Origin of the sequence: Klebsiella sp. SWET4, assembly GCF_024296565.1 — a bacterium.
Classification (GTDB): Bacteria; Pseudomonadota; Gammaproteobacteria; order Enterobacterales; family Enterobacteriaceae; genus Klebsiella; species Klebsiella variicola.
On the sequence record NZ_JANCOB010000011.1, the window covers coordinates 46,821 to 103,161 of the forward strand.

Sequence of the window (56,341 nt, forward strand, 5' to 3'; positions counted from 1 at the left end):
GCCGCCATCCGGGAATTTCCCTGCTCGCGCTGTACTTAGCAGGGCTACGGTTTCTGGGCTGAGGAGCCGCTATTTCCCCGGCTTGCGCTACGCTTGGACGGGCTACGGATCTGTAGGTCGGGTAAGGCGTTAGCCGCCACCCGACAAACAAACGGCACCGTTCACGGTAATCCTTTCATTCATTTTCCTGCCTTAAGTGATCTCGCTAGCAATGTGAGACAAATCTCTGTGGGTGTACGGCATCTGCGCTGTTTCGATGTTGTTAAATTCTGCGTTGTGATCTAGAAACAAAATGTAACATCCTGATTACCCTACCGGTGGACCACAACAATGAATAATTCAGGGAAATACCTTATCTGGACACTGCTCTCCGTGATCGGAGCCTTTGCCCTCGGCTATATCGCCTTAAACCGGGGTGAGCAGATAAATGCGCTGTGGATTGTCGTCGCGGCGGTCTGCGTTTATCTGATCGCATATCGTTTCTACGGTCTGTATATCGCCAAAACCGTCCTCGGCGTTGACCCGACGCGGATGACGCCGGCGGTACGACATAATGACGGCCTCGATTATGTTCCGACCGACAAAAAAGTGCTGTTCGGTCACCATTTTGCCGCCATTGCCGGCGCGGGGCCGCTGGTGGGCCCGGTGCTTGCCGCGCAGATGGGCTACCTGCCGGGGATGATCTGGATCCTCGCCGGCGTGGTGCTGGCGGGGGCGGTACAGGACTTTATGGTGCTGTTTGTTTCGACCCGTCGCGATGGCCGCTCGCTTGGCGAACTGGTTAAAGAGGAGATGGGGCCAACCGCTGGCGTCCTGGCGCTGGTGGCCTGCTTTATGATCATGGTCATCATCCTCGCGGTCCTGGCGATGATCGTGGTGAAAGCGTTGACCCACAGCCCGTGGGGGACATACACCGTCGCCTTTACCATCCCGCTGGCGATCTTTATGGGTATCTATATTCGCTACCTGCGCCCGGGGCGCATCGGCGAGGTGTCGGTGATCGGCCTGGTGATGCTGGTGTTCGCCATCATCTCCGGCGGTTGGGTGGCGGAAAGCCCGACCTGGGCGCCGTGGTTTGATTACACCGGCGTACAGCTGACCTGGATCCTGGTGGGCTACGGCTTTGTCGCCGCGGTACTGCCGGTCTGGCTGCTGCTGGCCCCGCGCGACTACCTCTCCACCTTCCTGAAAATCGGCACCATCGTGGGGCTGGCGATTGGCATTCTGATTATGCGCCCGACCCTGACCATGCCGGCGCTGACCAAGTTCGTCGACGGTACCGGCCCGGTGTGGAGCGGCAACCTGTTCCCGTTCCTGTTTATCACCATCGCCTGCGGTGCGGTCTCCGGCTTCCACGCGCTGATCTCCTCCGGCACCACGCCGAAAATGTTGGCCAACGAAGGCCAAGCCTGCTTTATCGGCTACGGTGGTATGTTGATGGAATCCTTCGTCGCCATTATGGCGCTGGTGGCGGCCTGTATTATCGACCCGGGCGTCTACTTCGCGATGAACAGCCCGATGGCGGTGCTGGCGCCGGCGGGAACCACCGATGTGGTCGCCTCGGCGGCGCAGGTGGTGAGCGGCTGGGGCTTTAGCATTACCCCGGATACGCTGCATCAAATCGCCAGCGAGGTGGGTGAACAGTCGATTATCTCCCGCGCCGGCGGCGCGCCAACCCTGGCGGTGGGGATGGCCTACATCCTGCACGGCTCGCTGGGCGGGCTGATGGATGTCTCGTTCTGGTACCACTTCGCCATTCTGTTTGAGGCGCTGTTTATCCTGACGGCGGTTGATGCCGGCACCCGTGCGGCGCGCTTTATGCTGCAGGATCTGCTGGGCGTGATTAGCCCGGGGCTGAAAAAAACCAGTTCGCTGCCGGCCAACCTGCTGGCGACCGCGCTGTGCGTCCTGGCGTGGGGCTACTTCCTGCATCAGGGGGTAGTGGATCCGCTGGGCGGGATTAACACCCTGTGGCCGCTGTTCGGTATCGCCAACCAGATGCTGGCGGGGATGGCGCTGATGCTCTGCGCGGTGGTCCTGTTCAAGATGAAACGCCAGCGCTACGCGTGGGTGGCGCTGCTGCCGACAAGCTGGCTGCTGATCTGTACCCTGACCGCCGGCTGGCAGAAGTCGTTCAGCCCGGACACCAAAGTGGGTTTCCTGGCCATCGCTAATAAATTCCAGGCGATGATCGACAGCGGCAACATTCCGCCGCAATATACCGAATCACAGCTGGCGCAGCTGGTGTTTAACAACCGTCTCGATGCCGGGCTGACCATCTTCTTTATGATTGTGGTGGTGGTGCTGGCGCTGTTCTCGATTAAAACCGCGCTGGCGGCGCTGAAAGAGGATAAACCGACGGCGAAAGAGACGCCGTACCAGGCGATGCCCGCCGATGCGCAAACTATAACCGCGCAGGCGAAGCGCGCGCATTAACCGGTGTGCCGGGTGGCGGCTTCGCCTTACCCGGCCTACATTTCCGATCCTCCTTCTCCCTTTGGGAGAGGGAAACAAAAGAGAAATGACTTATGTTCGACACCCTCTCCAAAGCGGGAAAATATTTAGGCCAGACGGCGAAGATGATGATCGGCGTGCCGGATTACGATAACTACGTCGAGCACATGCGAATAACCCACCCGGATCAGACGCCGATGACCTATGAAGAATTCTTTCGCGAGCGCCAGGACGCGCGCTACGGCGGCAAGGGCGGGGCGAAGTGCTGTTAACCCTCTTTCGGCAGATAGAGGCTGATCTGCTCCTGGGTACAGCCGTAAATCGCCGCCAGCTTCTCGCGGGTGCGCTTCTGCGGACGGGATTCCAGCGCTTCCAGCTGCGACACGGCGGACTGGCTGATGCCGAGTTTAGCCGCGACCTCCTGCTGGGATAGCCCGCGCAGGATGCGCCACGCGGCCTGCAGACTGACGTTTTCTTTATGCATCACGTCGCATACTTCGCCTGGTAGCATGACATTATCATAGATGTCTGATTCATAAGGAATATCTTCCCAGTCGCTTTCATCCTCGTCGTCGTACTCCAGCAGAGCCAGGCGCATACGAAAGTAATCGCTGTAAGGAATGACGACATACTGGTCTTTTCCTTCTTCATCCTTGATGTACTGAATAGTCATATTCGGTATCTTCCTCATGAAGGTAGGTGGTGGTGGTTCGGCGTTTAACCGCCACGACGTAGCAGGTATCGCCCGGCGGATCCCCAAAGGTGTAGATGACTCTGTAATCACCTAATCGCAGCCGGTAGTGGTTTTCGGGAGAGGACAATTTTTTGATATCCGAGATAGATGAAGCTTTATCATCCATCTTTTCCAGCCTGGATTTAATGCGGCTCTTATACCGATTATCGATTTTAGAAAATGGCTTATCTGCCGTTTTTGACCAGACAATCTTCATCCGTACCTCCACTGTACGCCCACACAAAATATAAGGAAATAATAAGACTATTAGATAAATTCCGAATTTCTTATGGGGTACTGTAGAGCGGAGAAAAAACGCAGGTAAGAGGCAAAACGCAACCCGTCGAGGCGGCGCGGGAAGGCCTCTGTCGGGCGACAGAGGCTTGCAGAAAATGTGCGATCAGGCGTTCAATCCGCCATCCACGTCCAGCCCCGTACCGGAGATCTGCCCGGCTGCCGGGCTGGCGAGGAAGGTGACCGCCGCGGCGATGTCTTCCGGCTGGCCGTAGTGACCGACCGCAATCATCTGGCGCTGGGCTTCCGCCTGTTCTCCGTCTTCCGGGTTCATATCGCTGTTGGTCGGCCCTGGATGGACAAGGTTAACGGTGATCCCGCGAGGGCCTAAATCACGCGCCAGGCCACGGGTCAGGGCGTTGAGGGCGGACTTGGTCATGGCGTAAACCGCGATGCCCGGCATGGCCACGCGATTAGCCAGACAGCTGCCGATGTTGATGATCCGTCCGCCATCGGCCATATGCACCAGCGCTTCCTGGGTGGCGATGACCACCCCACGAATATTGACGTTGATAAGCGCGTCAATGTCCGCCAGCGTCATGGATTCCAGTGGACCGCCGCGGGCGATCCCGGCGTTGTTGACCAGAATGTCCAGCCCGCCGAGGGACCGGGCCGCATGGGTTACCGCCTCCTGAATAGCCTGCGCGCTGGCGCTGTCGGCCTGCACCGCCTCGCCGTGCCGACCCAGGGCCTTTATTTCATCGGCGACCGCCTGGGCTTTATCGGCCGATTTTTCATACGTAATAACCACATCGGCACCGGCGCGTGCCAGCGACAGCGCGATTGCGCGACCCAACCCACGGCTGGCGCCGGTAACCAGCGCCTTTTTACCTGTTAAATCGATCTGCATGATGACCTCGTTGCGAGAGTGGTGAGCATCATCATTAGGTATAGACGGTCGGGGCGATTAACGGCTGAAGTATTCCACCTTCTCAAACGCCGCGCGCAGAACCTCAGGGGTTAACGTCACTGGTAAATAGTGAATCGACTCGCCCGGGCGCAGGGTATGGGCAATGACCCGGTCCAGTTCTGTGCGGTTATTGATATCGACCTCCAGTGCCGCCAGGGTGGTCGGCAGGTTAAAGCGCTGATACGCCTGCACTAACTGCGCCAGCACATCGTCCTGAGCAAGCAGGGCGCTCTGTACCAGAATGCCGTAGGCGACTTTGGTACCGTGGAGGAATTTATCCGTCTGCGGCAGCACCGTCAGTCCGTTGTGCACCGCATGGGCGGCGGCGACCCGGGTGTAACGTTCCCCCAGCCCGCCAACCATCCCGCCGCCGGCGATAATCGCCTCTACCACATCGCGAAACGCCTGGGTCAGATCGCCGCGGCGCTGGTCCGCCAGCGCCGTTTCGCTGCTGGCCAGCAGCACGTCGCGGATCGCCAGCGCGCCGTTAATCCCCAGCCGCACGGTGAGCGGCAGCGCCTCCGGTTGCGGCGCCAGCACCACTGCCTCATACCATTTGGCTAAGGTGTCGCCAATGCCCGCCAGCAGGTACTCCGCCGGGGCGTTGAGAATGATGCGCGGCTCGACCAGCACCAGGAAGTTGGCGTCATCGAAGATCTCAAAATTCAGGGCCTGTCCGGCGTCGCTGTACCACACCGACAGCGGCGTCCACGCCGCGCAGGTAGCGGCGATAGTCGGGATGGCCACCAGCGGTACCCCCAGGCGGCGGGCCAGCACTTTCGCGCTGTCGAGCAGCGCGCCGCCGCCGACGCCAATCACTACCGCCCGATCATCACCGGAGGCCTGCACCAGCGCCGCCACGTCGCGTTCGCTGCAGTGGCCGGTAAAGCGGATCTTTTTTGCCTCCGGCAGGTGGAAGGCCGCCGGCAGAAAAGGTTCGGCGCCGGCCAGGGCGCGCTCGCCATAGACCCACACCGCCCGCGAGAGCTGGTCGGCGCTGAAAAAATCGCTCAGCCGCTCAAGGCTGCCAGGGTGGGAGAAATAGTTGGCCGGGCCGGGTACGACGCGGATATCGCTGTTGCTCATGGAAGCTGTCCTTATAGGTGTTAGGCTAAACTGATGTTATGTCTGGACATCCAGATGGCTAATATTATTTCGTTGTATCTTATGCTTTTTACGCAGTTGTCAGCCAGCGGCGGCTATGAAAAATTCGTTAAATCAGAAGATTAATTACCGCACGGGAACAGTGATGAGCGCGAACCGCCTTGAGATGCATAACATTAGCCTGGCCTTCTCCGGCTTTCAGGCACTGAACAAGGTGGACTTTACCCTTCATGGCGGGTCGGTGCATGCCCTGACCGGGGCCAACGGCGCGGGTAAGTCGACGCTGATGGCGGTGCTGTGCGGCACCCACGCTCATTATGAAGGCGAGGTGACGATCAACAACCAGCCGGTCACCATTCGTTCGCCGCGGGATGCTAAACAGTTGGGGATCCACCTGGTGCAGCAGGAGGTAGATGTGGCGCTGGTACCTGGCCTGAGCATTGCGGAAAACATCATGCTGGACAGGCTGGCGGAGCCGGGCATGGCGTTTCGCTGGTCGCGGGTTCGGCAGCTGGCGCGCGAGGCGCTGGCGCAGCTGGACGTGGCGCTGGACGTCAGGCGCTCCATTGACAGCTGCACGCTCGCCGAAAAACAGCAAATCCTGCTGGCTCGCGCTCTGTCGCACCATTGCCGCTTTTTGATCCTCGATGAGCCCACCGCGCCGCTGGATCAGCATGAAAGTGAGCGCCTGTTTGCGGTAGTACGCCGTCTGCAGCAGCAGGGGATCGGGGTGGTGTTTATTTCGCATCGTATCCATGAACTGAAGGCAATCTGCGACACCCTGACGGTGCTGCGCGACGGGCGGCTAATTGAGAGCGGCCCGATGGCGCCGCTGAGCGGCGAACAGATCGTCGAAAAGATGCTGGGCCACGAGCTGAGCGATATCTTCCCACCGCCGCGCCCGCCGCACGGCGAAGAGGTGCTGCTGCAGGTTGACGGTTTGCATGATGAGGCGCTGCTGCAGGATATTTCGCTGCGTCTGCGGAAGGGGGAAATTCTGGGTATCGCCGGGCTGGCCGGCGCGGGCAAAACCGAGCTGTGCAAAGCGCTGTTCGGCGCCAGCAAAAGCCGGGTGCAGCGTGGCGAGCTGAACGGCCAGCCGTGGCGACCGCGCGATCCAGCCGACTCGGTGGGGCGCGGCCTGGCGCTGGTCCCGGAGGAGCGGCGCAAAGAGGGCATTTTCATCGAAGAGCCGATCGCGATGAACCTGGCAGTCAGCGCCGATAACAGCTTTTCGCGCTGGAGCCTGTTTGGCCATCGGCAGGCCTGGCGCTGGGCGGAGGAGGTGATTGCCCGCCTCGGCGTGCGCGCCACTGGCCCGGGGCAGATGCTGCGCCGTCTTTCCGGCGGCAACCAGCAGAAGGTGGCCATTGGCAAATGGCTGCGCAGTCATGCCAATGTTTTGATTTTTGACGAACCGACCAAAGGGGTCGATGTGAAAGCGAAAACCGATCTGTTCATGCTGATCGATGGTCTGGCGCGGGAAGGCAAAGGGGTGATTTATGCCTCGGGTGAATTCGCCGAGCTGGTCGGTTTATGCGACCGCATCTGCGTGCTATGGGACGGACGGATTGTGGCGGAGATCCCCGGCGCGGAAGCCCGGGAAGAGACGTTGCTTTATTATTCAACCGGAGGAGCGGCAGCGTGAGCAAGGCCCTGGCAGTAAACGCGACGGTATCGGGCCGTCAGCGATTTTTTGATTTTCTCTATAAGTGGGGCATGTTGCTGACCGTGGTGCTGCTGGTGGCGGTCTTTGGCCTCGCCTCGGACAACTTCCTTGATCCGTTCAACATCATCAACATTCTGCGCTCGATCGCGATTGTCACGGTGATTGCCATCGGGGTGTCGATTTCTCTCACCATTGGCGGCTTTGATCTGTCAGTGGGATCGACGGCATCGCTGGCTAACGCGCTGGTGATTTCCCTGTTTGTCTGGCATGGCCTGGGGACCACCGAAGCGATTCTGATCACCCTCGCGCTCTGCACCCTGGTGGGGCTGTTTAACGCCTTTCTGATCGTGGTGCTGCGCATTCCTGACATGCTCGCCACCCTGGCCAGCCTGTTTGTGATTCAGGGCGTGGCGATGACCTACAGCTACGGCGGTTCGATTACTGAAAACATGGTGCTGCCGAGCGGCGAGATGGCGGAAGGCACTATCCCGGCGGGCTTTGGCGCGCTGGGGCAGGTGCCGACCATCGTCATCATCATGCTGGTGGTGACGCTGGTCGCCCAGCTGGCGCTGTCGTTCACCACCCACGGACGGCGGATGTACGCCATCGGCGGCAACCCGGAGGCCGCGCGGCTCTCCGGCCTGCGGATCACTCGTTACAAAGTCGCAGCATACGTGATTGCCTCGCTGCTGGCCGGGCTGGGCGGCATTCTGCTGGCCTCGCGTATCGGATCCTCGCAGGTCAACGCCGGCGGCGGCTATCTGATGGACGCGGTGGCGGCGGCCTGGATCGGCTTTTCGCTGGCGGGCTCCGGTAAACCGAACGCCCTGGGGACGCTGGTGGGGGCGGTGATCCTCGGCGTGCTCTCCAACGGGCTGGTGATGCTCTCGGTGCCGTATTATGCGATGGACATTATTAAAGGGTTAGTCCTGGCTGGCGCGCTGGCACTGACCTATTTTCAGCGCCGTACTTAACATTTTACAGGGTAAACAGCATGAAAAAGATCGCACTCTCTCTGATGACGCTGGGTCTGCTGCAGTCGACGGCGGCGCTGGCCACTGCCCCGACGCCGGTGCCGGCGGCGATTGCCGAGCACAGCGGCCCGATCCGTATTGCGGTGATCCGCAACCTGGGGTCTGACGATAACACCACCCAGTTTGTCTCCGGGGCGCTGCAGGAAGGCAAAAAGCTCGGTTTCAAAATCAGCACCTTCCTGAGCAACGGCGATGACGCCAAATTCCAGGACTTCGTCAACCAGGCCATCAGCCAGAAATACGATGGCATTATTCTCTCCCAGGGGCGTGACCCGTATTCCACCGCCCTGGTGAAGAAGGCGGTGGATGCCGGGATCAAAGTGGCGGTGTTCGATACCGCGGTGAGCGGTGAGATCCCCGGGGTGACGGTCAGCCAGCAGGATGACGCGTCGCTGACCGAGCTCTCTTTTGGCCAGCTGGTGAAAGATTTCAACGGCAAGGCCAATATCGTCAAGCTGTGGGTGGCGGGCTTCCCACCGATGGAGCGCCGTCAGGCGGCTTACCAGACGCTGCTGAAGCAAAATCCGGGGATTAAAGAGCTGGAGTCGATCGGCGCCGTGTCATCCGATGTGCAGGGCGACACCGCTAACAAGGTGGGGGCGATCCTCGCCAAGTATCCGAAAGGGAAAATCGACGCTATCTGGGGCACCTGGGATGCCTTTAGCCAGGGGGCCTATAAAGCGCTGAAAGAGAATGGCCGCACTGAGATCAAACTCTACAGCATTGATATTTCCAACCAGGATCTGCAGCTGATGCGCGAAGCCGGCAGCCCGTGGAAAGTGAGTGTGGCGGTGGATCCGAAGCTTATCGGCGCGACCAACGTGCGGCTGATCGCCAATAAGATCGCCGGCGAACCGACGCCAGCCACCTACGACTTCAAGGCGGCGGCGATCCCGCAGGCGCTGCTGGCGGCCCAGCCGGGGGCGGTGAACGTGGCGTCGCTGGGGAAAATTATCCCTGGCTGGGGCCAGACCGAAGACTTTATCGCGCCGTGGTTCGCGACGCTGGAAGCGAAAAACAAATAAAATCAAGCCGGGTGGCGGTGGGCGGCGGCCTGGTGCCCTCACCCCGGCCCTCTTCCGCAGGGAGAGGGGGAAAAACCATGCCACCGGGCGAGAGGGATCCCCTATGTCAGTATTACCTTCCCCCGAATACAGCCGCAATATGCGGCTGATTGGCCATAGCGATCAGGGCGGTCGTCCGGACGGCGTGCAGCTGATGGTGCACCGCGGATTCGCCTATATCGGCCATATGGTGTCGCAGGGCTTTTCCGTGGTCGATGTTCGCGATCCGACCCGGCCCACCACCGTCAACTATATTGCCGCGCCGCCGGGCACCTGGAACGTGCATCTGCAGGCGCATGACGATCTACTGCTGGTGATCAACGCCCGGGATCTGTTTGCCGACGCCCGTTTTGCTGATGAGAAGGTCTACTACACCCGCTCGGTGGGCGACACGGTCAGCGATGTGCAGGACAAGGGCTGGAGCGCCGGGCTGCGCATCTTTGATATTTCCACTCCCGCGCAGCCGCGGGAAATCAGTTTCCTGTCGCTTAACGGCATCGGTATTCACCGCATCTGGTACGTCGGCGGCCGCTGGGCGTATGTGTCCGCGTTGATCGACGGTTTTACTGACTACATCTTCCTGACCATCGATCTGGCCGATCCGCGTAAGCCCGAAGTGGCCGGGCGCTGGTGGCTGCCGGGGATGCACCAGGCGGGCGGTGAAACACCGGACTGGCCGCAGGGCAAACGCTATGCGCTGCATCACGCCATTATTGCCGGGGATACCGCCTACGGCAGCTGGCGCGACGGCGGCCTGACGCTGCTGGATGTCAAAGACCGTACCCAGCCGACGCTGATTAGCCATCGCAACTGGAGCCCGCCGTTCGGCGGCGGGACGCATACCGCGCTGCCGCTACCGGATCGTGACCTGCTGGTGGTGCTGGATGAAGCGGTGCTCGACAATCAGGAGGACGGTGAGAAGCTGATCTGGCTGTTTGATATCCGCGAGCCGGCGAACCCGGTGAGCATCTCGACTTTCCCACAGCCGGATGAAATCGACTATGTGGCGAAAGGGGCGCATTTCGGTCCGCACAACCTGCATGAGAATCGTCCCGGCAGCTTTGTCAGCTCAACGCTGATTTTTGCCACTTATCAGAATGCCGGCGTGCGGGCTTACGATATATCTAACCCGTATCGTCCGCTGGAGACCGGGGCGCTGGTGCCGGCGGCGCCGAAGACGATGATGGATACCCGTCCCGGCCGCCCGCAGGTGATCCAGTCCTGCGATGTGTTTGTCGATGCGCAGGGCATTATCTACAGCACCGATTACAACGGCGGGCTGTCGGTGATTGAGTATCTGGGATGAGGACAAGGTAAACGCAAAATTGTGCTCGCATGTCTGCCGGGTGGCGGCTTTCGCCTTACCCGGCCTACAAAAGTCTGCAAGATCAAACCGTTATGCGGTTATCTGTAGGCCCGCGCAAGCGCAGCGCCGCCGGGCAATCCCAGAAGATTGCACTTTTTAGGCTTTGCTCCCTCTCCCTGTGGCAGAGGGCTGGGGTGAGGGCAAGGTAAACGCAAAAAGGCAATGACAATGGCCTTTTTTAGGGTGTGCTCCCTCTCCCTATGGGAGAGGGCCGGGGTGAGGGAAAACAGGCCGCACTCAGCTGTACTGGCGTACCCGCGCCAGCAGCTCGTCGACGCTGTCGATACGCTCGGCCAGCACAATCAGCGCTTTGCCGAGGGTAATGGCGTGGCGCAGGCATTCATGGCGCATGGCGTCGTCCTGGATAGTGTCGATATCCGCGACGTGCGACAGCCCGACGCTGCGGCGGATCAGTTCGCTGCCGCAGAAGCCAACCGCGTCGGCCCAGACTTTCTTCAGAAAGGCGGAAGCGTAGCCGGGGTAAGCCAGCGCCGCGTCGCGGGTTTTCTCCGCCGCCAGCGCCTGGAAGCGCTCGGCAAAGGTGGTCCACAGCTGGTGGATGTCGTTCAGCCGCTGCTCGCGTGCGGCGGCGGCGTCGCGAATGCCGAGCTGGCCCGGCAGGCCGCAGTAGTTAAGCAGCAGGTTGCCGATGGCGGTGCCGATATCGAAACCAATGGGGCCGAAATAGCCGAACTCGGCGTCGATGGCCTTCAGGCTGCCTTCGGCAACGAAGATCGACCCGCTGTGGATATCGCCGTGCAGCAGCGCTTCCGCATGGGCAAAGAAACGATGCTTCAGCGCCGCCACCGCCAGCTTTAGCTGGGCGTCGTCGCGCAGGGCGGCAACATCGGCCTCCAGCTCCGCCGGGTAGTTATTGCGCTCGTGGATCTGATACGGGTCGTTAAAGAACAGATCCTCGGTGATCTCGCACATCGCCGGGTTACTAAACTGCGCCACCTGCGCTTTTTTCTCGTGGGGATGGAGATAGAAATCGCTGGTGTGGAACAGCACCTGCGCCAGATAGTCGCCAAGCTGGCGGGCCGCCTGCGGGTAGTAGACGTTAGCGATAAGCTCCCCGCGCCAGATGCGGTGGTCGGAAAGATCTTCCATCACCATCACCGCCAGCTCGGGATCAAAGTGATGGATTTTTACCGTGTGCTGCGGACTGTGCTGATAGTGGGCGACCAGGGTCTGCGCTTCCAGACGGGCGCGGTCGAGGGTCAGGGGCCAGGATTCGCCGACACAGCGCACGTAGGGCAGGGCCTGTTTGACGATCGCCCGGCTGACGCCCTGGCGATCGAACACTTTAAACACCAGATTGAGGTTGCCATCGCCCACTTCCTGCGCGCTGACCAGCTCAGATGGGTTGTCGATGCCGGCGAACTGCTGCGCGTAAGCCACGGCATCGTGGGCGGTGAAGGTATGGTATTGCGACATTGCCTCGATCCTCGAATTCTGATTAAGCCGTTCAGACGTCTATACTTCTGGATTCCATCCTGACACAATGTGATACAACAACGCAACAGGGATTTAACGACATGCAGACATTACAGACCACCAGCCTGCGGGTGAGTGAAAATCAGCTTTTTATTCTCGACCAGCAGGCCTTGCCGCAGGAGAAACGCTGGCTGGCGGCGGATAACGTTGCGCTGCTGGTGGACCATATTCATGCCCTGCGGGTGCGCGGCGCGCCGCTGATTGGCCTGTCCGCCAGCCTGCTGCTGGCTCTGCTGGCCCAGCGCGGCCTGAACCGGGATGCACTCCAGCAGGCGCTGGAGACGCTGCGCGCGGCGCGGCCGACGGCGGTCAACCTGATGAATAATCTGGATCGCATGAAGCAGGCGCTGGCCCGGGAAGATTACCCGCAGGCGCTGGAAGCGGAAGCTTTGCGTCTGGTCGAAGAAGATAAACAGCTGTGCGACCGCATCGCTGAGGCGGGCAGTGCGCTGGTGAAGCCCGGCAGTCGACTGCTGACCCATTGCAACACCGGTGGCCTGGCGACCGCCGGGGTAGGGACCGCCCTGGGGGTTATCGCGCTGGCGCACCGGCAGGGAAAGGTGGCCAGCGTGTGGGTCGATGAAACCCGGCCACTGCTGCAGGGCGGGCGTTTAACCGCCTGGGAGCTGGGCGAGCTGGGCGTGCCGTATCAGCTGATCACCGATTCAATGGCCGCCAGCCTGATGGCGCAGGGGCAGGTGGATGCGGTGTGGGTCGGCGCCGACCGTATCGCCGCCAACGGCGATGTGGCGAATAAAATCGGCACCTACTCTCTGGCGGTTTTGGCCCATTATCACCAGATCCCGTTTTACGTCGCTGCCCCGCAGACCACCCTCGACCGCCATTGCCCGAACGGGGCGGCGATCCCCATTGAGCAGCGCGCGGCGGCGGAAGTAACCGGGGTGGCGGGCAGCTTTGGCGCGGTACAGTGGGCGCCGACGGGGGCCGCCGTTTACAATCCGGCGTTCGACGTCACGCCTGCTGCGCTGGTGAGCGGCTGGGTGCTGGACAGCGGGGTGGTCACCCCGGCGCAGGTCGCCGCCGGGGCGTTTGCGCCGGACAATGGATAGCCGACACCGTGCCGGGCCTGGAAAAAATGGCTTTCCCGGGCCCGGGCAAGCGCTGCATTGCTACGGCAGGACCATGGCTACCGCCGGGGCGGATGACCGGTCGATACGCTGACCGAGGGCGGTAATAGCCGCCTGGAAGGGACACAGCGTACCGACGTCGGTCTGACGGCAGCCCGGCTGACGCCACTCCTGACGCAGCATCGGGTGCTGCGCGTCCGGCGTCTGCAGACGACGCAGGTCGTCGAGGCCTTGCGCCTGGAAATAGACCCGCAGATAGCGTTCCCCGCTCTTCGCGTTGCGCCAGCGCTCCAGCACCAGGCTACTGCCCGGCGGGATATTTCCCCGGCTGTAGCCCGGCAGCTGCCAGCTAAAGTTCATCAGCGTGCGCACCATGGCGATATTGGTGTCATGGGCCACCAGCAGCAGCCAGCGTACGTTCGGATTCGCCTCCGGTTTGACGCCGTCGAGCATGGCGTTGAGCAGCACCGACCCGCGTTTTTGCGCGGTATACAGCACGTCGTTACTTAGATCGTAGTTTTCCGTTAACAGCGGCAGCAGGGCGGTGATCTGCCTGGCCTGGGTGATCTTGCCCCACGCCAGCTGGCTGAGAGGCAGGTTTTCACTCCAGCCGAGACGCAGCGTCTCCACCATATTGGCCATCACGCTCAGTCCGCTAATAGTGGTTTTCCCGCTTTTGCTCTGCTCCACCTGCCAGGGGGTGTCGAAGATCGGGCAGGGTTTATCGGCCTGACAAACCGCCTGTTGCAATAGCTGGATGGCCGGCGCCAGCGCCTGCCGACGCTGCGCCAGATCCCCGGCCTTCTCTTTCACCGCCGCCAGCTGGCGGGCGGGGTCGGTTTGCGTGGCGGCGAACTTGTCGGTCTGAAACAGGGGATCGGCATCCCCGCTGACATAATGGATAGCGACGCCGCAGCCGGGGAAGGCGCCATCCACCAGCGCCTGGGCGGTCGCCCGCGTCCGCTGCAGCGGGCTGGCGCGCACGTAAATCGACTCCGCCGTCGGGCATCCCGCCTGCAGCAGGCCGAGCTGGCGATAGTGCTGGCCTTCCTCACGTCCTTTGTTAACCACGGCGGCATAGCCATGGCCGGTGAGCTCGCCGTCATGGGTGGTCCACTCGGTCCACGGTCGGCCGGTGGCGGCCTCGATGGCTTCCCGGTTGCCGGCCGTCGGCGGGCGGATACCGTGGCGGCTGAGCTCGACCACTTTCTCCAGCTGCCAGTCCGCGGCGGCAGCAGATTGCAGCGCCAGCAGCGGCAGCGCGCAGGCGATAAACAGGCGTAACAGCCCCTGATGTCTTGCAGGCATCATATCTTCTTCCTTAATTCGTTAATCGGTTATGAGGAGAACGAGGTCTGCCGTTCGACGGCATGGCGCCGGGCGACGATGGCGGCAGTGGTAAAACAGAGTAGCGCGGAACCCAGACCGGTACCCACCCAGAACAGCGCCAACGTGCTGAAATCATACAGCGTTTTGCCGTTCTCAAGGATAGCCGTTTTATCAATAATGATCCCGGTGAGAAACTCGCCCAGGCCGGCGCCGGCGTAGCTGGCGATGCCGATGGTGCCGAGCGCGGCCCCGGCGGCTTTGCGCGAGGAGATATCGACGGCGATCAGCCCGCCGAGGAAGCAGGTCAGGGCGCCAATGGTGGCCCCGAAGATAATCATCGCCAGAATATCAGTGTAATAATTGTGCGGCGACCAGAGCATCAGGGCGAAGCCGGCGGTGTTCAACAGGCTGATAAACCCGGCCATCACGCTGCGGTTGCGTGGGAAAAAGCGGTCGGAGAGCATGCCGGCGATGATGGTCCCGGCGATGCCGGCGATGGCGTTGACGCCGATAATCCCGGACGCCTCCAGCGTGGAATAAGCTTTATCCTGCTCGAGAAAGAAGATCCCCCACGAGTTGACGGCGTAGCGGTCGATGTACATAAAGGCGGAGGCGAGGGCGAGGGTCCACAGCGCCGGGTTGCGCAGCGCCAGCAGCTGGTTTTTAAACACTGAGCCGCGGGCTTCGGCCTCCTCCTGCGGTTCATCGCGGATGACGTTGATGGACGGGAAGCCACTGCTCTGCGGCGAATCGTGCATGAACAGCACCAGCAGCACCACCCCGGCGGCGCCGAGCGCAGCGGTGGACAGGTAGCCCATCTGCCAGCCAAATCCGGCGATCACTGCGGCGATCACCATATAGGTCACCGCCTCGCCGATATTATGCGCCGTCGACCAGATGCCATAGAAGGTGCCGCGCTCCTTAACGCCGTACCAGCGCGCCAGCGAGACCGCGCAGGGGCCGACGCCCATCGACTGCGCCCAGCCGTTGATCCCCCAGAAGATGGCCAGCAGCAGGGCGTTGGTGGTCATCCCCATCATCAGGTTCATCCCGGCGCTGAGCAATAAACCGAGGCTCATATAGCGCACCACGTTGGCGTGATCGGCGATAAAGCCGTTGACCAGCTTGCCGATGGCGTAGCTGAAGAACAGGGTGGAGCCGATCATGCCCAGCTCCGTCGGGGTGATCCCCAGCTCCACCAGCGCGCTTTTGGCGACGGTGAAGGATAACCGGCAGACGTAAAAGGTGACGTAGGCCAGGGTCATGGCGATAAAGGTTTGCCAGCGCACCCGGCGAAAACGCTGTTCATCAAACGCGGCGCCCGCTTTCGGCGGCGACGCCCGGAAAAAAGCGATAATTCCAGACATAGGTGGTTCTCCGCAGGTCGGAGGCCTGACTGATTGATGTGGTTCGTCCGTGAGTGAAGTTATCGTTACTGTGTAGAGTACATAATCAGAGATAGCCTGACCCGTAAGGGTTAATGTAAGGGTTGTGGGATCATCTTTTTCAGCTGCGGGTAGAGCGTCTGGCTGGCCAGCAGCAGCGGATTGCCGCGCTGGATCCCCTCCTGCGCCAGAAAATCGTTGCTGGCGCCGCCCGCTTCGCGCATCAGCACCAGCCCCGGCAGAGCGTCCCACGGGTTCATGTGCGGCTCGTAGTAGCCAATCAACCGGCCCGCCGCCGCCCAGGCGCTCATCAACGCCCCGGAACCGTTGCGGATAAACATGCCGCCGTCGCTGAGCAGCGCCTGCAGAAACGGCAGAAAGTCCGTCGGGGTGACGCGATGCGAGGTGCCGACGCCCATCACGCCCTCTTTGACCGTCGTCGCGGGGTGTGGACGGATCGGGGCGTCGTTGAGCCAGGCGCCATGGCCCCGCAGGGCGTGAAACAGCTCGCGATGGTTGGGGTCGTAGACCACGCCGATGACCGGTTCGCCGTCGGCGACGATCGCCAGCGACAGGCACCAGGTGTGCAGGCCGTTGAGGAAACAACTGGTGCCATCGATGGGGTCGACCACCCACAGCACTCGCGCGTCGGGCAGGCGGGTGCCGCTCTCTTCGCCGAGAAAGCCATCTTGCGGAAACGCGCTCTGAATGCGCTGTTTGACAAAGGCCTCCACCCGTTTGTCGGCCACGCTGACCACATCCTGCAGGTCATTGCCTTTATGGTCGACGGTCAGCGCCTCGCGCTGTTGATAGTATTCAAACGCCAGCTCAGCCCCCGCTTTCGCCAGCTCGCAGGCCAGACGGTAGCGGGCCTGTAGCGCTTCTGATTCCTGAGATTGCATAGTGACTCCCTATTTTGCACACGTGTGCATTTTGCGTGAAAAAAACAGCCCCGAAGGGCCGAATGAGTGTGGCCGGGTTTCGCAGAAGATTCTGTGATCGCTCCAGCATAAAATGATTTTTTCATTTCGCACTATGACGAATAATTAGTTTCACCGGCACTTCGCGATGGCGTGAGGGCAGGCTGAAGCGGGCGATCCGCGTCATCAACAGATCCACCGCGTGGTGCGCCAGCAGGGCGGTATTCTGCTGGACGGTGGTGAGCTGATAGGGCTGCCAGTCCGCCTGCGGGATATCGTCAAAACCGACGATGGCCGGCAGCGGGGCGGGGGCGTCCCGCAGGCCATCCAGGGCGCCCAACGCCAGCATATCGGTGGCGCAGAACAGCGCCTGCACTCCGGGGTTTTCAGCAACCAATTCTCTGGCGGCCTGGTAGCCGGCCTGATAGCCGCCGCCGTCGCAGAAGCGGCTGCTCACCGCCATACCCGACGTCCGGGCGATGAAAGCCTCATAGCGCTGGCGGGTGCTGAAGTTCTCGCGATTTTCGCCAATAAAGCCAACCTGCTGCCAGCCTCGACGACTGAACAGATCCGCCACCAGCTTCGCCCCCTGGGCATTATCGCTGCACACCCGGTCGCAGCCGGCGAGGTCCGCATGGCGGTTGATCAGGGTGACGGGGATCTTGCGCGCCAGATACTCTTCCGCCAGCGACAGCGGCGGCGCGCCGGAGGTGATGATCACCCCGGCGACGTGATAGCTCAGCAGTTGTTTAAGCGAGGGGGCGAGCTGCTGCGGATCGTCAGCGTTCATCAGCAGCGGCATAAAGCCATTGAGCGCCAGCTGATGGACCAGCGGCGCCAGCAGTTTGCTGCGAAACGGGTTGTCGAAACCGGCGGTGACGATGCCGATAAAATTACTGCTGCCAGTGATCATCGTCCGGGCGATGATATTCACCTGATAGCCCAGGGCTTCCGCGGCGCTCAGCACCTTCTGCCGGGTCTTCTCCGACACCGAGGCGCCGGGGGTGAAGGTGCGGGAGACCGCCGAGCGCGAGACGCCGGCCAGTCTGGCCACGTCCTCGGCCTTAATCCATTTTTTATCGCTCATCGTCGTTTCGCGCCGTCTGTTTTCCAGGAAGCCGACGCCCGGGCGGGCGTCGGTCACGCACACTGCCTGAAAAGGTATCACAGAAAGGCGCCGACGCGCAGCGCCTTGCGCCTTATGCCGGGTAGCGGATGTGCTCCACCTCACGCTGCAAAATCACCTTGCCGTGGCGAATGGAGGTCAGCACCCGTGCCTGACGACGGACGGCCTCGTAGTCGTTTTCCGCATCGAGGATCAGCAGGTTCGCCGGGCGGCCTTCGGCGAGGCCGTAGTTATCGCCCAGACACAGCGCCCGGGCGCTGTTGTCGGTGACGAAGTCGAGGCAGCGCTGCAGATCGTCATAGCCGAGCATATGGCAGATGTGCAGCCCGGCATCCAGAATGCGCAGGATATTGCCGTTCCCCAGCGGGTACCACGGATCCTGAATCGAGTCCTGGGCAAAGCAGACGTTGATGCCGGCGCGATCCAGCTCCGCCACCCGGGTGACGCCGCGCCGTTTCGGCCAGCTGTCAAACCGGCCCTGCAGATGAATGCTTTCGGTCGGGCAGGAGATAAAGTTGATGCCCGAGGCTTTCAGCAGGCGAAACAGCTTCGAGCAGTAGGCGTTATCGTAAGAGCCCATCGCGCAGGTGTGGCTGGCGGTGACCTGCGCCCCCATGCCGCGCACCCGCGCCTCCTCCGCCAGTACTTCAAGGAAACGCGATTGCGGATCGTCGATTTCATCGCAGTGGACATCCACCAGGCGGCCGTAACGCTGGGCGAGGTCCATCAAAAACATCACCGAGCTGACCCCTTTGTCGCGGGTGTTCTCATAGTGCGGAATGCCGCCCACCACGTCGGCGCCCATCTCGATGGCGCGGGTCATGAGTCCGCGGCCGTCGGGGTACGATTCGATTCCCTCCTGCGGGAAGGCGACAATCTGCAGATCGATAAGATCGGCGGCCTCTTGTTTCACCGCCAGCAGCGCCTTCAGGGCCGCCAGCGACGGATCGGTGACATCCACATGGGTCCGGACGTGCTGGACGCCGAAGTCGCGCAGCATGCCGATGGTTTTCAGCGCCCGCTGGCGGGTGTCCTCCGGGGTAATACTCGCTTTGCGCTGGCTCCAGCGGGTGATGCCTTCAAACAGGGTGCCGCTGCGGTTCCACTCCGGCTCGCCCGCGGTGAGGGTGGCGTCAAGATGGATATGCGGCTCGACGAAGGGCGGGATCGCCAGCCGGCCCTGGGCGTCGATATCCCCGGCGTCGGCACTCTGCATCGCGGCCTGGGCGGAGATGCGGTGAATCATCCCGTCCTGCAGGTCAAGGGTAAACAGCGCCTCCTGGCGGCGCAGGCGAGCGTTAATAATTTTCATGGTGGGTCCTGTAAATGGTTTTGCGATAAACGCCAGATCACCAGCGCGACCGAGGCGTTGAGATGAAACTGGGGGTGGCTGACCGGGTAGCCGGTCAGTTTTTCAATACGCTGGATGCGCTGATGCAATGTGTTGCGATGCAGGCCCAGCCGGTCGGCGGCCCGCACCACGTTGCCGTTCTCCTGCAGCAGCGTCTCGAGGGTCTCCAGCAGCAGCCATGGCGCTTTGCGGCCCGGCTCGATCAGGCAGCCCAGGGTGTCGTGCATAAAATCGTTGAGCAGCGCCGGGTCGCTGACCGCGGACAGCAATTTGATAAACCCCAACTGCTGATAGTCGCTGATACGCTGGGTCGGCCGCAGGGTATCGCACAGATCCAGCGCCTGGCGCGCCTGCGACAGCGCCCGCGGGTAACCCTGCAGCTGCCTGACCGGTGCGGAGAGGCCGCAGAGCAGCGACAAACCCTCCTCTCCGTCCGCCAGCGCCTGCAGCCACTGCTGCAGCCATTTTTTCTGCTGAAAGCCTTCCCCCTCCTCATCCGGCAGCAGGAAAAGAAACATATTGCTGCGCTCCAGCAGCGGGAAGGGGTTGCCCTGCTGGTTGAGCTGCTGCTGCAGCTGCTGACGCACGCTGCGGTGGGCCTGCAGCAGCCAGGCTTCGGCCTGCTCTGGCGGGAACTGGCGAAACAGGCGGGACAGCCCCTCCAGACGCAGCGCCGCCAGCCGCAGCGGACGGGTAAAATCGAGCTGCTGATGGAGGGCGCGCTGATGGAGCATCTGCAGATCCGGATAGTCGCCGGTGACCAGCTGCATCAGAATGTCGCGCTGTGACTGCAGGGCGTTTTCACTGCGGACCAGCGCGGTGCCGATGCGCTCGGTGACAATTACCATCTTCAGCAGGTAGGGCTGCTCAATCAGCGGAATGCCCAGCTCGTCGGCAAGGGCGATCAGCGTGGCGGGAATGGCGTGGATATAGGCCTCGCCGGTGAGGATCACCATCCCGGCGATGCCGCGCTGTTTTCCCTCCATCAGCAACTGGATCAGGTTGGCTTCATCACGGGGATGGTTGATGCCGGTAATAAAGACCAGCTCGCCGCCCATGATCCACTCGGCGATATGTTCATTTTCCGCCACGTAGTACCAGCGTACGGCCCGCTGCAGCCCTTGCTTTCCCGCCCGCAGACGCAGGGCGGAGAGTCCCTCAAGGGCCAGCAGTTCGCTGACCGTCAGGCTCATGGCTCCTGCTCCGCGACGGCGGCAGGCTGGCGTTTGCTTAGCAGGCACAGGACGATATAGACCAGCGCGGAGACGGTGATCCCCACCAGCGGCGCGATCCACGGTGACAGATAGGCCACCACCGCGCCGGCGGCGTAGGCGCCGAGTCCCAGCCAGTTAAAACGCGGCAGGCGGGCGTTCTGCAGCAGGGGATAGCGCCCGCCGCGGGCGAACCAGTAGTCGGCGAGGATCACCCCGCCAATGGGCGGAATAATACTGCCCAGCAGCACGAGGAACGGGATCAGCATTTCATACATACCGCCAATAGCGAGCACAATGCCCACCCCGGCGGCGGCGATGGTTAGCGTCCGGCGACGTTCGCTGCGCAGCAGATGGCAGGCGGCGGCGGAGACGTTATAGATGGTGGGCCCCTGAATGGTCAGCAGGTTGAGACACAGCATGATCACCGCGGCGACCGACAGCCCCTGCAGGATCAGAACTTCCACAATATCGGCCTGTTGATAAACGATGGCGCACCAGGCGCCGGCGACGATCATCAGCCCGTTGCCGATGAGGAAGCTGCCCATGCTGGCGAGAATGGCGGTCCGGCTGGAGTTAGCCAGCCGGGTCCAGTTCGTCGCCTGGGTGGCGCCGCTGGCGAAGGTCCCGAAGACCATGGTGATGGCCGCCGACCAGGTCATGGTGTCGCTCGGGGCAATATGGGTCATCGCCTGCCAGCCGCCGGCGTGGTGCAGCGCCAGATACATGGAGACCATCAGCAGCACAAACATCAATGGCACCGACAGGCGCGACAGCGCGTCCAGTCCCTTGTAGCCCACCAGCGCGGTGACGCAGAACAAAATACCAAACAGCACCATCAACGGCTGGGTCAGCGCCTCGGGCAGGGCGAGGATCTTCACCAGCGAGATAGCGACCGTGGCGGTCCCCCAGGCGTACCAGCCCAGCTCGGCAAAACCAAGAATAAAATCGGCCAGCTTGCTGCCAATCTCCCCGAAGCAGAAGCGGCCCATCAGCACCGTATTCAGGCCGCTGCGCGCGGCGATCCAGCCCAGCGACGCGGCATAGAGGGCCAGCAAGGCGTTGCCGATGACGGCTATCCACAGCAGATTGACGATGGAAAAGGAGACGCCGAGTTTACCGCCGGCGAACATCGTGCCGGTGAAAAAGGTAAAGCTGAACAACACCATGGCGATGGAAAATACGCCTTTGCGTCCGGCGGCGGGCGCTTCGACGAGGGGAAAATCATTGCTGTTTGACATCCTGGAACCTCTGGCTGGTAGATGGGCGGTGATAGCCGGAAGTAGCAAGAGATGTGCCAGGAAAAACCGGGCACGGGGAATATCACAGGATGTGCACAGTGCACAGTAATGATGGGGTAAAGACGATGAGATGCCATTTTAGTGGGCATCCTGCCATGTTTTGCACCAGTCCAGGGCAGAGGAGGGCGGCGAGCGCATCCCTGGCGCAGGAGGAGAATTTCAGCCAGGGCGATCCGCCAGTTTTTGGCCAGCGAGTAGTGGAGAATAGCGGTGTACTGAAAACGGTTGGTTAAATCACTGTGAATAAAGGTTATTTAATATGCATTTATGGTATAACCATTTGTCTTGTGTGTGTTTCCTGAAATATTGTCCCCTCCGGTTAGCGGTGTTAGTATCGGATAAATAGCCATTTAGACGGCTAAATAAATCATCGCTAACCTAAGGAACTGCTATGTGGCAAGAAAGACTCGCGCAACTGGTCACCACCTGTCATTGGATCGGCGCGAAAGGCTGGGCGCCGGCGACCGGCGGCAATATGTCGGTGCGTCAGGATGACACCTGGTGCTGGCTAAGCGAGTCGGGCCGCGACAAAGGCAGCCTGACGACCGAGGATTTTCTGCAGGTTGAGATCGCCACCAACCAGGCGCCTTCCGGACGGAAGCCGTCGGCCGAGACCGGCCTGCACACCCTGGTGTATCGCCTGTTCCCGGAAGCCAACGTGGTGCTGCATGTGCATACCGTCAACGCCACCGTGCTGTCGCGCATCGAAAAAAGCGACACGCTGGCGCTGCAGGGGTATGAAATGCAGAAAACCCTTAGCGGGCAGCACAGCCATCTCGATACTGTTCCGGTCGCCATCTTTGATAATGACCAGGATATTGACGCCCTGGCGGCGCGGATTGCCGATTATGCGCAAACGCGCCCGCTGCGCTACGGCTTTCTGCTGCGCGGCCACGGCCTGACCTGCTGGGGGAAAGATATTCAGGAGGCCCGCCGTCAACTGGAGGGGCTGGAGTTCCTGTTCGAGTGCGAGCTGATGCGCCGCCGCTACGAGCCCTGAGCCGGAGCAGGTATGGATTTTTATCTTGGGATCGATATCGGCACCTCGCGGGTGAAAGCGGTGCTGTTTGATCAGCATTTCACCGCCTGCGCCAGCGCCGCGGAAAACACTTTACCCCGCCTGTCAGCCAATGGCTACGCGGAACAGGATATGACCCAGCTGTGGCATTCGGTGCTGGCTATTCTGCGCCAGATTGCCCGCCACCCGGCGCTACAGGCGGGGCGGCTGCGGGCCATCGGCCTCGCCGGGCAAGGGGAGGGGGTCTGGCTCAGCGATGAGCAGGGCGAACCGGTGGGCCCGGGGATCCTGTGGAGCGATACCCGCAGCCACGAGCTGATGAGCGACCTGCTGCGCCGACCCGGCTTCGACCGCCGCTATTTCGCCGATACCGGCACCCACCTGCAGCCCTGCAATACCAGCCTGCAGCTGTACTGGCTGAAACACTATCAGCCGGCGCGGCTGGCGGCCGCGCGCTATCTGTTTTTCGCCAAGGACTGGATCCGCTTTCGCCTGACCGGCGTGGCGGCGCTGGAGTTGACGGACGCCAGCAGCTCGTTACTCAATCAGCAGACCGGCAGCTGGTCCTCGGTGGTGATGAATGAGATGGGGCTGAACGAACTGCTGCCGCTGTTTCCCCCGCTGCTGGCCCCGGATGCTCCGGCCGGCACGCTGAGCGATGCGGTGGCGGCGCTGACCGGGCTGCCCGCCGCGACGCCGGTGGCCGCCGGGGCGCTGGATGTCTGTAGCGCCGCGCTGGGCTGCGGCGCGGTCAACGAAGGGGATATCTACACGATCCTCGGCACTACCTGCTGCACCGGGATCGTCTGCCGCGGCCCGCAGACGGTGAACGAGGCGACGCGCTTTGTCACCCATACCGAAGCCGGGCAGGTGATCTCGCTGTTTCCGATGCAGGCCGGTACGCCAAACATTGACTGGCTGCAGCAGCATATTTCGCTGGACGCCGATCTGGATCGGCTGGAGCAGGCGATCGCGGAGGTGGAGCCAGGCAGCGGCGGCGTCTTCTGGCAGCCGTACCTCAATGGCGAACGTGCGCCGTTTTACAGCCCGGACGCGCGGGCCGGCTTTTTCGGCATTAGCCCGCACACCACCCGTGCCGAACTGCAGCGCGCGGTGTTTGAAGGCCTGGCCTTCGCCATTGTCGATGCGCTACAGGGTTATCCGCAGGGCGGCGAGCTGTATCTGACCGGCGGCGGCGCAGCCTCGGCGACCTGGCTGCAGATTATCGCCGACTGTACCGGGCGTACGGTGGTCTCCAGCGCATTTAACGAACTGAGCGCGCGCGGCGCGGCGATTCTGGCGGCCCGCAGCGTCGCGGCGCTGGCCGAGACGCCTCCGCTGGCGCAGACCCGCTATCAGCCGCGCCCTCAGGCGCATGCCCGCTACGCGGCGCTGTATCCCGTTTACCGCCTGCTGCGTGAGCAGATGCTGCCGGTATGGCAGGCCAGACAGGCCGCCCTTCAATCTTTTTCTCAGGACCGACAACCATGAAAATCGTTTTTACCGCCGAGCATGCTGGCGACCTTAGCGCCTTCCACCAGCTGGGCGAGCTGCTGGTGGAGGGATGGGCGCTGGGCAAACCGAAACTCAGCGCCGGTCAGCTGATTGAGCTGGCCCATGACGCCGAGGTGCTGGTGACCAGCTATGATGAGGTGACGGACGCGGTAATGGCCGCCTGTCCGCGCCTGCAGGTGATCGCCTGTACCCGCGCGAATCCGGTGAATATTGATACCCAGGCTGCGCAGGCGCGCGGCATCCGGGTGCTCTACACCCCGGGGCGCAATGCCGATGCCGCCGCGGAGCTGACGCTTGGCCTGATGCTCAGCCTGGCGCGCCATATTCCGCAATCCCATGCGGCGCTGAAGCGGGGGGAATTCACGCAGGCTGACAATGCCGCCGCCGCCACCCAGCAGGGTCTGCGGCGGGATGTGGTCTGGGACGTGAGCCCGGAAAGCCCCTATGAAGTGTTTAAAGGCAGTGAACTGCGCAATAAAACGCTGGGGCTGGTGGGGTATGGCAACATTGGCCGCCGGGTGGCGCGTATCGCCCGGGCGTTCGGCATGGCGGTGTTGGTGGTGGATCCGTTCGTCGCCGCAGAGGATATCAATGAGCCAGGGCTACAGAAAACGACCCTGGAGGCGCTGTTCCGCGAGGCGGATATCGTCAGCCTGCACCTGAGCAGCGGGCCGCACAGTGACGGGCTGGTGAATGCGGCGCTGTTAAACAGCATGAAGCCCGGCGCGCTGCTGATCAATACCTCTCGCGCGGCGGTGGTCGACGAGGCGGCACTAATTGATGCCCTGCGCCACGGCCCGCTGGGCGGCGCGGCGCTGGATGTCTATCACCGCGAACCGCTGTGGCGAGATCATCCTTTTGTCACCGAGTTCGATAACGTGATTATCACGCCGCATATCGCCGGAGCCACCCGGGAGAGTATCGCCAAACACACGGCGATGATTGCCGCCGATCTTCAGCGCTATGTCGCCGGGGAGCCGCTGCTGTACCAGTGGCGTTAAGCCGCTTGCGCCGCTGCGGCGGCGCGGGTCCATCGTCAGGGGCGATGGGCCGCCATAAAAGCCTGGGTCTGTTCCCAGTCCACTACCCCGGCATCCGATCCCATCCCGGTCGCCACCAGCGCGGCCACCGCCGAGGCGACGTCACACGCTGCTTTCACGCTGAGTCCGCGCGCCAGCGCGGCAATAAACCCGCCGCAGTAGCTGTCGCCGCAGCCGGTGGTATCCACTGCCTCGACCGGCCACGGCGCAATATGCTCCAGCGCGCCATCGCGACGGATAAGCCAGGAGCCGTTCTCGCCGTCTTTCAGAATGCAGGTGCCCACGCCGAGCGCCAGGAAGAAGCGGCCGATGGCCTCCGGCTGCGTCTCGCCGGAGAGAAAGGCGGCTTCCTCCAGCGAAGGCATGAAATAATCCACCGACGGCAACAGGGGCCGCAGTAGTTCGAGGGTGTCTTCATTCGGGGCGATAAGGTCAAAGCTGGTGGTGACTCCGCGCGCTTTAGCCGCCTGCAACAGCCGCGCGCTCTGTCCCTGGTCCATTGCCGCCAGCAGTCCGGTCCCGCCGTGATGCAGGAAACGACAGTCGAGGACGGCATCAAATTCCGTTTCACTGACGAACAGGGCGTCGGACGCGCCCCGGCAGTGCAGGGCCGGACGCTCGCCGTTGGGGCGAATCGGCAGGATCGTCGCCGAGGTCTCTTTCAGCGCGGTGCGCTGGATAAGCGAGCAGTCGATGCCCAGCCGGGCATAGCTGGCGAGGATAAAGTCGGCCTTTTCATCTTCACCCAGGCAGGCCACCGCTGCGGTGCGGATCCCCAGCTTCGCGGCGTTAATATTGGCCCCGGCGGCGGTGCCGGCGGGGTTGAGGCGAATTTGCTCAATAAAGGCGACGCCGCCGCGCGGCGGGATCGCCACCACCGGGCGCCCGGCGATATCCAGAATAGTCAGGCCGACAAACACGGCGTCAAAGGTTGCCATCGTTCTCCCGTTTAGCGATGCGTTTGGCGCAGGCGCGCCTGCCAGAAGGAAAGGGCGAGGGCCACCACCAGAATCACGCCGACCAGCGCGTCCTTCACCAGATAATTGAGCCCCATCAGGTTCAGGCCATTATCAATAATGGCAAGGAACAGCACGCCGCCGAGGGTGCCAAGGATGCTGACCCGGCCCAGACGATTAAAGGCGGTGCCGATAAATACTGCCGCAATGGCGTCCATCAGGTAAGACTGCCCGGCCAGCGGGGTAAACTGCCGCAGGTTGGCGGAGAGGATCACCCCGCCGACGGCACAGAGCGCCGAGGCGGCCACCAGCACGCCGAGCATGGTCAGGCGATCGCGGATCCCGGCGATGCGCGCTGCTTCGCTGTTCTGACCGATGGCGCGGACATATTTGCCCCACAGCGTGCGCTCGGTGACCAGCCAGGCCACCAGCCACAGCGCCAGCACAATCACCACCGGCGTGGGGATCCCACCAAGGCTGCCCACTGCCAGATCGTGATATTCCGGCGCCATCCGCCGATAAGCTATCGCGCCGCCGCCGTCGGTATAGATGCGCTCGGCGCTGCTGGCGATAAACCAGGTGCCGAGCGTGGCGAGGAAGGGGCGGATCCGGCAGATGAGGATCAGAAAGGCATTGAGCAGGCCAATCAGGACGCCGCCAAGCAGGGCGCAGCCCACCGCGGCCTGCCACGGCAGATGCCAGGTTTTCAGGGCGACGAGGGCGAAGGCGGCGCCGAAATCGAGCGCAACGCCCACCGACAGATCAATCGCCCCGGCGCTGACGATCAAGGTCATCGCCATCGCCACAATCAGCAGGATCGCGCTGCCCTGCAGCAGGTTGGCCCAGTTATCCACGGTTAAAAATACCGGATTCGCCCAGCCAAACAGGGCGATGGCCAGCAGGGTGATGACGCCAAATCCGGCCCGCGATAGCCAGGCCAGCGGGCTGCTGGCCGTCGGTTCTGCCGGGGCAGGGGTTTTCAGGGTGATTTGGCTCATGCCTCGCCTCCTTTGTGTCTGACCGCCGATGCCGCCAGCACCACCAGGATCAGGCCGCCTTTAATGGCGCCCATCCAGAAGATATTGACTCCCAGCAGGCCGAGCCCGTTAGAGAGGGCGTTGACCAGAATTGCCCCCAGCAGCGCCCCCCAGATGGTGACCACCCGACGGCGCGAGAAGGCGGCGCCGATAAAGGTCGCCAGCACGGTTTCCAGCAGCAGCGGCGTGGCCGTCCCGCTGGAACTGCCGGAGCCCTGGCTGAGCAGCGGCAGAATAGCCAGCCCGGCGGCAATGCCCGCTAACAGCCAGACCAGCAGGGTCAAGCGGCGCACGTTCAGGCCGCTCATCTGCGCCATATCGCGATTGCCGCCCACCGCCTGCACATGCTGGCCGAAGCGGGAGTGGTGGAGCAGGAACTGGAACAGGATAAACACCCCCAGCAGATAGATCAGCGGCCAGGGCAGGCCCAGCACGCTGTTATCGCGAAAGGCGACCATCAGCGGATCGCTGACCGCGATGCGCCGCTGGCCGGTCAACAGATCTGTCAGGCCGGTAAACGCCACGGAGGTCGAGAGGGTGGCTAGCAGCGGCGGCAGGCCGGCCGCCAGCACCAGGAAGCCGTTGATCGCCCCGCAGAGCAGGCAAACCGCCGCCAGCAGCGCCAGCAGCAGGAGGTACGGCGTGTGCCATTCGGCCAGACCGAGGCTGAGCAGCGCGACGCCGAGCACCGCCGTCGCCGGCAGGGAGAGGTCGATGCCGCCGGAGACCACGTCATCCCCGCCCACGGCGATAACGCAGACCAGGCCGAAACAGAGGATCGCCAGCGGAACGCTCTGGACCAGCATCAGGCTGATATTTTGCCAGCTGAGAAAGTAGGGAGACTGTACGCTCAGCCATACCAGCAGCGCCAGAAACAGGATCAGGGGAAATTTTTCAATCAGCGTCGCCAGGCCCGGACGGCCGCGACGCTGGATAGCGGTACTCATAGTGAAGGCTCCTGTCCGCCGTTGATCGCCACCAGCAGGGCGTCCAGCGTTAGCCCGCGGGTGGGCAGATTGGCCGCCAGCGTGCCGCGCCAGAGGACCAGGATCCGGTCGCATAGTCCGAGCAGTTCGGGGGCGTCGCTGGAGGAGACCAGCACCGCCCGTCCTTTATCGGCCAGCTGGCGCGTCCGTTGATAAATATCGCGACGGGCGCCGATATCGACCCCAAGGGTGGGTTCATCGAGAATAAACAGCCGGGCATCGGTGCCGAGCCAGCGGGCGAGGATCGCTTTTTGCTGGTTGCCGCCGCTCATGTAGCGTACTGGCAGCGCCGGGCGTCCCGGGCGGATCGCCAGCTGTTCTATCCAGTCGCGCGCTTTCTGCTCGGCGATACCCCGCCGCTCCCAGCCAAAGGTAGCGGTCTCCGGCAGTGAGGCGAGATTAATATTGTCGGCGGTGGTGAAGGGCAGGATCAGCCCCTGATGGCGGCGGTCGCGTGGCACCAGCGCCATGCCGGCGCGGATCGCCTGCTTCGGCGTACGAATGCGCCGCGGCTGGCCGTCGAGGTGGATCGTACCGCGTTCTGCCGGGCGTAAGCCGTAGAGTAAGTCGACCAGCACATCGCGTCCGGCGCCCAGCAGGCCGGCGACGCCGACGATTTCGCCCGGCTGAATATCAAAAGAGAGATCCTGCAGCTGCCGCCCGTCGCTCAGCTGGCGCACCGAGAGCAGCGGGGCCGCCCCGGTGTCTGCCGCCGGGTGCTGGCGCGGGGTATACAGCTGGTCGATTTCCCGGCCGACCATCATGGCGATCAGCGCCTCGGTATTCTGCAGCAGGTCGCGGTCCGGGTAACCGACCACTTCCCCGTTACGCAGCACGGTGCCGCGGTCGCAGAGGGTAGCTATCTCATTGAGGTAGTGGGAAATATACAGAATGGCAATGCCCTGGTCGCGCAGGCGAAGGATGGCGGAGGAGACCAGACTGGCCTCCTGCGCCTCCAGGGGGGCGGTGGGCTCGTCGAACACCACCAGCCGCGCCGCGCCGTCGATCAGCGCGCGGGCAATCTGCACCAGCTTGCGCTCGGCCAGGCTCAGGTCGCGCACCAGCCGTTCGGGGTCGATCGCCAACTGCCAGTTTTGCTGGAAAAATTGCGCCGTGGCGGCCTTCATCCGTCGGCGATCCAGCGCCCCCCAGCGGGTGCGATACTCCTGGCCGAGAAACACCGATTCCGCGACGGTAAAGTGCGGGATCAGGTTAAGCTCCTGGTGAATGACGCGAATGCCGGCGGCTTCAATGGCTGCCGGATTGCCGAGGGGCAGCGGGTGACCGTCGAGGGTCGCGCTGCCGCTGTCAGCCTGATAGACGCCGGCGAGGATTTTAATCAGCGTCGATTTACCGGCGCCGTTCTCGCCAATCAGGCCATGAATTTCCCCCGGATTGAGGCGCAGGGTGACTGAATTAAGCGCCGTAACGCTGGCAAAACGTTTGCCGATCTGGTCCATGACCAGACCCGCGGCGGGGCGCTCCCCGCCAGGGTGTTGATTTATCACTGCAGTTCGCCGTATCCCAACTGTTTATACACCGCTTTCGCCTCCTGCGGACCTTTCACCGGTATCACCGGGATAAAGGTTTGCACCGGCAGTTTCTGACCGGCAAAGTAGCGGGCCACGTTGTCGGCGGAGGTCTGGCCAATCAGATGCGGCTGCTGCGCGACGTTAGCCACAAACGGACTGCCGGGCTCTGCCATGATCTCCAGCGTCTCCGGACCGGCGTCGATGGCCGTCACTTTCACGTCCTTATCACGGCCGGTCTCTTCCAGTGCCTGGACGATACCGATGGCCGGTTGATCCCAGCAGGCGACATGGATGGCGTCCAGTTTGCCTTTCGGATACTGGCTGAGTAATTCGAGGGTTTTCTTCCGCGCGTCTTCCGGCGAGTTGGCGAACTGTTCCGCGAGCTCAGGCTGGATAATATGAATATCCGGATAATCCTTAAGGACATATTTCCACTGATCGTAGCGAATTCCGCAAATACGCAGCGCGCTGGAGAACGCGTTAAATACGGCGACGTTGCCTTTGCCGCCTAATTCATCCGCCATGTAGCGGCCGATGGTCGAGCCTAAGGTGTAGTTATCGGAGGTGGTATTGTTGACCGAATATTGAGAAACATGATCCACGGTAAATACCGGGATACCAGCATCACGCAATGCTTTAAATTTTGGTTCGACGGCGCTGTCGCCGAGAATACTAATTACCGCGTCCACCTTGCGTGACAGTAAAATATCGTGATTATTGGCATGAACCTGATTATCGCGACCGCCATCAACGCCAATGACTTTGCCCCCCAGTTTCTCCACTTCCTCTGTCGCACCCTTAAAGGCCTCGCGATCCCAGAAATGCTGAGTGCCGACAACGGCAACGCCAATGGTTTTTCCCTGTAAGGAGAGGGCGTCTGCGGCAGTGACGCTCAGCGAGGCAAGGGAAAGCAGTCCCAGCGCGGCAGGCAATAATTTTCTCTTCTGCGACATTGTTATTATGATCCTGTGATGAAGGTGGTTGCGGACCGGTAGCATGACAAGAAGCACCTCGCCACCTCAAATACAAAATAAGTCTAAGTTATGCCGGGAATGTTATATCGCAGAAACGCCAGAGAAAAATGTTATTTTGCCATCGGGAACCTGAAAATATTTCATGATGCAAAATATACCTTTTTATTTTGTGGTTTTATTTTTGACTTTTTCCGTATTTATTTAACGGATAAAGACGGCTTTCTATTTATTGTGATGGCGTGGAGAAATAAGGCCCTTGCAGGGAAATGCAGGTGATTGCGCGGGCTAATACTTTTTTTAGCAGAGTAATGTCTGGCTGGGACGGGGATATTTCCGTCATTTCCTCGATTTATTTTAACGAGTTTTTTGGCTGAGAAGAACGCGAGTGCTATGAAGAAACAGCATAATTATACGGTGATGCACTGGGGAACGTGGCAGGTGGAGAGCCGCGAGGGCGATATCGTGGCGGTTAATCCGGTGCCCTGGGATAAAAATCCGTCACGCATTGGTCAGTCGCTCCCCGACGCGGTGACCAGCCAAACGCGCATTCGCCGTCCGGCGGTGCGCGCCGGCTATCTTCAGCAGGGCCCAGCGTCACGAGAAGGGCGAGGCAAGGAGCCCTTTGTCGAAGTCAGTTGGGAGGTGGCGCTGGACCTGCTGGCTCGCGAGCTGCGCTCGGTCAAGGCGCGCTGCGGCAATGAGGCGATCTACGGCGGCTCCTACGGCTGGGCCAGCGCTGGACGCTTTCACCATGCGCAGAGCCAGCTGCACCGGTTTCTCAAGGGATTTGGCGGGTACACCGCCAGCACCAATACCTATAGCAGCGCCGCGGGCGAGCGCATTCTGCCGCATATTCTCGGGCCGTTGAGCCCGCTGCACCGTCAGCATACCCATTTTTCCGAGCTGGCGCGGGAGTGCCAGCTGTTTGTCGCGATTGGCGGTCTGCCGCTGCGCAATGCCCAGGTCAACGGCGGCGGCGCCAATGACCATATGCTGCCGTACTGGCTGGATAAGATGCAGGCCAACGGCACCCGGTTTATCAATATCAGCCCGGTACGCAATGACCTCAGCGCGGTGCCCGACGCCGAGTGGCTGGCCATTCGTCCGGGCACCGATACCGCACTGCTGCTGGCGCTGAGCTATGTACTGATCGCTGAGTCTCTCTACGACCAGGCGTTTGTTGCCAGCCATACCGTCGGGTTTGCCCCCTATCGCGCTTATCTGTTGGGCGAGCACGACGGCGTAGCGAAAACCCCGGCGTGGGCGGCGGCGATTACCGGCCTGGATGCCCAGCGCATCGCCGACCTGGCGCGGGAGATGGCCCGCCACCGGACGATGGTGAATATCTCCTGGTCTATCCAGCGCGCCCGTCAGGGAGAGCAAGCCTACTGGGCGACGGTGGCCCTGACCGCGCTGCTGGGACAGATCGGCACGCCGGGCGGCGGCCTCGGGTTTGGCTACGCCTGCACTAACCTGGCGGGCGCGGTGCGAAAAGCGTTTTCCGGCCCACGCTTACCCGCCGGGGAGAATGCGGTGGATAGCGTTATCCCGGTGGCGCGGCTGTCCGATATGCTGCTGCACCCGGGAGAAGCCTATGAGTTCGACGGTCAGCAGCTGCGCTATCCCGACATCCGTCTGGTTTATTGGGCGGGAGGCAATGCGTTTCATCATCATCAGGATATCAACCGACTGTGCGAGGCCTGGCGCCGTCCGGAGACGGTGGTGGTGCATGAGCAGTACTGGACCGCGCAGGCTAAATTCTCCGATATCGTCCTGCCAGCCACCACCTCGCTGGAGCGAGAGGATATCGGCAGCGGCGGTCACGACGGGTTTATGATCGCCATGAGCGCGCAGATCCCGCCGGTGGGCGAAGCGCGTGACGATTACGCCATTTTCCACGATCTGGCCGATCGGCTGGGCTTCGGAGAACAGTTCAGCGAGGGGCGGGACGCCGGGCAGTGGCTGCGTCATCTCTATGAGGAGTCAAGACCGCGGGCGCAGGAGGAGGGTATTGCGCTGCCCTCGTTCGAGGACTTCTGGCAGCAAGGGGTACTGGAGTACAGTGCGCCGGAGCGGCCGCAGATCTTTCTCGCCGATTTTCGCGCCGATCCGCAGCGCTATCCGCTCTCCACGCCCTCCGGCAAGATTGAACTCTTTTCCGCCACCATCGCCGGGTTTGGCTATCGTGAATGCCCTGGCCATCCGTGGTGGGATGAGGAAGAGGCCGCCCGGCAGCGACAGGAGGCGGCGCGCTGGCCGCTTCATCTGCTCTCCAGTCAGCCGCGCGCCCGCCTGCACAGTCAGTACGACCACGGCAGCGTCAGCCGGGCGACGAAAATTCAGGGACGCGAGCCGCTGTGGATGCATCCGAGCGATGCGCAGGCAAGAGACATCCGCGAAGGCAGCGTGGTGAAGGTCTATAACGACCGCGGGGCGATTCTGGCGGGCGTGCACCTGAGCGAGCAGATTTTGCCCGGCGTGGTACAGATGTCCACCGGCGCCTGGTATGACCCGCTGGATCCCAATGAAAAAGGAACGCTCGATAAGCACGGTAATCCCAACGTGTTAACCGAGGATCGCGGCAGTTCGCGCCTGGGGCAGGGCTGTAGCGCCCAGAGCTGTTGGGTGGAGATCGCCCCGTGGCGTGAGGCACTGCCGCCGATCACCGCCTTTGATCCACCGAGGTTTATTGAGGTTTAGGCGTTGGCGCTCGCCGGCGGCGGGGCGGGTAGTCCGGAGGAGGCGCGGTATGCGCCGCCTCCGGCAAAGCCCGCGCCTGGCGGTTTAAGACTGACGACAGTTTGACGTTACGCCAGCCGCGGGTAGGCGCTGGCGATATCGTCACCGGTAAACTGGGCGATCCAGCCTTCCGGGTTATCAAAAATGCGAATGGCGGTGAAGTTCGGTTCTGAACCCATATCAAACCAGTGCGGGGTGTGGGCGGGAACCGAAATCAGATCGTTCTTTTCGCACAGTACCTGGAACACCTCGTCGCCAATATGCAGGCAGAACAGGCCGGCGCCCTCGACAAAAAACCGCACCTCGTCTTCGCCATGGGTGTGCTCGTTGAGGAATTTTTCCCGCAGCGCCTCTTTTTGCGGGTTATCGGCGCGCAGGCTGATGACGTCCCAGCTCTGGTAGCCCTTTTCGGCGACCAGTTTATCAATCGCATGCTGATAGGCGGCAATGACCGTTTCCGGGCTGGGATTTGCGCCGAGGTCGCGGTCGGCCTGCCAGCGCTCGAAGCGGACGCCTTTGGCGTTCAGTTGATCCTGAATCGCTTTGGCGTCGGTGCTGTGCCAGAGCGGTGTTTGCGGATCGGTCACGGAAAAAAGAGTTAATGCGCTCATGCTGGGATCTGCTCCGGATGAATGTCGTCAAAACGCTGAACCTGAGGATGGTGGCTCGCCGGGTCGCGGTCGCCGCGTACCAGCTGGATCGTTCGCAAACCTGCAGCCTCGGCGGCGTCGAGCTCCTGATGGATATCCGACAGGAACAGGATGGTGCCAGGGGCATGGCCCAGGTGTTCAGCAATGTTACGGTAGGACTGCACCTCGCGTTTGGCGCCTACCAGGGTATCGAAATAGCCCGTGAACAGATGAGTAATATCACCTTCATCGCTGTAGCCAAATAACAATTTCTGCGCGGCGACGGAGCCTGAGGAATATACATACAGATCAATGCCCTGCGCTTTCCATTTCTCCAGCGCCGGCAGTACGTCCGGATAGAGATGGCCGGTAAAGTCGCCGTTGAGATAGCCGTCACGCCAGATGATCCCCTGCAGCGCCTTTAGCGCCGTGGATTTACGGTCTTCGTCCATAAAGGCGAAGAGGGTAGTGATAAGGTCGGCGGTGCTGGCGGCCGGGGCGTCTGTCTCGCGGCGCAGGTTGTCGAGAATGGTTTTGACGGGCTCAGCGTACTGCTGAGCGGTCACAAAGCCGGCCAGTCGTTCGCGGGCGTAGGGGAACAGCACGTTATGCACGAAGCGGATATCGCTGGTGGTGCCTTCTATGTCGGTCACGATGGCGCGGATCATGGTTTCTCCAGAGTGGCGTGGCGCGGAATAACATTAGCATTTAGACGTCTAAGCGTCTTGATTGCCAAATATTAACATCGTGTTATAGTGGCTTCAACAACAGCATTACAATCGGTATAAAAAGAATGAGCAATAACCCTTTGATTCCAGAGAGTAAACTTCCTGCGCTCGGCACAACGATTTTTACCCAGATGAGCGCCCTGGCCCAGCAGCATCAGGCCATCAACCTGTCACAGGGCTTTCCCGATTTCGACGGCCCGCGCTATCTTCAGGAGCGTCTGGCCTACCATGTGGCGCAGGGGGCGAATCAGTACGCCCCGATGACCGGCGTGCCGGCGCTGCGCGAGGCGATCGCCGGGAAGACAGCGGAGCTGTATGATTACCTGCCCGACGTCAATAGCGATATCACGGTCACCGCCGGCGCGACGGAGGCCCTGTACGCGGCGATCACCGCTCTGGTGCGCCGCGGCGACGAAGTGATCTGTTTCGATCCCAGCTATGACAGCTATGCTCCCGCGGTGGCGCTGGCCGGCGGCGAATTACGCCGTATTGCGCTGCAGCCGCCGCATTTTCGCGTCGACTGGCAGCAGTTTGCTGCGGCGCTGAGCGATAAAACCCGTCTGGTGATCCTCAATACCCCGCACAATCCATCAGCTACCGTCTGGCAGCGCGAAGATTTTGCTGCCCTGTGGCAGGCGATTGCCGAACGCGAGATCTATGTCCTCAGCGATGAGGTCTATGAGCACATCTGCTTTGCCGAGGGCGGCCACGCCAGCGTGCTGGCGCATCCCCAGCTTCGCGAGCGGGCGGTGGCGGTCTCCTCGTTTGGCAAAACGTTTCATATGACCGGCTGGAAGGTCGGCTACTGCGTAGCCCCGGCGGCCATCAGCGCCGAACTGCGCAAGGTGCATCAGTATCTGACCTTCTCGGTGAATACCCCGGCGCAGCTGGCGATCGCCGACATGCTGCGCGAAGCGCCTGAGCACTATCGTGAGCTGCCGGCGTTTTATCGGGAACGTCGCGATCTGTTTATTGAAGCGCTGCGCCCAAGCCGGCTGGAACTTCTGCCCTGTGAAGGGACCTATTTCCTGCTGGCGGACTACAGCGCCATTTCCGATCTTGACGACGTCAGCTTCTGCCGCTGGCTGACGACCGAAGTCGGGGTGGCGGCGATCCCGCTCTCCGTCTTCTGCGCCGATCCGTTCCCGCACAAGCTGATCCGCTTATGCTTTGCCAAACAGCCGGCGACTCTGTTGGCTGCGGCGACGCGTTTGTGCCAGCTGTAGTCACTTAATCGTCCACGCCTGGGAGAACTGGCGGCCAGCGAACATCTCCGTGAGGCCGCTAATTTGCTTCAGGCGCAATACCTCATCGGCATCCATCCCCAGCTCTTTGCCGATTTTCTGTGGCGTCCAGCCAAGCTGGGTCAGTTCGCGGACAATCTCTGACATGGCGTGGATTTGGTGGCGCCCGCGCGCCCGGTTATGGCGTATGGTCGCTGCCATCAGCCCGTCACGCGAGGCGGCTTCACTCGTCAGGCAGGTCACTGGCAGATAACCTTTCAGCGTTTTTTTCAGCACCGCTTTGCTGCAGGCCAGCTCATGACGGTGAAAACCGTCGACAATCGTATACGACTGCGGGCTTTGCTGGATGACGACGACCGGCTGGGTAAAGCCGTCGGCTTCCAGCGACGTTTGCAGCAGGCGTTTTTCCGGTGGCGCCACGTTATTCGGATTGTAGTCGTTGGGGATGACCTGCTCCTGTTTTACCCACAGCACGCAGTCAACGGGCTGGGAGCGGAAGGGACTGCGCTGGTGGAGCACCTGACGAAACGCATTGATTGCCTCGATGCGCGCCTCGTCATCCAGCGTTTGCAGATAAGCGTCCAGCGCCTGCGTCAGTTGTTGTTGCATAATATCCCCCATTGTTGGCGATGTTTTTCCATGCGTTTACGGTAGCGCTGATAGTGGCTGCTTTTGGTCGGGCTAAACGAAAGCTGACGGCACCAGTAGTCGTTATTGAGCAGCACTTTGCAGACCCGCCGCCAGGACGGGATATCTTTGGTGCCAATGTCCGCAGGCTGGGTGTCCGGAATATCTTCCATGCCTTTTTTCTGATACCAACGCAGGTAGACGGCGATTTTGTTGCGGTAGTGCTCGGCAGTGGTTTCCGGCATGCTGTCGAGCAGGAACAGCGCATAGCTTTTCCATGTCAGGTGGTCGGGCTTGTCGATTTTTCGGTGGCCGTAAAATTGATTATCATGCCCGGCATAGACCCCGCCGCTGTGTGCGCCGCTCACCCGCTGACACATTGCGGCCCAGCGCTCAGGCTCCAGCACATGGTAGAGCCACAGCCCCTGGCGCTGCTCCGGACCGAACGGTTCGCAGATGCGCATATAGCGCAGCGGCACCCCGGCCTGATACATCAGATCGTACAGAGGGTTATAAGACTGCCGGCTTTTGGCAAACCAGGTCCAGATGTCGGCCGTTTTCCAGTCATAGAGCGGGTAGATGTACCAGGCGTGGCCGCCCGGCGCCGAGGTGGTCCAGGGTTTATCATCGGCGAAGCGTTGTTTACGCTGCGAAGAGATGGCCATAAAGCGATTCAGTGACTCGTCGGCGCGAATGCCCACCAGCACGGCGGCGGGGCGCCGCTGTGAAAACCACTCGGCGAAGTGGCTGACAAAGGACTCAAAGCTCATCCCCGGTTGATAAAATGAAAAATAGCCCGGGTGGGTAATCGCCCAGGGCGGCGGCTGACGGACCCAGTCGGCCCCGGGCTCCCAGCATTGCCATTGCGGTTTATACTGCGTCAGCGCGTTTTGGGTGGTGAGCGGCAGGGCGACCCAGTAAAAGGTTTCGACAACATCCGCATACAGCGCACGCAGTTTTTCGCAGTGGGCGATGGTGCAGGAGAACTGCGCTTCCCAGTCAATAAACAACACACTGATTTTTTTACCCTGTAACCGCGCCGTCTGGGCGGTTAAATGCAGCATGACGGTGGAGTCTTTTCCACCCGAGAAAGAGACGCAAACGCGTGAAAAATTATCCAGCACCCACTGGATGCGCTGCTCAGTTGCCTGCAGCACCGATTCCGGTAAGGGATATTTAATAAACGACATGACCATTAATCCTTTAATAGTAGAGCTTCCCGTTTGTTCAGTATAAACGATGAGCGCTGCGAAATTAATGGTCGATCTGCATTCAAACAGAGTGTGAAAACAGGTGGGCAGTTACTCACTATTATTAAGTTGTGGGCGTGATATATCTCTGTCATTCATTAGAATGGAGATTAATTCAGATAGAAAATGATTTTGTGTAGATGATTGATGGTAGTTAATGTATATCGTGATCTCTGGAAAAAGTGCCTCTATATCGAGAGCGTGAAGTGGCATGGCCGGGGAAATAAAATCATATAAATAGGAGGGGATGAAGCCAATTAAGTCGGTTTTATTGATCATGTTAAGAATGGTCATAAAAGAGTCGCTGCGAAAGGCAATATTACCCGGATTTAACCATGGCGTGCTGCTTTGCTGGACGCGCTGAATGACAGGATCGTTGGTGATATAGTGGGTGAAAAATTCCTGCGCCAGCGCTTCAATCGACGTGAGTTGATCTCGCCGCGGATGGTCCGCCCGGCAAACCGCCAGCGTCTGCACCGTCTGATAGGGCTGACAGATCGTGGCGCGGTTGGTAATAGGCATTCGGGTGAACACCAGGTCCGCCTGGCGATACGCCAGCAGCTCTTCAGCCGATTCCGTGGTGGTCAGGTTATGGTGCTCAATCTGCAAATTGGCCTGATGACAGAGCTCATTAATCATAAAATGGCTATTCACTGAACAGAACAGCGGAGGGCCATATATCACGATACGTTTACGCAGTTCGGAGCGATTATTGAGATTGATGGTTTTTTCCAGCTGTTCGAGATTTTGTTGCAAATGATAATGAAGATTGACACAGGCGGTAGTGGGCGTCATCCCTTTCCCAACGCGAACAAATAACGGATCGTTTAACTGCTGGCGCAAACGCTGCAACGACTGGCTCACCGCTGACGGGGTGATAAATAACATGGCGGCTGCTTTGCTAATGCTCAAATGTTGATAGATACATTCAAAAATAACCAATAAATTCAAATCGAACTTTTTCAGATCGTAAAGATTTGCCATTAATGCAGTCCTGTGTATTATCAGCGCGGGTGGAAATATTCTTAGTGAGAATGTTGATTGGCTTAATATTTGCGGTGTGAATTTAATTACCGGACTATAACGTTAAGTTCTGCTTAATATATCTTATCGTCGACAGGGGCGCCAGCGGTCGTTGTTATCTGGCGCCATTATGCAATGGGATTATTCTTGTTCGCCCATCATGATCTGCAGTTTTTCTTTATCCGGCAGGCCGACCACCTGCTGCAGCATATTATCCTTATTCATATAGTAAATGGCTGGCGTGACGTTGGCCCCCAGTTCGTCCATCAGTTGCTGATTAACGTTGAGCACTTTCATTTTCTCCGGCGGAATAGCCTGCGGGATCGTCAGGGCCATTTTCCCATTCGATTGCTCATAATCATGCCAGGTCTTCGCCGGATCCTTGGTGGCCAGAATCGCGGCGGCGGTGGCCGGGCTTTCGGGCTTGATCACCCCCACCAGCAGGGTGCGGATCTGCACTTTACCGGCTTCCACCCAGGGGCGGGACTGCTGCCAGAACTGTTTACAGTAGGGGCAGAAGGGATCGGCAAAGACATACAGCACGATGGGGGCGTCCTTATTGCCATCCTGCAGCCAGTGGGCGCTGGCCATCTTCTTCCACATCTCCTGTCCTGCCGGCGTGTAGAGCTCTTTTTGAAACAACTGCTCGCTGAGGTTGTTGCCGTTCTCGTCATACATATAGCCGGAAATGGCATGTTTGCCGTCCGGCGTGAGGTAGATGGCGACCCCCATGTCCTGGTATTTGCCCAGCCAGCCTTTCATTCCCCCTGGCGCCTCAAAGGGTTTTATAATGGTAATGCCCTGTTTTTCAATCGCTTTTACCGGAGCGGGGAGCTCCTCCGCCTGGCTACATAACGGAAAAAGGCTGAGCAAGAGAAGACGCTTTAACATGAATATTCCTTGTAAAATCAGCAGGAAAGGGCAAAACGATTGTCGAACCTATCACAGTCATAGGCAAGATCAGCAGAATGACGGATTGCCCTTTGCTGGCGTGGGTGATGTAATCCTGGATGCTGTTACATTAAGGTAATGTAGAGCGCAACACATAGCCAGTCTGACTGGCGCTGAACCTACCTTCGGGTATTTCAGGTAACGGGGCCGCCTGAAAGGGTGGCCTTTTTACTTTTGTCGCGGCAAATGATGCGAAAAACAGCGATCAGCGCTGAACGCGTCGACAGGTTCACAGAGTTGTCTTGTTCCGGTTGTTAGATAACGCTTATTGATTCGATAATGTAAACGCATTGGTCGGGTCAGGAAAAATTCGTTAACTTAGACCTCAACGAAAACACGGAGGAAGTATAGATGTCCTTAATTAACACCAAAATCAAACCGTTCAAAAACCAGGCATTCAAAAATGGTGAATTCATCGAAGTCACCGAGAAAGACACCGAAGGCCGCTGGAGCGTCTTCTTCTTCTATCCGGCTGACTTCACTTTCGTCTGCCCGACCGAACTGGGCGACGTGGCTGACCATTACGAAGAACTGCAGAAGCTGGGCGTAGACGTTTACTCTGTGTCTACCGATACCCACTTCACCCACAAAGCGTGGCACAGCAGCTCTGAAACCATCGCGAAAATCAAATACGCGATGATCGGCGACCCGACTGGCGCCCTGACCCGTAACTTCGACAACATGCGTGAAGATGAAGGTCTGGCTGACCGTGCCACCTTCGTGGTTGACCCGCAGGGTATCATCCAGGCGATCGAAGTTACCGCTGAAGGTATCGGCCGTGATGCGTCTGACCTGCTGCGTAAAATCAAAGCGGCGCAGTACGTTGCTTCTCACCCAGGCGAAGTCTGCCCGGCTAAATGGAAAGAAGGCGAAGCGACACTGGCTCCGTCTCTGGACCTGGTCGGTAAGATTTAAGTCTGTTTGTGCCCGGCGGCGCTACGCTTGCACGGGCCTACAAGATTGTAGGCCGGGTAAACGGCGTGCCACCCGGCAATCAATGGGCGCTTTCGCGCCCATTTTATTCCAACACCATGATGCAAGCGCATTCAGGCCGCCTGGACGAGGCCGCTTGCATGATGATGTTTTAAGCCCAGGAGATAACAATGCTCGACACCAACATGAAAACCCAGCTCAAGGCCTACCTTGAGAAGCTGACCAAGCCTGTTGAGCTGATTGCCACGCTGGATGACAGCGCTAAATCGGCAGAAATCAAGGAACTGTTGGCTGAAATCGCTGAACTGTCAGACAAAGTCACCTTTAAAGAAGACAACACGCTCGCGGTACGTAAGCCATCATTCCTGATTACTAACCCAGGTTCCGACCAGGGCCCACGCTTTGCAGGCTCTCCGCTGGGCCACGAGTTTACCTCGCTGGTGCTGGCGCTGCTGTGGACCGGCGGTCATCCGTCGAAAGAGGCCCAGTCGCTGCTGGAGCAGATCCGCGATATTGATGGCGATTTCGAGTTCGAGACTTATTATTCACTCTCCTGTCATAACTGCCCGGATGTGGTGCAGGCCCTGAACCTGATGTCGGTGCTCAACCCGCGCATCAAGCACACGGCGATTGACGGTGGGACCTTCCAGAATGAAATTACCGATCGCAACGTCATGGGCGTTCCTGCGGTGTATCTGAATGGCCAGGAGTTTGGTCAGGGGCGGATGACGCTGACGGAAATTGTCGCCAAAGTGGATACCGGTGCGGAAAAACGCGCAGCGGAAGAGCTGAACCAACGTGACGCTTACGATGTGCTGATTGTCGGCTCCGGCCCGTCCGGTGCGGCCGCGGCGGTCTACTCTGCGCGTAAAGGTATTCGTACCGGCCTGATGGGCGAGCGCTTCGGCGGTCAGGTGCTGGATACCGTGGATATCGAAAACTATATTTCGGTGCCGAAAACCGAAGGCCAGAAACTGGCCGGCGCGCTGAAAGCGCACGTCAGCGACTATAACGTCGATGTGATCGACTCCCAGAGCGCGACCAAACTGACGCCAGCGGCGACAGAGGGCGGCCTGCATCAGATTGAAACCGCCTCTGGCGCGGTGCTGAAGGCGCGTAGCGTCATCATTGCCACCGGGGCGAAATGGCGCAATATGAACGTACCGGGCGAAGATCAGTATCGCACCAAAGGCGTGACCTACTGCCCGCACTGCGACGGTCCGCTGTTTAAGGGCAAACGCGTAGCGGTAATTGGCGGCGGGAACTCCGGGGTAGAAGCCGCTATCGACCTGGCGGGCGTCGTAGAGCATGTGACCCTGCTGGAGTTTGCTCCAGAGATGAAAGCCGACCAGGTGTTGCAGGATAAAGTCCGCAGCCTGAAGAATGTCGACATCATTCTTAATGCGCAGACCACGGAAGTGAAAGGCGATGGCAGCAAAGTCACCGGCCTGCAATATCGTGACCGGGTGAGCGGTGATGAGCATCATGTCGCGCTGGCGGGGATCTTCGTCCAGATTGGCCTGCTGCCTAACACCACCTGGCTGGAAGGCGCCGTTGAGCGCAACCGCATGGGTGAGATCATCATCGATGCGAAGTGCGAAACCAATGTCAAAGGCGTATTCGCCGCTGGCGACTGCACCACCGTGCCGTACAAGCAGATTATTATCGCGGCAGGGGAAGGGGCAAAAGCGTCGCTGAGCGCCTTCGACTACCTGATCCGTACGAAAACCGCATAACAAGTCAGACAATAAACCTGCATAACAAAGAGGCTACCCTGGGGTAGCCTCTTTTTTTCTATTTCGTCATATTTACCTGACGACCATCACCGGGATATGGGCATGGCGGATCACGCTTGAGGCATTGGATCCGAGCAGGTGGGTACTGATGGACGGGTTGCGCGAGCCAATCACCACGACATCGGCGTTAATTTCGCTGGCCAGCTCGTTGACCATATCGCGCACGCTGCCGAAACGGACATGCAGCTTGATACGTGAGGGGTCAATGCTGAAATGGCTGACCATCGTCTGCAGACGAGTTTCCGCCTCATGCTGCAGGTGTTCTTCAAACCGCCGCAGATCGGCGGTAAAGCGGCTCATGGTGAAGCTCGCAGAGCCGGGTAATACGTGGAGCAGATGGATCACCCCGTCCTGCTGGGCCAGAAACTCCGCATGCCGGACGGCTTTATCGCTCAGCGCCATCTCAAAGACATCAACGGGCATAATGATAGTCTTATACATATGCAATCCTCCTTGTTCATTTGCGTCTATATCAACATATTATATGCGGATATAGTGTCATTCAGGTCGCAAAACTGTCAGTCAGGCAGGTGCAAAGCGTAAAAAAAGGTTAGCGGGGGAAGAAACAGCAGAAAGAGGATGTATGGACATCCTCTGAATAAAGCGCGAAACGCCTCAGGCAGCAGGGATTAGCGGTGGAATTCGCCAGCGGCTTCCGGCTGGTACAATAGCTCCAGCACTTCCAGGTGTGTCGATGCACCGCCCGGCAGCTCCCAGTGAATGGTGCTGCCGACTTTCAGCCCCAGCAGCGCGGCGCCCACCGGCGCGAGGACGGAGAGCTGGCTGGCGCTGTCAGTCACCTGAGACGGAAACACCAGCGTCCGCACGCGCTCTTCGCCGCTGGTTAAATCGCGGAATTTTACCTTACTGTTCATGGTGACGACGTCATGCGGCATCGCTTCCGGCGCCAGCATTTGCGCGCGGTCGAGCTCGTCATTCAGGGCATCGGCAACCGGTAAGTTGGCGAAAGCCGGCTGCTCCAGCAGCCTGTCGATACGTTCGGCATCCAGTTCGTTAATGATGATTGCGGGTCTGGTCATTGCATACTCCATGTTATCCAGGAACCTGTCCGTAAAAGAAAACCCTCGCCGAAAAGGGCAAGGGTTAAGATCCTACCATCATACTGAGAGTTGCCGGTAGTTTGAAGTGATGAAACGCACATTCAGCGTGCAACGCCCCCCGGCGGGCGGCGTTTTCTGCTCAGCATGTCGCTTTGCGCTACTGACCGACCTTGTCCAGGATAAACTGGGTTCCACAGTTGCCCGGATGGGGTTGCGGCAGAAAGGCGGACGTGGTCAGCGGGGCGTTGATGGTGGCGGCGTTGAGGGAGATTTGCATCTCGGTCAGATAGGCCGGATTACCGTTACAGGTTAATTTAAACGCCTTCACGCTTTGCGGACCCCAGGCGCGGGCCACCGCGGCATCGAAGTCGGCGCGGCTGACGGTTTGACCATAATGCTTCGCGAGGAAATCGCCTACCGGGCTATGCTTAATTTCCCCATTCAGGCGCACCATGGTGCCAAAATAGCTATCGGGATCAAAGCCGAAGCAGACGCCATGTTTGGCGTATTCGTAGCGCTCCAGGCAGGAGGTGCCGCCCGAACCCGGCATCACGTTATTGAGCTTATTGGCCATCTCCAGCGACAGCCCGGTTTCCGCCGCCTGGCATTTGCGGTTCGCTTTCACTTCCGGCATGTTGGGTACCGGGCGCGTGGCGCAGCCGTAGCGCATCCAGCGTCGTTCATCCACCCCGCGCGCGGCAATCGACTTTGGCAGCCCGGGCCACAGGCCGTGCACGGTCAGAAAGTCGGCTTTGTTCGCGGTGTCCTGCTGCAGGCGACACTCTTCCGGTTCGCTACGGTTGCGGTCAAGCATGCTCTGACAGAATCCGGTTTGCCAGGAGAGGGCAAGAACGTAGCGGTCAAAATCAGCGTATCGCGTCGCGGTGAGCGGTTCAGCGCCGGCCTGAGTGGCGGTGAGCACAAGGGCAAGCGCGGCGAAATCCTTCCTGAACATGTTTATTCCTGATTGTGGATGGCAAAAGATAACGGGGAGTTATTAAAGCATAAAAAAGGCGCCCGCTGGCGCCTTTTCGCGTGGTTAGACCATTAGTGGACTGCGCTGCCGGGCACCAGAATCTCAGTGGCGATAATCACCACCAGCAGGCCAACCATCACCGGCACGGAGGTACGTTTGACCACTTCGAACGGCGAAATTTTTGCCATCCCGGCAACGGCGACCACCACCCCGGAGACCGGCGATATCGTGCGGCCGAGGTTAGAGGCCTGCAGCATCGGAATCGACAGATAAGCCGGATTGATGCCGGAAGAGTGCGCCAGCTTGGGGATCATCTCAACAAAAGCGTAGAACGGGGCATTACCGGAGCCGGTGGTCATTGCCGCCAGCATGGTCAGGATCACCAGCACCAGCATCAGAATAATACTGGCCGAGCCGAAGGAGGTGGCGATGGAGATCAGCCCATTGATAAAGCCGATGGTGCTTAGCCCCTGGGCGAAGACGCCGGCGGCGACCAGCAGCATCACTACGCCGGCGAAGGCGTCAGCCATCCCGCGGTAGGCGACTTCCAGCCCGCTGAAGACGTTTTTGGTGTTAAACCCGCGCAGGAACTCAAGGATCGCCGCCAGCAGCATGCAGCCGACGAGGATGGTGATAATGTGCAGTTCCGGTCCCCATTTACCATCAAAGATCAGCACGCCGATGATCGGGGTAAACGGCAGAATGGCGTACAGCGCCGGGGCGGTGGTGGTGATGTCGTTGACATCCAGCATTTCGTGGGAAATGTTCTCTTTTTTATCCAGGTAACGCTGCCAGAAGAAATGGGCGATTGCCATGCAGATAATGGCCGCGATGGAGATGGGCAGCGTGGTCTTGAAGGCAAAGTCGATCAGCGGCATTTCTGCGGCTTTAGCCGCCAGTACAACATCGCCAGAGGTAGGCGAGAGGATAATGGCCGCCGGTGAAGCGCAGATGGCTGCCGCCGCCCCGCGACTGATACCGACGTTCACCATCACCGGGAACAGCGTCGCCATCAGCAGCACGCCAAGGCCGGTCGCAGAGGAGACCGCCAGCGACATCAGGCAGGCGACAAAGTAGGCGGCAATCATCAGCAGATAGGGCGAATTAATATAGCGCAGCGGCTTTGATGCTAATTTCACCACCATATCATTGGCGCCAATATGGGTCATGTAGGTGGCGAAGCCGCACAGCATCATAATCATCATACCCAGATCGCCACCGCGGCTCATGAGTAGAATCTTAATGTATTCAATAATATCAGTGGCAGAATAACCGGTGCTGTCGGTATTGCCCGGCAAGACTTTATGCCCCAGCAGGGCGCTGACGATCAATAAGATTAAGCCCCCGACGAACAGCACCCCGGTGGCCGAGTAGCCCTTAATGATATAGCGGGCGACGCCCACAATGACCACAATCCCGATCAGGATCTCAACAAACGTCAGCATTTATTACCCCTAAGCCCAAAGAATATGTAGATAAAAAGCGTCATGCCAAATTTTAATGTGCGAATGTGCCGAAAAAACGGACAAAACTCGCTGATGCAAATCAATAAAGCGATAAGAACTACGCGTCACCCGTCTCGCCTGGATATAATCACCAGATGGATAGTTAAAAGGTTCTGATGGTCACCGGGCAAAAATCAGGAGTTTGCCTTATTTCGTTCAACCTGTATTGAGACTATCTTTGCTATTTTAGGCGGCTTTTAAATGAAAGTGGTAATGGAAAAGTGTTGATGTTACGTCGTTTTTCTCTGTTTTCTCTTGGTTTTTTTGGATGGTTGTTGGTATCCGTAAACGCCAGCGCGTCGTTTTCATCGACCCTCAGCGAAGGTTACCAGACCTTAAGTAATAACGTCGCGCAGACCTGGAATGAGCCGGAGCACTATGACTTGTACGTTCCAGCCATTACCTGGCACGCGCGGTTTGCCTATGATAAGGAAAAGACGGATAAGTATAACGAACGCCCCTGGGGCGCGGGTTTTGGCGTCTCGCGCTGGGATGAGAAGGGAAACTGGCACGGTCTGTACCTGATGGCGTTTAAAGATTCTTTCAATAAATGGGAGCCTATCGGCGGCTACGGCTGGGAGAAAACCTGGCGCCCGCTGACCGACCAGAACTTCCACCTTGGACTCGGCTATACCCTTGGCGTGACGGCGCGCGATAACTGGGACTACATCCCCATTCCGGTGATCTTACCATTGGCGTCAATAGGTTACGGTCCGGCGACTTTCCAGATGACCTATATTCCCGGCACCTACAATAACGGTAACGTTTACTTCGCCTGGGCTCGTATACAGTTTTAATTCGCTAAGTCTTAGCAATAAATGAGATAAGCGGTGTGTCTTGTGGAAAAACAAGGACTAAAGCGTTACCCACTAAAAAAGATAGCGACTTTTATCACTTTTTAGCAAAGTTGCACTGGACAAAAGGTACCACAATTGGTGTACTGATACTCGACACAGCATTAGTGTCGATTTTTCATATAAAGGTAATTTTGATGTCTAAGATTAAAGGTAACGTTAAGTGGTTTAATGAGTCCAAAGGATTCGGTTTCATTACTCCGGAAGATGGCAGCAAAGATGTATTCGTACACTTCTCTGCAATCCAGTCCAACGGTTTCAAAACTCTGGCTGAAGGTCAGCGTGTAGAGTTCGAAATCACTAACGGTGCCAAAGGCCCTTCTGCTGCAAACGTAATGGCTATCTAACCAACACGTCAGTAGAATATAAAAACCCGCTTAACGCGGGTTTTTTTTTGCCTGATTTTCAGATCGTTAACGGCTGGCGGCCTGCGAGAAAAGCCAGAAGGCGACGGCCGTCATGGCAAACGAACCCAGCAAATTCACCATCACGTTGAGGAGTGCCCAGCTCACCCGCCCCTGCTGCAGGAGAAAGACCACTTCCGCCGAGAAGGTGGAGAAGGTGGTCAACCCGCCGCAGAACCCGGTGGTGATCAGGAGCTTCCACATCGGGTCAATATCCGTCAGACGGTTAAACCACGCCAGCCCGGCACCAATCACAAAGGCGCCTACCAGGTTGGCCGTCAATGTCCCAATCGGGATAGCATGATGCACAGGGTTGAGCTTCATGCCGAGCCACCAGCGCAATACGCTGCCGGTGCCACCGCCAATAAAAACGGCGCAAAGAAGTTGAAACACGGTTGTTTCCTGCTATTTGATATAAGAGAACCTCAAGTGTAGCGCGCGACGGGCGCGATTGGCTATTCATAACCTGACCGGAGAAAAACATGCGGGTAGCGGCAGGACAATTTGCCGTCACGCCAGTATGGCGGACGAATGCGCAGACCTGTGTGACGATGATGCAACAGGCTGCGCGTGAAGGGGCGGCGCTGCTGGTGCTGCCAGAGGCGTTACTGGCGCGAGATGACAACGACCCGGATATGTCAGTGAAATCGGCTCAGCCGCTGGATGGGGCGTTTTTGCAGCTGCTGCTGGCTGAGAGCGGGCGTAACCGTTTGACCACGGTCCTGACGCTGCATGTGCCGTCGGCAGAAGGCCGTGCGACCAATACGCTGGTGGTCTTGCGGGATGGCGAAGTAATAGCCCATTATCACAAACTGCATTTATACGACGCCTTCGCAATGCAGGAGTCGCGGCGGGTGGATCCTGGCCAGCAGATCCCGCCGGTAATTGAAGTGGCGGGGTTACGCGTTGGCCTGATGACCTGCTACGATCTTCGCTTTCCGGAACTGGCCCTATCGCTGGCGCTGAACGGAGCTGAGCTGCTGGTACTGCCCACCGCATGGGTGAGAGGGCCACAGAAAGAGCACCACTGGGCGACGCTGTTGGCGGCGCGCGCGCTCGATACGACCTGCTATATCGTGGCGGCAGGCGAATGCGGGACGCGGAATATTGGTCAGAGCCGCATTGTAGACCCGCTGGGAACGACGCTGGCGGGGGCCGGGAGCGAACCGCAGCTGATCTTTGCCGATGTCTCCGCAGAGCACCTTGCGCGGGTTCGCGAGCGTTTGCCGGTACTGCAGAACCGACGATTTGCGCCACCGCAATTATTGTGATGTTTTTTTAAACAGGGCTTGATTCACCTTGTTACAGATTGCTATTGTGTCCGCGCGTCAAATACCCGTATTGTTTATCCTAATAATTCGCTGTGCACGTCAGGACGGACACCCCTGCGCTAACTCCTTCAGGGGGAAGGCTCTGGGCCGAATCACGCAGCCCACGCACAGGTGGATTACAATATGACGGATAAATGCGTGTATGATGGCGTATTCGCAGCTTGTATAGAGAAGAAGGTTAGCTATGGGTGAGATTAGTATTACCAAACTGCTGGTAGTCGCAGCACTGATTATCTTAGTGTTTGGTACCAAGAAATTACGTACGCTGGGCGGCGACCTGGGTTCGGCTATCAAGGGCTTTAAAAAGGCCATGAACGAGGATGACGATAGCGCGAAGAAAGCCACCGTGGAAGAAGAAGCGCCGGCGCAGAAGATCTCTCATAAAGAGTAATTGATCCGATGCGTCCCCCCGGAGGGATGCTGGCGGAACGGCGAAGAGGCCGCGACGAATATCGTTGCGGCCTTTGTCGTTTTTGGCGATGCCGCGCAGAAAAGATGCAACGAACTGTTACGAAAACGCGAAGCAGAGGAAGCAGAGGAAGCGGAGAGGGGCCGCTGCGGCGAAAAGGCGCGCAGCGGCAGAAGCGGCAGTTACTTCACTTCCATTCCTTTAGCCTGCAGGTCGGCATGATAGGAAGAGCGAACGAAGGGACCGCAGGCGGCGTGGGTGAAGCCCATCGCCATCGCTTCCGCTTTCATCTCTTCGAACTCTTCCGGGCTGACGTAGCGCTGTACTGGCAGGTGGTGACGGCTCGGCTGCAGATACTGGCCTAACGTCAGCATGGTGACGCCATGGCGGCGCAGGTCGCGCATCACTTCAATGATCTCGTCGTTGGTTTCGCCCAGACCGACCATCAGGCCAGATTTCGTCGGGATCTCCGGATGCGCTTCTTTAAAACGCTCCAGCAGCTTCAGCGACCAGTTGTAATCCGCGCCCGGACGCACCTGACGATAGAGACGAGGTACGTTTTCGAGGTTATGGTTGAAGACATCCGGCGGGGTTACCGTCAGAATATCAAGCGCGCGATCCATGCGGCCGCGGAAATCCGGAACCAGCGTTTCGATCTTAATCGACGGGTTTTTCTCGCGAATGGCGCTGATGCAGTCGGCAAAATGCTGTGCGCCGCCATCACGCAGGTCGTCACGGTCCACTGAAGTGACCACGACGTAGCGCAGACCCATATCAGCGATGGTTTGCGCCAGCTTCTGTGGTTCGTTCGCATCTGGTGCAACCGGGCGCCCGTGCGCGACATCGCAGAACGGGCAGCGACGAGTACAGATCGCGCCGAGGATCATAAAGGTCGCGGTACCGTGGTTGAAGCATTCTGCAAGGTTCGGGCAGGAGGCTTCTTCACACACGGAGTGCAGGCCGTTCTTACGCATCGCTGCTTTGATACCCTGGATACGGGACGAATCTGCCGGAAGTTTGATTTTCATCCATTCCGGTTTTCTGAGCAGAGCTTCACGCTCAGTTGCCACGTTTTTCACCGGGATAAGGGCCATTTTATCGGCGTCGCGGTACTTAACACCGCGTTCCATCACAATGGGTTTACTCATAGCGTGCGTGTTCCAGTTGCGAGTCACGAAGGAAAGCGAATTAATTCAATGAAATGTTGCAATTATCAACTATTTTTGAATCAAGAGCAGGCAGTATACCATTGAAAAGGGGCAGAAAGCAGCCTGCCTGCCTCGCAAATTGTAAAATAGTTGTTGTTTTATCCTTTTCCTTTCCGTGCGCTACGCCTTAAACGCCTGGATTACCGTCTCGATAATTTCTTTCAGCAATGGCTCCTTCCCGCTTTGCTTATTGTAGTGCAGCGCAACATTAATTTTTTCGTCCTGCAGGGAGTGAAAATTCAGGGTTTGCAGTGGCCAGAGCCGGGATACCATGGCGAACAGGCGCTCGGTGGTCAGCCCCAGCATGTCGCTCTCGGCGATCATGGCTGCCTGGGTCAGCAGGTTAAAGGTGCTGAATCCGCAGCGTCGTTCGCCCATCTCTTCCTGCAGGCGGCGGTGAAGGGTGGGGTAGCGCTGGCCTTCCGGAAGCAGCAGCGCAAATTCATACTGAGCGAGATGGGCTTCATCCTGTGGGCCGTGCAGCGCGGGGTGCTCAGCACGGCAGTACATCCGTACCCGATCCTGGTACAGCACATGATGGCTTATCGCCTGGCCGCTGTGCAGATGAGTGTCAATTAACAGATCCACCTGGCGCTGGTCGAGCTGCCGCGCGGCGTCGGTGATGGCGATGTTGTGCAACAGGATCTGCGGAAAGGCCGGTTTTAGCGCACTGGCCACGATGGGTATCAGTAGCGCCCCCATGCCTGGCGTGGTGGCGATAGTGATCACCCGCTGCTGGTGGGGGCTACCAGCGATATCCAGCGCACTGAGGAAAGCCTCCATACCCCGGCTGATGTACTGATGAAGATGGGTAGCATACGCGGTGGGCATCACACCTTGCCCCTTGCGGATAAACAGCGGGTCAGGAAAAAGCGCCCGCAGTTTGTTAATCGACTGGCTAATAGCCGATGGCGTGATATTCAGTATCTTAGCGGCGTTGACGATGCCTTTATGGACGTAAACGGCTTCGAAGATGGTTAACAGGTTGAGGTCAATATTGCGCAGGATGCGAAACATCTGGCGGTCATAACGTTCATCCTGTCGTTCAGGGGATTCTGACGGAGACGTATTCTCTGGCACGCGATGAGTCCGGTTGGGAATGATAGGGCAAGTATAGCGGCCCACCGCCTCCCGTACGTGACAATTGATTGCAAAAATAATGTGTTAATCGTTTAGCGCCCCGCTGCCTGCGGGGCGCTGATCTACCGTTTACTGCTGGGGGAGATATTCGTGCGGGGGATGGTTCAGCAGCGCCAGCAGATTGGCGACCAGCCGCGGGGCGACCGTCTCTGGAGTCACCTCTGGCTGCCACTGGCGCATTTGCGTCATCTCCATGCCGGCATAGCCGCAGGGATTGATGCGCAGAAATGGCGCGAGATCCATCGCGATATTGAGCGCCAGACCGTGGAAAGAGCACCCTTTGCGGATCCGCAGTCCCAGTGAGCAGATTTTGCGATCGCCGACGTAGACCCCAGGGGCATCGGCGCGGGGATGCGATTCGATGCCATACTCGGCCAGGGTATTAACGACCGTTTGCTCCAGCAGCGTCACCAGCTCGCGCACACCCAGCTTGCGGCGTTTAAGGTTCAACAGAACATACATTACCTGCTGTCCTGGACCGTGATAGGTCACCTGGCCGCCGCGATCGCTCTGGATCACCGGAATATCGCCGGGCACCAGCACGTGTTCCGCTTTGCCTGCCTGGCCCTGAGTGAAGACCGGGTGATGTTCCACCAGCCAGATCTCGTCGAGGGTGTCTTCATCGCGGGCGTCGGTGAATTCATGCATCGCCTGCGAGATGGGTTCGTATGGTTGCAGGCCAAGCTGCCGGATAAGAATTTTATTGTGCTGCAAAACAACATCTCCGCCGGGAAGAGAGGACTCAGGGCGGGGAGTATATCACAGCAGAGCGGAAGGGGATGAAAGGACCCGGCACGGCGGCCGGGTCGGGGAAAAGGTTACAGCACCATCCGTACGATATCGATATTGCCTAACTCTTCGTACAGCGTTTCCACTTGCTCAATGTGGGTGGCGTTGATGGTGATGGAAACCGAGTGGTAGTTACCTTTGCTGCTCGGTTTTACTGACGGCGAGTAATCACCAGGCGCATGGCGCTGTACCACTTCCACCACCTGATCAACCAGCTCCGGCAACGCCTGTCCCATTACTTTGTACGTAAAGGGGGTAGGGAATTCCAGCAGTTCGTTAAGTTTGGTTTTCATGTCAGCTCCGGTGTTACGACAAAATAATAACTCCCACCAAGGGCGGGAGTTATCAGGTTACTTGGATAAATAGTATATGGGGATGGAAATCACACTTTCAAGTGTTCGATTTTTAACCAAACCAGTGGTGGAACATTAACTTAATGTAATCAATAATTTTGCCAAAGAAATTCCCTTCCGGGATTTCCTGCAGCACCACCAGCGGGCGCTGATCGATAGTTTTACCATCTAACTGGAAGTTGATGGTGCCGACCACCTGGTTTTTCTGCAGCGGGGCGTGCAGTTCAGTGTTATTCAGCACATAGCTGGCTTTCAGATCTTTCATCCGGCCACGCGGGATGGTCAGGTAGACATCTTTATCCACCCCCAGCGAGGCGCGATCGCTGTCACCGAACCAGGCCGGTTCGGAAGCAAACTCTTTGCCGGCTTTGATCGGGTTGACGGTTTCAAAGAAGCGGAAGCCCCAGGTCAGTAGTTTTTTGCTTTCCGACTCACGACCTTTGAAAGTACGTCCGCCCATCACCGCCGAGATAAGACGCATCTGGCCTTCGGTGGCAGAGGCGACGAGGTTGTAGCCCGCTTTGTCGGTATGACCCGTTTTGATGCCGTCGACGTTCAGGCTGTTATCCCACAGCAGGCCGTTACGGTTCAGCTGGCGGATGCCGTTGAAAGTGAACTCTTTCTCACGATAGATAGAGTACTCGTTCGGCACATCGCGGATCAGCGCCTGGCCAATCAGCGCCATGTCGCGCGCGGAACTGTACTGTCCGTCAGCATCGAGGCCGTGAACGGTCTGGAAATGGGTGTTTTTCAGGCCCAGGGCGTTAACATAGTTGTTCATCAGGCTGACGAAGGCGTCCTGGCTACCGGCAACATAGTCGGCCATGGCCACGCAGGCATCGTTACCCGACTGCAGGTTGATACCCCGGATCAGCTGCGAAACCGGAACCTGCATCCCCGGCTTGAGGAACATCAGAGAAGAGCCTTTGAAAACCGGGTTGCCGGTGGCCCAGGCATCGTTGCCGACAGTGACCAGATCGGACTCTTTGAATTTACCCGCTTTCATCGCCTGACCGATGACATAGCTGGTCATCATTTTGGTCAGACTGGCCGGGTCGCGACGGGAGTCGGCGTTATTTTCCGCCAGCACTTTGCCGGAGTTGTAATCAATAAGCACCCAGGATTCGGCGTCAATCTGCGGGGCGCCTGGGATCATCGTTTTGATATTCAGGTCATCGGCGCGGGCAGCGGAGGAGAGCGCTGCAACGGAGAGCGCCGTGATGAGTAAACGAGCGGTGAAAGAGGTCTTCATGGTCAGAACAACGGCATCCGTGATGGAGTTAAAAAAAGTGCCTTACTATAGCAAATGCTCTGCGGGCCAGCATCCGACATTGCGCATGAGTTTGTTAATGACTTTTACATGCGCAAGGTGAACGGGCTGCCCGCGGCGTTTAGTTGGCGCGAGTAATAAAGGACTGCAGCTGCGCTTCGCTTTGCAGGCGCTGCTGAACGGCGCTGGCCTGCGCCTTATCAGCAAACGGGCCCAGCTGAATACGCCATACCGCGCCGTTTTGCGTGACCCGGCCTGGCACCGAGAACTGCTGGCTCAGGCGCTGCTGATACTGCTGCGCCCGCGCCTGGTCGCTCACTGCGCCAACCTGGACGACAAAATTACCGCTGGCGCTGGAGGTGGCGGTAGAGGAGGCGGCAACGGCGCTGGCGGTCGCGGCAGTGGCCGCTGTCGCCGCTACGCTACCCTGGATGGAGCCTGGCGCGGTGACGGGAGCCGTTTGCGTCGCGACGGCAGCAGCAGGGGCCGCAGTGGCGGCGGTCGTGGCTGCCGGCTCGCTACTCTCCAGCACGCCGCTGTTCAGCGGCGTCGGGGCGCCGAGGAAACCGCCGCTGTTCACCGGCGCCCCGACGCTGTCTTCCGGCTTCAGCGTGCTGTTGCTGATCGGGCGAACGTCGGCAGGCGCAGGCTGGTTCATACCTGTGGCGTCACCGCCGTCCAGATTCGGTCGGGCGGGCAGGGCGTACGTCTGTTTGGCGACGGTGGTGCAGGCCATTCCCGGACCGGAAAGCGAACCGTCAGGCGCAACGATGATGGGGTCGATACGCACCTTGGTGTTGTTCGAGGTGTTCAGACGGTCAGCAGACGCACGGGAGAGCGAGATAACGCGATCGTTACCATACGGGCCGCGATCGTTAATCCGCACGACGATCATGCGGCCGTTAGCGAGGTTGGTGATCCGCGCATAGCTCGGGATTGGCAGCGTGGGGTGCGCCGCGGTCAACTGGGTCGGATCGAAGGTTTCGCCGCTGGCGGTCAGGTTACTGTTAGGTTCCGCGTCATAGATCGCCGCAAAACCAGCCTGCGTAAAGTTGGCCGGATCCTGAACGATTTTATAGCTTTTACCGTCGCGCTCATAATCCTGATTCGCCGTGGCGTTCGGCGTTTCATACTGCGGATCGGCGCCGCTGATCTCAACCGTCGGGCCATTACAGACGGCCGGCTGTGGAGTACTGACCGTTTTTTGTTGCACGTCATCACTCGAACATGCCGCCAGCAGCCCCGCTGCTATGCAGATCCCCAGCCATTGCTTACGCATTGCAAACCCCTTTAAACGCTTTTCGACAACATTTTTCTGTGGGTATGGATCGACATCACGATACCAAACCCGGCCATCAATACGATCAGGGCGGAGCCCCCGTAGCTCACCAGCGGCAACGGTACGCCCACCACCGGTAAAATACCACTCACCATACCAATATTTACGAAGACATAAACGAATAAAATCAACATTAAACCACCGGCCATGACCCGGCCAAAGGTGGTTTGCGCCTGGGCGGCGATCCACAGCCCGCGCATGATCAGCAGAATATAGAGCGCCAGCAGGATCAGCACACCAATCAGCCCCAGCTCTTCGGCCAGCACGGCGAAGATAAAGTCGGTGTGGCGTTCCGGCAGGAACTCCAGCTGCGACTGCGTGCCGTGCAGCCAGCCTTTGCCGCGCAGACCGCCGGAGCCAATGGCAATTTTAGACTGAATAATGTGATAGCCGGCGCCCAGCGGGTCAGTTTCCGGGTCGAGGAGCATCATCACGCGCTGGCGCTGATAGTCATGCATCAGGAAGAACCACAGGATCGGAATAAAGGCGGCGACCAGCACCACGGCGATCCCGATAAGACGCCAGCTTAGACCGGAAAGGAACAGCACAAACAGCCCGGAGAGGGCGATCAGAATCGAGGTGCCGAGGTCGGGCTGCGCTGCCACCAGCAGGGTCGGCAGGAAGATCAGCACCAGCGCAATCGCGGTGTTCTTCAGCGACGGCGGACAGACGTCGCGGTTAATAAAGCGCGCGACCATCAGCGGCACGGCGATTTTCGCTATCTCCGACGGCTGAAAGCGGACGATACCGAGATCCAGCCAGCGCTGCGCCCCTTTGGAGATAGCGCCGAAAGCATCAACGGCCACCAGCAGAATAATACAGAAAATATAAAGATAGGGCGCCCAGCCTTCATAGACCCGCGGTGGGATCTGCGCCATGACGATCATG

Annotated in this window: 53 protein-coding genes (1 of these 53 running past the window's edge); 18 read left to right on the forward strand and 35 right to left on the reverse strand. The window is 59.4% G+C overall.

Going from position 1 to position 56,341, the window contains the following annotated elements:
- Positions 1 to 330: 330 nt before the first annotated feature.
- Together cstA and NKJ21_RS21565 are read left to right on the forward strand one after the other, a co-directional pair.
- Entirely contained in the window at positions 331 to 2,436 is a 2,106-nt protein-coding gene (gene cstA / locus NKJ21_RS21560) for a pyruvate/proton symporter CstA (RefSeq protein WP_008805590.1), read from the forward strand.
- Between the two features lie 92 nt (positions 2,437 to 2,528).
- Positions 2,529 to 2,726, forward strand: a complete 198-nt coding sequence (locus tag NKJ21_RS21565) for a YbdD/YjiX family protein (RefSeq protein WP_012068430.1) — start codon at positions 2,529 to 2,531, stop codon at positions 2,724 to 2,726.
- Here NKJ21_RS21565 and NKJ21_RS21570 read toward each other — a convergent pair.
- The 4 genes from NKJ21_RS21570 to NKJ21_RS21585 form a co-directional block, all read right to left on the reverse strand.
- Positions 2,723 to 3,127 carry a helix-turn-helix transcriptional regulator gene (locus NKJ21_RS21570; protein ID WP_208777580.1) on the reverse strand — a complete coding sequence of 135 codons (405 nt, stop codon included), beginning with the start codon at positions 3,125 to 3,127 and terminating at the stop codon, positions 2,723 to 2,725. The genes NKJ21_RS21565 and NKJ21_RS21570 overlap by 4 nt on opposite strands.
- Positions 3,102 to 3,404 (reverse strand): type II toxin-antitoxin system RelE/ParE family toxin, encoded by a 303-nt coding sequence (locus NKJ21_RS21575; RefSeq protein WP_012068431.1) that lies wholly within the window; start codon positions 3,402 to 3,404, stop codon positions 3,102 to 3,104. The genes NKJ21_RS21570 and NKJ21_RS21575 overlap by 26 nt, the downstream gene beginning before the upstream one ends.
- Positions 3,405 to 3,587: 183 nt before the next feature.
- Positions 3,588 to 4,331: an SDR family NAD(P)-dependent oxidoreductase gene (locus NKJ21_RS21580; RefSeq protein ID WP_012068432.1), complete on the reverse strand. Its 744-nt coding sequence runs from the start codon at positions 4,329 to 4,331 to the stop codon at positions 3,588 to 3,590.
- A gap of 57 nt (positions 4,332 to 4,388) precedes the next feature.
- Positions 4,389 to 5,477 (reverse strand): oxidoreductase, encoded by a 1,089-nt coding sequence (locus tag NKJ21_RS21585; protein ID WP_012542481.1) that lies wholly within the window; start codon positions 5,475 to 5,477, stop codon positions 4,389 to 4,391.
- A gap of 163 nt (positions 5,478 to 5,640) precedes the next feature.
- On the opposite strand from NKJ21_RS21585, the gene NKJ21_RS21590 reads away from it, so the two are divergent.
- The 4 genes from NKJ21_RS21590 to NKJ21_RS21605 all read left to right on the forward strand — a co-directional run bounded on the left by NKJ21_RS21590 (position 5,641) and on the right by NKJ21_RS21605 (position 10,568).
- Entirely contained in the window at positions 5,641 to 7,143 is a 1,503-nt protein-coding gene (locus NKJ21_RS21590) for a sugar ABC transporter ATP-binding protein (protein ID WP_032734957.1), read from the forward strand.
- Positions 7,140 to 8,138 carry an ABC transporter permease gene (locus NKJ21_RS21595; protein WP_012968720.1) on the forward strand — a complete coding sequence of 333 codons (999 nt, stop codon included), beginning with the start codon at positions 7,140 to 7,142 and terminating at the stop codon, positions 8,136 to 8,138. The genes NKJ21_RS21590 and NKJ21_RS21595 overlap by 4 nt, the downstream gene beginning before the upstream one ends.
- Positions 8,139 to 8,158: 20 nt before the next feature.
- On the forward strand, positions 8,159 to 9,223 hold the full coding sequence (locus tag NKJ21_RS21600) for a sugar ABC transporter substrate-binding protein (protein ID WP_008805596.1): 1,065 nt from the start codon (positions 8,159 to 8,161) through the stop codon (positions 9,221 to 9,223).
- 103 nt (positions 9,224 to 9,326) lie between these two features.
- Positions 9,327 to 10,568 carry an LVIVD repeat-containing protein gene (locus tag NKJ21_RS21605; RefSeq protein ID WP_032734958.1) on the forward strand — a complete coding sequence of 414 codons (1,242 nt, stop codon included), beginning with the start codon at positions 9,327 to 9,329 and terminating at the stop codon, positions 10,566 to 10,568.
- 297 nt (positions 10,569 to 10,865) lie between these two features.
- Here the strand turns inward: NKJ21_RS21605 and mtnK are convergent, their stop codons facing one another.
- A complete protein-coding gene (gene mtnK, locus NKJ21_RS21610; protein ID WP_008805598.1) occupies positions 10,866 to 12,065 on the reverse strand; it encodes an S-methyl-5-thioribose kinase in 1,200 nt (399 codons plus the stop codon).
- Positions 12,066 to 12,166: 101 nt separating this feature from the next.
- On the opposite strand from mtnK, the gene mtnA reads away from it, so the two are divergent.
- On the forward strand, positions 12,167 to 13,195 hold the full coding sequence (gene mtnA / locus NKJ21_RS21615) for an S-methyl-5-thioribose-1-phosphate isomerase (RefSeq protein ID WP_239270582.1): 1,029 nt from the start codon (positions 12,167 to 12,169) through the stop codon (positions 13,193 to 13,195).
- A gap of 60 nt (positions 13,196 to 13,255) precedes the next feature.
- Here the strand turns inward: mtnA and NKJ21_RS21620 are convergent, their stop codons facing one another.
- From NKJ21_RS21620 to codB, 7 genes are all read right to left on the reverse strand, one after another.
- Positions 13,256 to 14,524 carry a histidine phosphatase family protein gene (locus NKJ21_RS21620; RefSeq protein WP_008805600.1) on the reverse strand — a complete coding sequence of 423 codons (1,269 nt, stop codon included), beginning with the start codon at positions 14,522 to 14,524 and terminating at the stop codon, positions 13,256 to 13,258.
- A gap of 26 nt (positions 14,525 to 14,550) precedes the next feature.
- The gene (locus tag NKJ21_RS21625) at positions 14,551 to 15,909 is read right to left on the reverse strand and encodes an MFS transporter (RefSeq protein ID WP_012968715.1); all 1,359 of its coding nucleotides are present in this window, start codon (positions 15,907 to 15,909) and stop codon (positions 14,551 to 14,553) included.
- 110 nt (positions 15,910 to 16,019) lie between these two features.
- Positions 16,020 to 16,829: an inositol monophosphatase gene (locus NKJ21_RS21630; protein ID WP_064160465.1), complete on the reverse strand. Its 810-nt coding sequence runs from the start codon at positions 16,827 to 16,829 to the stop codon at positions 16,020 to 16,022.
- Positions 16,830 to 16,950: 121 nt separating this feature from the next.
- The gene (locus NKJ21_RS21635) at positions 16,951 to 17,901 is read right to left on the reverse strand and encodes a LacI family DNA-binding transcriptional regulator (RefSeq protein ID WP_162494476.1); all 951 of its coding nucleotides are present in this window, start codon (positions 17,899 to 17,901) and stop codon (positions 16,951 to 16,953) included.
- A 145-nt stretch (positions 17,902 to 18,046) separates the two neighbouring features.
- Positions 18,047 to 19,285: a cytosine deaminase gene (codA, locus tag NKJ21_RS21640; protein WP_008805604.1), complete on the reverse strand. Its 1,239-nt coding sequence runs from the start codon at positions 19,283 to 19,285 to the stop codon at positions 18,047 to 18,049.
- Complete coding sequence (locus NKJ21_RS21645) at positions 19,282 to 20,517, reverse strand: PucR family transcriptional regulator ligand-binding domain-containing protein (protein ID WP_012542475.1); 1,236 nt, start codon at positions 20,515 to 20,517, stop codon at positions 19,282 to 19,284. Before NKJ21_RS21645 ends, codA begins: the two co-directional genes overlap by 4 nt.
- Positions 20,514 to 21,776 (reverse strand): cytosine permease, encoded by a 1,263-nt coding sequence (codB, locus tag NKJ21_RS21650; protein ID WP_047666085.1) that lies wholly within the window; start codon positions 21,774 to 21,776, stop codon positions 20,514 to 20,516. Before codB ends, NKJ21_RS21645 begins: the two co-directional genes overlap by 4 nt.
- A 451-nt stretch (positions 21,777 to 22,227) precedes the next feature.
- Between codB and NKJ21_RS21655 the strand changes: the two genes are divergently transcribed.
- Genes NKJ21_RS21655 through NKJ21_RS21665 form a run of 3 tightly spaced genes read left to right on the forward strand, consistent with a single transcriptional unit; the run spans position 22,228 to position 25,370 of the window.
- On the forward strand, positions 22,228 to 22,836 hold the full coding sequence (locus NKJ21_RS21655; RefSeq protein ID WP_008805607.1) for a methylthioribulose 1-phosphate dehydratase: 609 nt from the start codon (positions 22,228 to 22,230) through the stop codon (positions 22,834 to 22,836).
- A 12-nt stretch (positions 22,837 to 22,848) separates the two neighbouring features.
- Positions 22,849 to 24,345 carry an FGGY-family carbohydrate kinase gene (locus NKJ21_RS21660; RefSeq protein WP_046882349.1) on the forward strand — a complete coding sequence of 499 codons (1,497 nt, stop codon included), beginning with the start codon at positions 22,849 to 22,851 and terminating at the stop codon, positions 24,343 to 24,345.
- Positions 24,342 to 25,370 (forward strand): 2-hydroxyacid dehydrogenase, encoded by a 1,029-nt coding sequence (locus NKJ21_RS21665; RefSeq protein WP_012542472.1) that lies wholly within the window; start codon positions 24,342 to 24,344, stop codon positions 25,368 to 25,370. The genes NKJ21_RS21660 and NKJ21_RS21665 overlap by 4 nt, the downstream gene beginning before the upstream one ends.
- Positions 25,371 to 25,405: 35 nt before the next feature.
- Here the strand turns inward: NKJ21_RS21665 and NKJ21_RS21670 are convergent, their stop codons facing one another.
- The 5 genes from NKJ21_RS21670 to NKJ21_RS21690 are packed head-to-tail and all read right to left on the reverse strand — an operon-like array spanning position 25,406 to position 30,873.
- Positions 25,406 to 26,347: a carbohydrate kinase family protein gene (locus tag NKJ21_RS21670; protein ID WP_008805609.1), complete on the reverse strand. Its 942-nt coding sequence runs from the start codon at positions 26,345 to 26,347 to the stop codon at positions 25,406 to 25,408.
- A gap of 11 nt (positions 26,348 to 26,358) precedes the next feature.
- Entirely contained in the window at positions 26,359 to 27,363 is a 1,005-nt protein-coding gene (locus NKJ21_RS21675) for an ABC transporter permease (RefSeq protein ID WP_032732686.1), read from the reverse strand.
- On the reverse strand, positions 27,360 to 28,349 hold the full coding sequence (locus NKJ21_RS21680) for an ABC transporter permease (protein WP_008805611.1): 990 nt from the start codon (positions 28,347 to 28,349) through the stop codon (positions 27,360 to 27,362). The genes NKJ21_RS21675 and NKJ21_RS21680 overlap by 4 nt, the downstream gene beginning before the upstream one ends.
- A complete protein-coding gene (locus tag NKJ21_RS21685; protein ID WP_072125391.1) occupies positions 28,346 to 29,848 on the reverse strand; it encodes a sugar ABC transporter ATP-binding protein in 1,503 nt (500 codons plus the stop codon). Before NKJ21_RS21685 ends, NKJ21_RS21680 begins: the two co-directional genes overlap by 4 nt.
- A gap of 44 nt (positions 29,849 to 29,892) precedes the next feature.
- Positions 29,893 to 30,873 carry a sugar ABC transporter substrate-binding protein gene (locus tag NKJ21_RS21690; protein ID WP_008805613.1) on the reverse strand — a complete coding sequence of 327 codons (981 nt, stop codon included), beginning with the start codon at positions 30,871 to 30,873 and terminating at the stop codon, positions 29,893 to 29,895.
- Positions 30,874 to 31,284: 411 nt separating this feature from the next.
- Here NKJ21_RS21690 and NKJ21_RS21695 point away from each other — a divergent pair, with 411 nt between their 5' ends.
- A complete protein-coding gene (locus tag NKJ21_RS21695) occupies positions 31,285 to 33,594 on the forward strand; it encodes a molybdopterin-dependent oxidoreductase (RefSeq protein ID WP_023297216.1) in 2,310 nt (769 codons plus the stop codon).
- A gap of 107 nt (positions 33,595 to 33,701) precedes the next feature.
- Here NKJ21_RS21695 and NKJ21_RS21700 read toward each other — a convergent pair whose 3' ends face one another.
- Both NKJ21_RS21700 and mtnC read right to left on the reverse strand, forming a co-directional pair.
- Positions 33,702 to 34,244, reverse strand: a complete 543-nt coding sequence (locus NKJ21_RS21700; RefSeq protein WP_008805615.1) for an acireductone dioxygenase — start codon at positions 34,242 to 34,244, stop codon at positions 33,702 to 33,704.
- Complete coding sequence (gene mtnC / locus NKJ21_RS21705; protein ID WP_008805616.1) at positions 34,241 to 34,930, reverse strand: acireductone synthase; 690 nt, start codon at positions 34,928 to 34,930, stop codon at positions 34,241 to 34,243. Before mtnC ends, NKJ21_RS21700 begins: the two co-directional genes overlap by 4 nt.
- Before the next feature lie 140 nt (positions 34,931 to 35,070).
- Here mtnC and NKJ21_RS21710 point away from each other — a divergent pair, with 140 nt between their 5' ends.
- A complete protein-coding gene (locus tag NKJ21_RS21710; RefSeq protein ID WP_162494477.1) occupies positions 35,071 to 36,216 on the forward strand; it encodes a pyridoxal phosphate-dependent aminotransferase in 1,146 nt (381 codons plus the stop codon).
- On the opposite strand, the gene NKJ21_RS21715 is transcribed toward NKJ21_RS21710, so the two are convergent.
- The 4 genes from NKJ21_RS21715 to dsbG form a co-directional block, all read right to left on the reverse strand.
- Positions 36,217 to 36,843, reverse strand: a complete 627-nt coding sequence (locus NKJ21_RS21715) for a ParB/RepB/Spo0J family partition protein (protein ID WP_023297217.1) — start codon at positions 36,841 to 36,843, stop codon at positions 36,217 to 36,219.
- Positions 36,828 to 38,051 carry a phosphoadenosine phosphosulfate reductase gene (locus NKJ21_RS21720; RefSeq protein WP_208777576.1) on the reverse strand — a complete coding sequence of 408 codons (1,224 nt, stop codon included), beginning with the start codon at positions 38,049 to 38,051 and terminating at the stop codon, positions 36,828 to 36,830. Before NKJ21_RS21720 ends, NKJ21_RS21715 begins: the two co-directional genes overlap by 16 nt.
- 111 nt (positions 38,052 to 38,162) lie before the next feature.
- A complete protein-coding gene (locus tag NKJ21_RS21725) occupies positions 38,163 to 39,095 on the reverse strand; it encodes a LysR family transcriptional regulator (protein WP_008805620.1) in 933 nt (310 codons plus the stop codon).
- A 180-nt stretch (positions 39,096 to 39,275) separates the two neighbouring features.
- Entirely contained in the window at positions 39,276 to 40,025 is a 750-nt protein-coding gene (gene dsbG / locus NKJ21_RS21730) for a thiol:disulfide interchange protein DsbG (protein ID WP_008805621.1), read from the reverse strand.
- Positions 40,026 to 40,436: 411 nt separating this feature from the next.
- Between dsbG and ahpC the strand changes: the two genes are divergently transcribed.
- Positions 40,437 to 41,000 (forward strand): alkyl hydroperoxide reductase subunit C, encoded by a 564-nt coding sequence (gene ahpC / locus NKJ21_RS21735; protein WP_002894394.1) that lies wholly within the window; start codon positions 40,437 to 40,439, stop codon positions 40,998 to 41,000.
- A gap of 188 nt (positions 41,001 to 41,188) precedes the next feature.
- A complete protein-coding gene (gene ahpF, locus NKJ21_RS21740) occupies positions 41,189 to 42,754 on the forward strand; it encodes an alkyl hydroperoxide reductase subunit F (protein ID WP_008805622.1) in 1,566 nt (521 codons plus the stop codon).
- A 72-nt stretch (positions 42,755 to 42,826) separates the two neighbouring features.
- Here the strand turns inward: ahpF and uspG are convergent, their stop codons facing one another.
- The 4 genes from uspG to dcuC all read right to left on the reverse strand — a co-directional run bounded on the left by uspG (position 42,827) and on the right by dcuC (position 46,296).
- Positions 42,827 to 43,255, reverse strand: a complete 429-nt coding sequence (gene uspG, locus NKJ21_RS21745) for a universal stress protein UspG (RefSeq protein ID WP_002894401.1) — start codon at positions 43,253 to 43,255, stop codon at positions 42,827 to 42,829.
- A gap of 188 nt (positions 43,256 to 43,443) precedes the next feature.
- Positions 43,444 to 43,854 (reverse strand): nucleoside diphosphate kinase regulator, encoded by a 411-nt coding sequence (rnk, locus tag NKJ21_RS21750; protein ID WP_008805623.1) that lies wholly within the window; start codon positions 43,852 to 43,854, stop codon positions 43,444 to 43,446.
- A gap of 178 nt (positions 43,855 to 44,032) precedes the next feature.
- A complete protein-coding gene (rna, locus tag NKJ21_RS21755; protein WP_016160487.1) occupies positions 44,033 to 44,830 on the reverse strand; it encodes a ribonuclease I in 798 nt (265 codons plus the stop codon).
- A 92-nt stretch (positions 44,831 to 44,922) separates the two neighbouring features.
- On the reverse strand, positions 44,923 to 46,296 hold the full coding sequence (gene dcuC, locus NKJ21_RS21760; RefSeq protein ID WP_008805625.1) for an anaerobic C4-dicarboxylate transporter DcuC: 1,374 nt from the start codon (positions 46,294 to 46,296) through the stop codon (positions 44,923 to 44,925).
- A gap of 335 nt (positions 46,297 to 46,631) precedes the next feature.
- Here dcuC and pagP point away from each other — a divergent pair, with 335 nt between their 5' ends.
- Together pagP and cspE are read left to right on the forward strand one after the other, a co-directional pair.
- Entirely contained in the window at positions 46,632 to 47,153 is a 522-nt protein-coding gene (gene pagP / locus NKJ21_RS21765) for a lipid IV(A) palmitoyltransferase PagP (protein WP_306047527.1), read from the forward strand.
- Positions 47,154 to 47,347: 194 nt separating this feature from the next.
- Positions 47,348 to 47,557, forward strand: coding sequence for a transcription antiterminator/RNA stability regulator CspE (gene cspE, locus NKJ21_RS21770; protein WP_012542460.1), 210 nt, complete (start codon positions 47,348 to 47,350; stop codon positions 47,555 to 47,557).
- Between the two features lie 66 nt (positions 47,558 to 47,623).
- On the opposite strand, the gene crcB is transcribed toward cspE, so the two are convergent.
- The gene (gene crcB / locus NKJ21_RS21775; protein WP_008805628.1) at positions 47,624 to 48,007 is read right to left on the reverse strand and encodes a fluoride efflux transporter CrcB; all 384 of its coding nucleotides are present in this window, start codon (positions 48,005 to 48,007) and stop codon (positions 47,624 to 47,626) included.
- An 89-nt stretch (positions 48,008 to 48,096) separates the two neighbouring features.
- Here crcB and NKJ21_RS21780 point away from each other — a divergent pair, with 89 nt between their 5' ends.
- On the forward strand, positions 48,097 to 48,885 hold the full coding sequence (locus tag NKJ21_RS21780) for a deaminated glutathione amidase (RefSeq protein WP_008805629.1): 789 nt from the start codon (positions 48,097 to 48,099) through the stop codon (positions 48,883 to 48,885).
- A 244-nt stretch (positions 48,886 to 49,129) separates the two neighbouring features.
- Complete coding sequence (tatE, locus tag NKJ21_RS21785) at positions 49,130 to 49,336, forward strand: twin-arginine translocase subunit TatE (RefSeq protein ID WP_008805630.1); 207 nt, start codon at positions 49,130 to 49,132, stop codon at positions 49,334 to 49,336.
- 200 nt (positions 49,337 to 49,536) lie between these two features.
- On the opposite strand, the gene lipA is transcribed toward tatE, so the two are convergent.
- From lipA to mrdB, 7 genes are all read right to left on the reverse strand, one after another.
- Complete coding sequence (lipA, locus tag NKJ21_RS21790) at positions 49,537 to 50,502, reverse strand: lipoyl synthase (RefSeq protein WP_002894467.1); 966 nt, start codon at positions 50,500 to 50,502, stop codon at positions 49,537 to 49,539.
- Positions 50,503 to 50,682: 180 nt separating this feature from the next.
- On the reverse strand, positions 50,683 to 51,642 hold the full coding sequence (locus tag NKJ21_RS21795; protein WP_305198420.1) for a YbeF family transcriptional regulator: 960 nt from the start codon (positions 51,640 to 51,642) through the stop codon (positions 50,683 to 50,685).
- A 129-nt stretch (positions 51,643 to 51,771) separates the two neighbouring features.
- Positions 51,772 to 52,416, reverse strand: a complete 645-nt coding sequence (lipB, locus tag NKJ21_RS21800; protein WP_012542459.1) for a lipoyl(octanoyl) transferase LipB — start codon at positions 52,414 to 52,416, stop codon at positions 51,772 to 51,774.
- Positions 52,417 to 52,520: 104 nt separating this feature from the next.
- The gene (gene ybeD / locus NKJ21_RS21805; protein ID WP_002894474.1) at positions 52,521 to 52,784 is read right to left on the reverse strand and encodes a DUF493 family protein YbeD; all 264 of its coding nucleotides are present in this window, start codon (positions 52,782 to 52,784) and stop codon (positions 52,521 to 52,523) included.
- Positions 52,785 to 52,896: 112 nt separating this feature from the next.
- A complete protein-coding gene (gene dacA / locus NKJ21_RS21810; RefSeq protein ID WP_008805633.1) occupies positions 52,897 to 54,096 on the reverse strand; it encodes a D-alanyl-D-alanine carboxypeptidase DacA in 1,200 nt (399 codons plus the stop codon).
- A 139-nt stretch (positions 54,097 to 54,235) separates the two neighbouring features.
- Positions 54,236 to 55,393, reverse strand: a complete 1,158-nt coding sequence (gene rlpA, locus NKJ21_RS21815) for an endolytic peptidoglycan transglycosylase RlpA (protein ID WP_008805634.1) — start codon at positions 55,391 to 55,393, stop codon at positions 54,236 to 54,238.
- Between the two features lie 11 nt (positions 55,394 to 55,404).
- Positions 55,405 to 56,341, reverse strand: the 3' portion of a protein-coding gene (mrdB, locus tag NKJ21_RS21820) for a peptidoglycan glycosyltransferase MrdB (protein ID WP_008805635.1). 176 nt of this gene lie beyond the right edge of the window; 937 of the gene's 1,113 nt are visible here — the last part of the coding sequence; the start codon falls outside the window, past its right edge; the stop codon is at positions 55,405 to 55,407.

Bases quoted from the DNA above. Each gene is read 5' to 3' on its own strand.
- ahpF (WP_008805622.1), top strand. From the start codon at position 41,189: ATGCTCGACACCAACATGAAAACCCAGCTCAAGGCCTACCTTGAGAAG.
- NKJ21_RS21645 (WP_012542475.1), bottom strand. From the start codon at position 20,517: ATGAGCCTGACGGTCAGCGAACTGCTGGCCCTTGAGGGACTCTCCGCC.
- NKJ21_RS21625 (WP_012968715.1), bottom strand. From the start codon at position 15,909: ATGTCTGGAATTATCGCTTTTTTCCGGGCGTCGCCGCCGAAAGCGGGC.
- cstA (WP_008805590.1), top strand. From the start codon at position 331: ATGAATAATTCAGGGAAATACCTTATCTGGACACTGCTCTCCGTGATC.
- NKJ21_RS21600 (WP_008805596.1), top strand. From the start codon at position 8,159: ATGAAAAAGATCGCACTCTCTCTGATGACGCTGGGTCTGCTGCAGTCG.
- mtnA (WP_239270582.1), top strand. From the start codon at position 12,167: ATGCAGACATTACAGACCACCAGCCTGCGGGTGAGTGAAAATCAGCTT.
- dsbG (WP_008805621.1), bottom strand. From the start codon at position 40,025: ATGTTAAAGCGTCTTCTCTTGCTCAGCCTTTTTCCGTTATGTAGCCAG.
- mtnC (WP_008805616.1), bottom strand. From the start codon at position 34,930: ATGATCCGCGCCATCGTGACCGACATAGAAGGCACCACCAGCGATATC.
- NKJ21_RS21695 (WP_023297216.1), top strand. From the start codon at position 31,285: ATGAAGAAACAGCATAATTATACGGTGATGCACTGGGGAACGTGGCAG.
- NKJ21_RS21655 (WP_008805607.1), top strand. From the start codon at position 22,228: ATGTGGCAAGAAAGACTCGCGCAACTGGTCACCACCTGTCATTGGATC.
- NKJ21_RS21685 (WP_072125391.1), bottom strand. From the start codon at position 29,848: ATGGACCAGATCGGCAAACGTTTTGCCAGCGTTACGGCGCTTAATTCA.
- NKJ21_RS21570 (WP_208777580.1), bottom strand. From the start codon at position 3,127: ATGACTATTCAGTACATCAAGGATGAAGAAGGAAAAGACCAGTATGTC.
- uspG (WP_002894401.1), bottom strand. From the start codon at position 43,255: ATGTATAAGACTATCATTATGCCCGTTGATGTCTTTGAGATGGCGCTG.
- NKJ21_RS21565 (WP_012068430.1), top strand. From the start codon at position 2,529: ATGTTCGACACCCTCTCCAAAGCGGGAAAATATTTAGGCCAGACGGCG.
- ahpC (WP_002894394.1), top strand. From the start codon at position 40,437: ATGTCCTTAATTAACACCAAAATCAAACCGTTCAAAAACCAGGCATTC.
- lipA (WP_002894467.1), bottom strand. From the start codon at position 50,502: ATGAGTAAACCCATTGTGATGGAACGCGGTGTTAAGTACCGCGACGCC.
- NKJ21_RS21670 (WP_008805609.1), bottom strand. From the start codon at position 26,347: ATGGCAACCTTTGACGCCGTGTTTGTCGGCCTGACTATTCTGGATATC.
- codA (WP_008805604.1), bottom strand. From the start codon at position 19,285: ATGAAAATTATTAACGCTCGCCTGCGCCGCCAGGAGGCGCTGTTTACC.
- NKJ21_RS21575 (WP_012068431.1), bottom strand. From the start codon at position 3,404: ATGAAGATTGTCTGGTCAAAAACGGCAGATAAGCCATTTTCTAAAATC.
- NKJ21_RS21700 (WP_008805615.1), bottom strand. From the start codon at position 34,244: ATGAGCGCATTAACTCTTTTTTCCGTGACCGATCCGCAAACACCGCTC.
- dacA (WP_008805633.1), bottom strand. From the start codon at position 54,096: ATGAAGACCTCTTTCACCGCTCGTTTACTCATCACGGCGCTCTCCGTT.
- NKJ21_RS21665 (WP_012542472.1), top strand. From the start codon at position 24,342: ATGAAAATCGTTTTTACCGCCGAGCATGCTGGCGACCTTAGCGCCTTC.
- NKJ21_RS21605 (WP_032734958.1), top strand. From the start codon at position 9,327: ATGTCAGTATTACCTTCCCCCGAATACAGCCGCAATATGCGGCTGATT.
- NKJ21_RS21715 (WP_023297217.1), bottom strand. From the start codon at position 36,843: ATGCAACAACAACTGACGCAGGCGCTGGACGCTTATCTGCAAACGCTG.
- cspE (WP_012542460.1), top strand. From the start codon at position 47,348: ATGTCTAAGATTAAAGGTAACGTTAAGTGGTTTAATGAGTCCAAAGGA.
- NKJ21_RS21780 (WP_008805629.1), top strand. From the start codon at position 48,097: ATGCGGGTAGCGGCAGGACAATTTGCCGTCACGCCAGTATGGCGGACG.
- codB (WP_047666085.1), bottom strand. From the start codon at position 21,776: ATGTCAAACAGCAATGATTTTCCCCTCGTCGAAGCGCCCGCCGCCGGA.
- NKJ21_RS21725 (WP_008805620.1), bottom strand. From the start codon at position 39,095: ATGGCAAATCTTTACGATCTGAAAAAGTTCGATTTGAATTTATTGGTT.
- NKJ21_RS21660 (WP_046882349.1), top strand. From the start codon at position 22,849: ATGGATTTTTATCTTGGGATCGATATCGGCACCTCGCGGGTGAAAGCG.
- tatE (WP_008805630.1), top strand. From the start codon at position 49,130: ATGGGTGAGATTAGTATTACCAAACTGCTGGTAGTCGCAGCACTGATT.
- dcuC (WP_008805625.1), bottom strand. From the start codon at position 46,296: ATGCTGACGTTTGTTGAGATCCTGATCGGGATTGTGGTCATTGTGGGC.
- NKJ21_RS21590 (WP_032734957.1), top strand. From the start codon at position 5,641: ATGAGCGCGAACCGCCTTGAGATGCATAACATTAGCCTGGCCTTCTCC.
- NKJ21_RS21690 (WP_008805613.1), bottom strand. From the start codon at position 30,873: ATGTCGCAGAAGAGAAAATTATTGCCTGCCGCGCTGGGACTGCTTTCC.
- rnk (WP_008805623.1), bottom strand. From the start codon at position 43,854: ATGACCAGACCCGCAATCATCATTAACGAACTGGATGCCGAACGTATC.
- NKJ21_RS21675 (WP_032732686.1), bottom strand. From the start codon at position 27,363: ATGAGCCAAATCACCCTGAAAACCCCTGCCCCGGCAGAACCGACGGCC.
- NKJ21_RS21680 (WP_008805611.1), bottom strand. From the start codon at position 28,349: ATGAGTACCGCTATCCAGCGTCGCGGCCGTCCGGGCCTGGCGACGCTG.
- rna (WP_016160487.1), bottom strand. From the start codon at position 44,830: ATGTTCAGGAAGGATTTCGCCGCGCTTGCCCTTGTGCTCACCGCCACT.
- rlpA (WP_008805634.1), bottom strand. From the start codon at position 55,393: ATGCGTAAGCAATGGCTGGGGATCTGCATAGCAGCGGGGCTGCTGGCG.
- NKJ21_RS21620 (WP_008805600.1), bottom strand. From the start codon at position 14,524: ATGATGCCTGCAAGACATCAGGGGCTGTTACGCCTGTTTATCGCCTGC.
- NKJ21_RS21580 (WP_012068432.1), bottom strand. From the start codon at position 4,331: ATGCAGATCGATTTAACAGGTAAAAAGGCGCTGGTTACCGGCGCCAGC.
- NKJ21_RS21720 (WP_208777576.1), bottom strand. From the start codon at position 38,051: ATGTCGTTTATTAAATATCCCTTACCGGAATCGGTGCTGCAGGCAACT.
- mtnK (WP_008805598.1), bottom strand. From the start codon at position 12,065: ATGTCGCAATACCATACCTTCACCGCCCACGATGCCGTGGCTTACGCG.
- NKJ21_RS21630 (WP_064160465.1), bottom strand. From the start codon at position 16,829: ATGCAATCTCAGGAATCAGAAGCGCTACAGGCCCGCTACCGTCTGGCC.
- NKJ21_RS21585 (WP_012542481.1), bottom strand. From the start codon at position 5,477: ATGAGCAACAGCGATATCCGCGTCGTACCCGGCCCGGCCAACTATTTC.
- ybeD (WP_002894474.1), bottom strand. From the start codon at position 52,784: ATGAAAACCAAACTTAACGAACTGCTGGAATTCCCTACCCCCTTTACG.